Raw genomic sequence first — 57,671 nt, 5'->3', positions numbered from 1 at the left:
ATCCTGGCCGAGGTGACCCTCGGCACCGGCGCGCTCGCCGTCATCGGCGGCACGGTCGGCGTCATCATCGGCATGACCTTCTTCACCGGTGCCCAGGTGGGCCTCTCCGGCTACGCCGCGCTCAACCAGCTCGGCACCGCGGCCTTCTCGGGCTTCGTCTCGGCCTACTTCAACACCCGCGAGATCGCTCCGCTGGTCGCCGGCATCGCCCTGGCCGCCACGGTCGGCTGCGGCTTCACCGCCCAGCTCGGCGCCATGCGCATCTCCGAGGAGGTCGACGCCCTCGAGGTGATGGCGATCCCGTCGATGCCGTTCCTGGTCGCCACCCGCGTGGTCGGCGGCCTGATCGCGATCATCCCGCTCTACGTCGTCGGCCTGCTGTCGTCGTACTTCGCGAGCAGGCTCGTGGTGACCCAGTTCTACGGCCAGTCGCCCGGCACGTACGACCACTACTTCAACGCGTTCCTGCCGCCGGGCGACGTGCTGTGGTCGTTCGGCAAGGTCCTGGTCTTCGCCGTCACGGTCATCCTGATCCACTGCTACCACGGCTACAACGCCTCCGGCGGTCCGGCCGGCGTGGGCGTCGCCGTGGGCCGGGCCGTGCGCTCGAGCATCGTCGCGATCAACGTGCTCGACCTGCTGCTCTCCATGGCCATCTGGGGCACCTCCACCACCGTGCGACTGGCGGGGTGAGGCCGACATGAAGCTCAAGGCACTCGGCATCATCTTCCTGACCCTCATGCTGGCCTCGGTGTGGCTCACCTACGGCGTGTTCACCAAGAAGTTCACCGACTACGACGAGGTGACGGTCAAGGCCTCCAAGATCGGGCTGCAGCTCCCGATGCGGGCGGACGTGAAGATCAAGGGCGTCATCGTCGGCGAGGTGCTCGACTACGAGCCGACCGTCGAGGGCGCCGACATCACGCTCGGCCTCTACCAGGACCGCACCACGGACATCCCCGAGAACGTGACCGCCTCGATCCTGCCCAAGACGCTGTTCGGTGAGAAGTTCGTGTCGCTGATCATCCCCGAGGGGGGCTCGTCCGGCCAGACGATCGCCGCCGGCGACGTGATCGAGCGCACCAACCTCTCGATCGAGGTCGAGCAGGTGCTCAGCGATCTCTACCCGCTCCTGCGCGCGGTGCAGCCGGCCGACCTCAACACCACCCTCAACGCGGTCGCGACCGCGCTCGAGGGCCGCGGCGACCAGCTCGGCGAGAGCATCGAGACGCTCGACCGCTACCTGGTCCGCTTCAACCCCGAGCTCCCGGGCCTGATCGAGGACCTGCGCCTGACCGCCGACGTCTCCGACACGTACGCCGACGTGCTGCCCGAGGTCGCGACGATCCTGCGCAACACGATCACCACGACCACGACGCTCGAGGACCGCGAGGAGAAGCTCAAGGCGCTCTTCAACGACGTCTCGAAGTTCTCGGCCGTCGCCGAGCGGTTCACCCGCGCCAACGGTGACAACCTCGTACGCCTCGGCGAGCTGGGTGCCGCGCAGCTCGAGGTGTTCGCGAAGTACGCGCCGGAGTACCCCTGCCTGCTCGGCGGCATCGTCGGCGCCGGCAAGCTCCAGGCCGAGGCGTTCCGCGGCTTCACGCTGCACATCGTGCTGGAGACCCTGCCCAACCAGCCGCGCGCCTACGGACCGCAGGACGTCCCCGTCTACGGGGCGAAGAACGGTCCCTACTGCGGCACCCTGCCCAACCCTCCTTTCACCCAGGCCAACCCGTTCAACGCCCAGCCCGACTTCGTCGACGGGGTCGACTCGCCGACGGGCAAGGGCACCAGCCGGGTCGGACCGGGCTGGTCCGGCACGGGCGCGGGCTATGCCGGCGGACGCGACGAGTCGGCGCTCCTCAAGGCCCTCCTCGCGCCCGGGCTCGGCGTCAGCAAGGACGACGTACCCGACCTGGGCGTGCTGCTGGTCGGGCCGATGGCACGCGGGGCGGAGGTGTCGCTGCGATGAGCCCGATCCTCGACAAGAAGACCTCCATCGACCTGGTGAAGCTCCTGGTGTTCGTCGTCGTGACCTCGCTCGCCACCACGGTCCTGGTCGTCACGATCGGCAACCTCAGCTTCGGCGACTCCCGCGACTACAAGGCCGAGTTCACCGACGCGACCGGGGTCAACAAGGGTGACGACATCCGGGTCGCCGGCGTCCGCGTCGGCACCGTGGACAAGGTCGAGATCATCGACCGCACCCGCGCCCTCATCAGCTTCACCGTCGCCGAGGGCACGTCGGTCAACGGCGGCACCAACGCCTCCATCCGCTACCGCAACCTCGTGGGACAGCGCTACATCTCGCTCACCCAGGAGGTCGGCGACACCCAGCGGCTGCCGTCCGGCACGACCATCCCGGTCTCCCGCACCCGGCCCGCCCTGGACCTGACCGTGCTCTTCAACGGCTTCAAGCCGCTCTTCCAGGCGCTGTCGCCGGATGACGTCAACCAGCTGTCCTACGAGCTGATCCAGGTCTTCCAGGGCGAGGGCGGCACCCTCGAGGGACTGCTCGCCCACACCGCGTCGGTGACCTCGACGCTGGCCGACCGGGACGAGGTGATCGGCGACCTGATCGACAACCTGTCGCTCGTCCTCGACCACGTGGCCGACCGCGACGAGCAGCTCACCCGGCTCATCCAGTCGTTCCGGACCCTGGTCGGCGGCCTGAAGAAGGACCGCAATGCCATCCTCGGTTCGCTCGAGGACGTCTCCGCCCTGTCGGTCGAGACGGCGTCCCTCGTCGACGGCATCCGCGAGCCGTTCGTGAAGGACATCAAGGAGCTGCGGACCGTGGCCGGCAACATCGACAAGAACAAGGCCGAGCTCGACCGGGCACTGCAGGTTCTGCCGATCAAGCTGGACAAGATCGGTCGCACCGCGATCTACGGCTCGTTCTTCAACTTCTACCTCTGCGAGTTCCAGGGCCGGGTCAACCTGCCCGGTGGGGTCTCGCTGCCGGTCAAGTACAGCACCGGCTCCGACAGGTGTGATCTCGGATGAAACCCTTCAGGGAGCGCAACCCCGTCCTCGTGGGCGCCGTGAGCCTTGCCATCCTGGCGGTGCTCCTCGTCGCGGCCCTGCGCGCCGACGACCTGCCGATCATCGGCGGGGGCGACACCTATCACGCGATGTTCACCGAGGCCGGTGGCCTCAAGCCCAACGACGAGGTGCGGATCGCCGGCGTCCGGGTCGGCAAGGTCAACTCGATCGAGCTCGACCAGGACCAGGTGAAGGTGACCTTCAAGGTCGACGAGGCCGCAGACTTCGGCACCGACACGCGGGCCGCCATCAAGGTCAAGACGATCCTCGGCTCGATGTTCCTCGCCCTGGAGCCGGCTGGCGGCGGCCAGCTCGACGAGAACGGCACCATCCCCGCCGCGCGTACGTCGTCTCCCTTCGACGTGGTCGAGGCCTTCGAGGGCCTGGCGTCCACCTCCGAGCAGATCGACACCGACCAGCTCGCCGAGTCGCTGACCACGATGGCCGACCTCACCCGCAACACCCCCGACGAGTTCCGCGGCGCGCTGTCCGGCCTGAGCCGGCTGTCGGCCAACGTGGCCGAGAAGGACGAGCAGCTCAACTCGCTGCTCGTCAACCTCCAACGGGTGTCCACCGTGCTCGACGAGCGCGACCAGGACATCATCGCGCTGATGGAGGACGGCGACGTGCTCTTCCGCGCGCTCGTCGCCCGTCGCGACGCCGTCCACGAGCTGCTGGTGTCCACCACGACACTCTCGAAGGAGCTGACGGCGCTGATCCGGGAGTCGCGCGAGGATCTCGCGCCGGCCCTGGCGCACCTGGAGAACGTGGTCGCGGTCCTCAACAAGAACGAGGACAACCTCGACAGCAGCCTGCGGCTGATGGCGCCGTTCTACCGCGTCTTCGCCAACACGCTCGGCACCGGTCCGTGGTTCGACACCTGGATCTCCAACTTCCCTCCCGTTCCGCAGGTGGGCTGACCCATGGACCTCGTGAAGCGATTCCTCGTCCCCCTCATCGTGCTGCTCTTCGTGGTGGCGGCCGCCGTCAGCGTTTTCGGCGGCGACAGCTCCAAGACCGTCGTCGCGCACTTCCCGCGCGCCATCTCGGTCTACGAGGGCAGCGACGTCCGCGTGCTCGGCGTGCCGGTCGGCACCGTGACCAAGGTCGAGCCGACGGGCACCGACGTCACGGTCACCATGGCGTACGACGACTCGGTGCGGCTGCCGGGCGACGCCAAGGCCGTGATCATCGCGCCGTCCGTCGTCGGCGACCGCTACGTCCAGCTGACGCCGGCGTACTCCGGCACCGGTGACGTGCTCACCGACGGCGCCGAGCTGAGCACCGACGAGACCTCGCAGCCGCTCGAGCTCGACCAGATCTACGAGAGCCTCGACCGGCTCAACGTGGCCCTCGGGCCGCGTGGCGCCAACAAGACCGGCGCGCTGTCCGACCTGCTGTCCGTGACCGCCGACAACTTCGGGGGCCAGGGCACGACGTTCCGCCAGACCATCAAGGACTTCTCCCGGCTCAGCGCCACTCTGGCCGGCAACAAGGAGGAGCTCTTCGGCTCGGTCCAGGCGCTCGAGGGCTTCGTCAAGACGCTCGCCGACAACGACCAGACCGTGCGGCAGTTCAACCAGTCCCTGGCTGACGTCTCGACCATGCTCGAGGGTGAGCGCGAGGAGCTGGTCGCCGCGACCAAGAACCTGTCGGTCGCGCTGACCGAGGTGAAGGGCTTCGTGGAGGAGAACAAGGACTCGTTGAGCCGCAACATCACCGGCCTCAACCGGGTGTCCAAGGTGCTCGTACGCCAGCGCGCGGCGCTCGACGAGATCCTGCACGTGGCGCCAGCGGCCCTCAACAACCTCGGCCTGACCTACAACCCGCAGGCCGGCACGCTCGACACCCGCGCCAACTTCGGAGAGACCATCAACCAGCTCGAGGCGGACCCCGCCGCGCTCCTCTGCGGCTTCGTCGGCCAGGTCGAGCGGTCGGGACAGGCGTGCGACCAGATCACGCAGCTGCTCGGCCGGAGTCGCCCCGGCGCGCTCGGCAAGGCCGAGGTCCTGCCCGCCCAGGACGTGTTCGACCCCACTCTGGGTGGACTCGTGGAGGTGGAGCGGTGAAGCGGCTGAAGGCGCTCGCGATGGCCGGAGCGGCCGCGCTGGCCCTGTCATCGTGCGACGCCAGCGTCTACTCCCTGCCGCTTCCCGGCGGGCCCGACGTCGGCGAGAACCCGATGACGATCAAGGTGGAGTTCGCCGACGTCCTCGACCTCGTCCCGCAGTCGACGGTCAAGGTCAACGACATCAGCGTCGGCAAGGTGACCGCGATCGACCTCGAGGGCTACCAGGCCCTCGTCACCCTCGAGATGCGCCGCGACGTCGAGCTGCCCGACAACGCGGTCGCCGAGCTGCGTCAGACCAGCCTCCTCGGTGAGAAGTTCGTCGAGCTCAGTGCGCCCGACCAGGGTGCCAGCGCCAACGCGCTGGCCGATGGCGACAAGATCCCGATCGAGCGCGCCGGCCGCAACCCCGAGGTCGAGGAGGTGCTCGGCGCCCTGAGCCTGCTGCTCAACGGCGGCGGTGTCGCCCAGCTCAAGACCATCACCCAGGAGCTCAACCTGGCCCTCGAGGGTCGTGAGGACTCGGCGAGGTCGGTGCTCGAGCAGCTCCGCGTGTTCACCGGTCAGCTCGACGAGAACAAGGCCGACATCGTCGACGCGATCGAGTCGCTCAACCGGCTGGCGATCGCCGCCGAGAAGCAGCTCCCGACGATCGACGCGGCCCTCGAGGAGCTGCCCAGCGCCCTTGACTCGATCGACCGCCAGCGCGACGACCTCGTCGAGATGCTGACGGCGCTGGATCAGCTCTCCTCCGTCGCCGTCGACGTGATCGCGAGGTCCAAGGGCGCCACGATCACCTCGCTCGAGCGGCTCGATCCGGTGCTGACACAGCTCGCTGCGTCCGGGGACGACTTCACCAACGCCTTCAACGTCTTCCTGACCTACCCGTTCGTCGACGAGGTGGTCGGTCGCGACCCCCAGGTGGCGCGCAACCTGCACATGGGCGACTACACGAACCTCTCGATCACCCTCGACGTCGACGTCGCGGGAGGAGCCGGTGCGACCCCGTCGCTGCCGACCAACCTCCCGACGGTCATCGACCCGACGGTCATCGTCAACGACGTGCTGGCCTGCCTCCAGAGCGGCTCGCTCACGAGCGAGGCGTGCAAGAAGGTGCTGGCCAACGCACAGAAGCTGCTCCAGCTGCGCGAGGAGTGCGCCAAGCCGGAGAACACTGACAAGGACGTGTGCCGCGAGCTCAACCAGATCCCCGGACTGCCGTCGCCGCCGGTCCCGGTCCCGACCACCGTCATCCCGACGACGGCGATCCCGACCACGCTCCCGCCGTTGCCCACGCTCGGTGCCCCGACGGGACTCGGCCGGGCCGGTGTCGCCGAGCGGCCGCGACGTGGGGGGCTTACCGTGCGTGACCTGATGGACGTCTACGACCCGGCGCTCGTCAGCCTGCTCCTGCCTGGGGTGGTGCAGCGATGATCACCCGTCGCACCAAGGTGCAGCTGCTCGTCTTCGCGCTGATCACGTTGATCGGCGTCAGCTTCGTGGGCGCCCGCTATGCCCGGCTGGACCGGGTGTTCCTCGACCAGAGCTACACCGTGGTCGCCCACTTCGCCGACTCGGGCGGCGCGTTCGCCGGCGCCGAGGTGTCCTACCGCGGCGTCCGCATCGGCCAGGTCGAGAAGCTGGTGCTGACCGCCGACGGCGTCGACGTGGTGCTCGACATCGACAACGAGTTCGACGACATCCCCGCCGACGCGCGCGCCCTCGTCGGCAACCGCTCGGCGGTCGGCGAGCAGTACGTCGAGCTGCAGCCGCAGAGCAACGCGAAGCCATTCCTCGACGACGGCTCCGAGATCGCGCTCGACCGTACGGCCGTGCCGATCTCCACCGACACGCTGCTCACCCACCTCGACGAGACGGTGCGCAGCGTCGACGGGGACGACCTCCGCACGGTGACGTCCGAGTTCGGCCTGGCCTTCAACGACGCCGGCGGCGACCTGCAGACGATCCTCGACAGCAGCAACTCCTTCATCACCACCGCCGAGGCGAACTTCGACGTCACGGTCGACCTCATCCGCGACGGCAACACCGTCCTCAACGGCCAGATCGACTCCGAGAGCGCGTTCCGCCGGTTCGCGCGCGACCTGTCCGCCTTCTCCACGACTGTGGCCAACCACGACGAGGACCTGCGCACCCTCATCGAGGACGGCTCGCTCGGGGCCAACGAGCTGCGGGTCTTCCTCGAGGACAACGAGGTCGAGCTCGGCGAGCTCATCAACAACCTCGTCACCACCGGCGAGGTCGTGGTCAAGCACCTCGACGGCATCGAGCAGCTGCTCGTGATCTACCCCTACGTGGTCGAGGGCGGCTACACCGTCGTGTCGAAGACGCCGTCGACCGGCCTGTACGACGCCCACTTCGGGATGATCCTGACCAACGAGCCGCACCCTTGCCTGGCCGGCTACGAGGGCACCGACCGCCGCTCGCCGCTCGACGGCAGCAACCGGCCGATGAAGGAGGACACCCGCTGCACGGCTCCCGCCTCGGAGACCAACGCCCGTGGTGCCCAGAACATCCAGGCGCCGCGGCCCGCGACCGGCTGGGGTCCGGCGGACTTCGCGTACGACCCCGAGACCGGGAACGTGACGTCCGACCCCGTCGAGATCCAGCGCCTCGAGCGTGGCGGTAGCGTGGCCCCTCGCAGCCTGGGAGAGGAGACGTGGAAGTGGCTCTACCTCCAGCCCCTGCTGACACGCGACTGACTCCTCGGATCCGGGTCGCGGTCGCTGCCTCGCTGGCGCTGGTCGTGGCCGCCTGCGTCGCGCTCCTCATCTGGATGTCCGTGAGCGGACGCGCGTCCGCCGATGGTGGCCTCGACCAGCCCGACGAGCGCGAGCAGGTGATGAGCCTGACCGACCAGTTCGTGAAGCGGCTCGGCACCTACAGCCCCGACATGATCGACGACTCCGGCCAGATGCCCGACTACCGCGAGCAGGTCCGCGAGGTCATCACGCCCAAGTTCGCCGCGGACTTCGACAAGGAGGTCGCGACGGCCGAGCAGCTCGTCGCCCAGGGCGGCATCACGCGCACGGCCGACGTGTTCGCGACCGCAGTGTCCTCGATCGACGACGACTCCGCACGGGTCCTGGTGGCCGGTGCCTTCACCGACAGGTACGAGCAGGGGTCGGACGACGAGTCGCAGACGGTCGACCAGGAGCCGCTGCCGTTCCGCTTCACCGTCGACCTGGTGATGATCGACGGTGAGTGGCTCGTCGACGACTTCTCACCCGTCACCGGCGCCGACGAGCAGCCGCCTGCCGACGGGGGAGTCACGCCGTGAGCGACGCCCCCACCTGGTACGACGTCCTCGACGTCCCCCGCGACGCCTCGACCGAGGAGATCCGGGCGGCCTGGAGGTCCCAGGTCGCCGACCTCGACCCCGGCGACCGGCGCTTCGACGCGCTCAACCGGGCCGCGAAGGTCCTGCTCGACCCCGACGCGCGGGAGGCGTACGACCTCCAGCACCCGGCGTTCACCGGGACCGAGGAGGAGCCGGCCACGGACGAGCCTCCGGTCGCGACACACACCGTGCCCGGGCTCACCGACGTCGAGGCCGAGCGCACGACGGAGCCCGCCGGTGCCTCACCCGCCACCCGCACGGTCCCCGGCTGGCTGCTGGCGGGCCTCGCGGTCGTGGCGGCCGGCCTGGTGGCGGCGACGCTGTGGATGTGGATCGCCGGCGACGACGCGGGCGACGACTCCGCGGCGCGGCAGGCCCAGGTGGCGGCCGAGCGTGCCGTCGTGCCCGTGCTGTCCTACGACTACGAGACCCTCGCCGAGGACAAGAGCGCTGCCCAGGCGCTGATGACGGGCACCTATCGCCAGGACTACGACAAGCTCTTCACGCTGCTCGAGGAGAACGCTCCCGAGACGCAGACCAGGGTGACCACCTCCGTGATCGCCTCGGGCATCGTCAGGGCGTCGGCCGACCGGGTGCAGGTGCTCGTCTTCGTGGACCGCCCGACGACCAACAAGCTGAGCGCGGACCCTGTCGTCTACAAGGACCAGGTGACGCTGTCGATGCAGCTCGTCGACGGCGAGTGGCTCGTCGACGACATGGTCACCTCACCCGTCCAGGGCTGAGCCACGGGTCACCCAATCGGTGTGTTCCGCTTGACCCGAGGGCATCGGGAGTTCATAGTCATCCGCAACGCGTGGCGTTTTCCCTTCGGGAATTGACCCCGCGTTTGAGGCGTGTCCTCATGTGCGCTATCGTGTCCCCTTGCGCCTGCCCTCAGATGCCCGACGCCCTCCGGACGGCTGTCATGGTGGTCGGCAAGCGCCGATCACTTGCTCATTTGTGAGGACACCTCTTGGCCGCGCGCAGCTCCGCTGGTAAGCACATTCGCACCTCTTTCGCAAAGATCACCGAACCTCTCGAGGTTCCCCCCCTCATCTCGCTCCAGACGAGCAGCTTTGACTGGCTGGTCGGCGGAGAGCGCTGGGAGGACGAGGTGGCCGCCCGCAGGGCAGCCGGTGAGGACGTCTCCGAGAAGACCGGTCTCCAGGAGATCTTCGAGGAGATCTCCCCGATCGAGGACTTCTCCGAGACGATGATGTTGTCGTTCGACAACCCCGTCTTCCTCGACGAGAAGTACACCGAGGAGGAGTGCAAGGAGAAGGACTTCACCTACTCCCGGCCCCTCTACGTCTCGGCCGAGTTCATGAACCACGAGACCGGCGAGATCAAGGGCCAGACGGTCTTCATGGGCGACTTCCCCATGATGACCAAGAAGGGCACCTTCATCATCAACGGCACCGAGCGTGTCGTCGTGTCGCAGCTCGTACGCTCGCCCGGCGTCTACTTCGAGTCGTCGCCCGACAAGACCTCGGACAAGGACATCTACACCGCCAAGCTCATCCCGAGCCGTGGCGCGTGGCTGGAGTTCGAGATCGACAAGCGCGACCTGGTCGGCGTACGCCTCGACCGCAAGCGCAAGCAGAACGTCACCGTGCTGCTCAAGGCCCTCGGCTGGACGACTGACCAGATCCGCGAGGAGTTCGGCCAGTACGAGTCGATGATGCTGACCCTCGAGAAGGACAGCGTCCGCTACGAGGTCGTCCACGAGGAGCTGCAGAAGAAGGCCCGCGGCGAGGCCCCGACGGCCGAGCAGGTCAACGACGAGGTCACCCGCCTCGCGCTGCTCGACATCTACCGCAAGCTGCGCCCCGGCGAGCCGCCGACGGCCGAGGCTGCGCAGACGCTGCTGAACAACTACTACTTCAACAGCAAGCGCTACGACCTCGCGAAGGTCGGCCGCTACAAGATCAACAAGAAGCTCGGCCTCCACGAGGCGTTCGACCAGCAGACGCTCACGATCGACGACGTCGTTGCCGCGATCCGCTACGTCGTGCAGCTGCACGCCGCGGGCATCCAGGCCGACTCGCCCGACCTGATCGACGCTGCCGGCAACGTCGTCGAGGGCCCCGACGGCTCGCCCGTCAAGGTCCAGGCCGACGACATCGACCACTTCGGCAACCGCCGGATGCGCACGGTCGGCGAGCTCATCCAGAACCAGCTCCGTACGGGCCTGGCCCGCATGGAGCGCGTGGTCCGCGAGCGGATGACGACCCAGGACGTCGAGGCCATCACGCCGCAGTCCCTGATCAACATCCGTCCCGTGGTCGCGGCGCTGAAGGAGTTCTTCGGCACCTCGCAGCTCTCGCAGTTCATGGACCAGACCAACCCGATCGCGGGCCTGACGCACAAGCGTCGCCTGTCCGCGCTCGGTCCCGGTGGTCTGTCCCGTGACCGCGCCGGCATGGAGGTCCGTGACGTCCACCCGTCGCACTACGGCCGCATGTGCCCCATCGAGACCCCGGAAGGCCCGAACATCGGCCTGATCGGCTCGCTGGCTTCCTACGGTCGGATCAACCCGTTCGGCTTCGTCGAGACCCCCTACCGCCGCGTGGTCAAGGGCACCGTCACCGACGAGATCGACTACCTGACCGCCGACGACGAGGACCGCTACGTCATCGCCCAGGCCAACGCGCCGCTCGACTCCAAGATGAAGTTCGTCGAGGAGCGCGTGCTCGTACGCCAGCAGAAGGGTGAGGTCGACGCGATCCTGGCCGAGGAGGTCGACTACATGGACGTCTCGCCGCGCCAGATGGTGTCGGTCGCGACGGCCCTGATCCCGTTCCTCGAGCACGACGACGCCAACCGCGCGCTCATGGGCGCCAACATGCAGCGTCAGGCCGTCCCGCTCGTCGTCAGCGACAGCCCGCTGGTCGGCACCGGCATGGAGTACCGCGCCGCCGTCGACGCCGGCGACGTGGTCGTGGCCGACAACGCCGGTGTGGTGAAGGAGGTGTCCGCCGACGCCATCGAGACGATGAACGACGACGGCACCTACCAGACCTACAAGCTGGCCAAGTTCAAGCGCTCCAACCAGGGCACCTGCATCAACCAGCGCCCGCTGGTGAAGGCCGGGGACCGCCTCGAGGTCGGTACGCCGATCGCCGACGGTCCGTGCACCGACAACGCCGAGATGGCGCTGGGCACCAACCTGCTCGTCGCCTTCATGCCGTGGCAGGGCCACAACTACGAGGACGCGATCATCCTCAGCCAGCGCCTGGTGCAGGAGGACGTCCTCACCTCGATCCACATCGAGGAGCACGAGGTCGACGCCCGCGACACCAAGCTCGGCCCCGAGGAGATCACGCGGGACATCCCCAACGTCTCCGAGGAGGGCCTGGCCGACCTCGACGAGCGCGGCATCATCCGCATCGGCGCCGAGGTCACCACCGGTGACATCCTCGTCGGCAAGGTCACGCCCAAGGGCGAGACCGAGCTCACCCCCGAGGAGCGCCTGCTCCGCGCGATCTTCGGCGAGAAGGCGCGCGAGGTGCGCGACACCTCGATGAAGGTGCCCCACGGTGAGTCCGGCACGGTCATCGGCGTCCGCGTCTTCGACCGCGAGGACGGCGACGACCTTCCCCCCGGCGTGAACCAGCTGGTCCGCGTCTACGTCGCCCAGAAGCGCAAGATCTCGGTCGGCGACAAGCTCGCCGGACGCCACGGCAACAAGGGCGTCATCGCCAAGATCCTGCCGGTCGAGGACATGCCGTTCATGGAGGACGGCACGCCCGTCGACGTCGTGCTCAACCCGCTGGGTGTGCCGCGACGGATGAACATCGGCCAGATCCTCGAGCTCCACCTCGGCTGGCTCGCCAAGCAGGGCTGGGACATCGACCTGCACGCCGACAAGGGCTCGTCGGAGTGGAAGGACCGCCTCATCTCGATCCACGCCGAGAAGAGCGAGCCGGGCACCAAGGTCGCGACCCCGGTGTTCGACGGTGCGCGCGAGGACGAGATCACCGGCCTGCTCGGTGCCACGCTGCCCAACCGTGACGGTGAGCGGATGGTCAAGGAGGACGGCAAGGCCGCCCTCTTCGACGGTCGCTCGGGTGAGCCGTTCCCGGAGCCGGTGGCCGTGGGCTACATGTACATCCTCAAGCTCCACCACCTCGTCGACGACAAGATCCACGCTCGCTCGACCGGCCCCTACTCGATGATCACGCAGCAGCCCCTGGGCGGTAAGGCCCAGTTCGGCGGCCAGCGGTTCGGCGAGATGGAGGTCTGGGCGATGGAGGCGTACGGCGCTGCCTACGCCCTCCAGGAGCTGCTCACGATCAAGTCCGACGACGTGCCGGGCCGCGTGAAGGTCTACGAGGCGATCGTCAAGGGCGAGAACATCCCCGACTCGGGCATCCCCGAGTCGTTCAAGGTGCTCGTCAAGGAGATGCAGTCCCTCTGCCTCAACGTCGAGGTGCTGTCGCAGGACGGCTCCGCGATCGCGTTGAAGGACGCAGAGGAAGACGTCTTCCGCGCGGCCGAAGAGCTGGGCATCGACCTGTCACGGCGCGAGCCGAGCAGCGTCGAAGAAGTCTGAGGCGAGTCCCCGGGCGGCGTACGCGTCGCCCGGGGCCCCTCGGTCCCACAGCCTTATTGACTCAAACAGCAACCAAAGGAACACACCTTGCTGGACGTGAACTTCTTCGAGCAGATTCAGATCGGCCTGGCCACCGCGGACGAGATCCGCACCTGGAGCCACGGCGAGGTCAAGAAGCCGGAGACCATCAACTACCGCACGCTCAAGCCCGAGCGTGACGGCCTCTTCTGCGAGAAGATCTTCGGTCCCACCCGGGACTGGGAGTGCTACTGCGGCAAGTACAAGCGCGTGCGCTTCAAGGGCATCATCTGCGAGCGGTGTGGCGTCGAGGTCACCCGGTCCAAGGTGCGTCGCGAGCGGATGGGCCACATCGAGCTCGCCGCCCCCGTGACCCACATCTGGTACTTCAAGGGCGTCCCGTCGCGCCTGGGCTACCTCCTCGACCTGGCGCCGAAGGACCTCGAGAAGGTCATCTACTTCGCCGCCTACATGATCACCTCGGTCGACGAGGACGCGCGCCACCGCGACCAGGACTCCTTGGAGAACAAGGTCGGCCTGGAGCGCGAGCGCCTCGAGAAGCGTCGCGACACCTCCGTCGAGGACCGCGCGAAGAAGCTCGAGGAGGACCTCGCCACCCTCGAGGCCGAGGGTGCCAAGGCCGACGCCAAGCGCAAGGTGCGCGACGGTGCCGACCGCGAGATGAACCAGCTCCGGGACCGTGCCAACCGCGAGATCGCGCGGCTGGAGGAGGTCTGGGACACGTTCAAGAACCTCAAGGTGCAGGACCTGCTCGGCGACGAGCTCCTCTACCGCGAGATGAAGAACTGGTTCGGCAAGTACTTCGAGGGCTTCATGGGCGCCACGGCGATCCAGCGTCGCCTCCAGGACTTCGACGTCGAGGCCGAGGTCGAGTCGCTGCGCGACACGATCGCCAACGGCAAGGGCCAGCGCAAGGTCCGCGCGCTCAAGCGCCTCAAGGTCGTCGACGCGTTCCGCAAGACCGGCAACCAGCCCATCGGCATGGTGCTCGACGCCGTCCCGGTGATCCCGCCGGACCTGCGTCCGATGGTCCAGCTCGACGGTGGCCGCTTCGCCACCTCCGACCTGAACGACCTCTACCGCCGCGTCATCAACCGCAACAACCGCCTCAAGCGACTGCTCGACCTCGGCGCGCCCGAGATCATCGTCAACAACGAGAAGCGGATGCTGCAGGAGGCCGTCGACAGCCTCTTCGACAACGGCCGTCGTGGACGTCCGGTCACCGGGCCGGGCAACCGCCCGCTCAAGTCGCTCTCCGACATGCTCAAGGGCAAGCAGGGGCGCTTCCGCCAGAACCTGCTCGGCAAGCGCGTCGACTACTCGGGCCGCTCGGTCATCGTGTCGGGTCCGCAGCTCAAGCTGCACCAGTGCGGTCTGCCCAAGCAGATGGCGCTCGAGCTGTTCAAGCCGTTCGTGATGAAGCGCCTCGTCGACCTGTCGCACGCGCAGAACATCAAGTCCGCCAAGCGGATGGTCGAGCGTGCGCGCCCGGTCGTGTGGGACGTCCTCGAAGAGGTCATCACCGAGCACCCCGTGCTGCTCAACCGCGCGCCCACCCTGCACCGCCTCGGCATCCAGGCCTTCGAGCCGCAGCTGATCGAGGGCAAGGCCATCCAGATCCACCCGCTCGTCTGCGGCGCGTTCAACGCCGACTTCGACGGTGACCAGATGGCCGTGCACCTCCCGCTGTCCGCGGAGGCGCAGGCCGAGGCCCGCATCCTGATGCTGTCGACCAACAACATCCTGAAGCCGTCGGACGGCCGTCCGGTGACCATGCCTTCGCAGGACATGATCATCGGCCTGTTCTGGCTGACCGGTGACCGCGAGGACCTGCCCGGTGTCGGTCGCGTCTTCTCGTCACCGGCCGAGGCGATCATGGCCTACGACCGCGGCGAGATCGGGATGCAGAGCAAGGTCCGGATCCGTCTCAACGACATCGTCCCCCCGCTCGACCTCGAGCTCGGGGCCGACTGGGAGGAGCGGACCGCGATCCTGCTCGAGACGACCCTGGGTCGCGTCTACTTCAACGACACGCTCCCGGCGGACTACCCGTTCGTCAACGAGGAGGTCGGCAAGAAGCGCCTCGGTGCGATCGTGAACGACCTGGCCGAGCGCTACACCAAGGTCCAGGTCGCCGCCTCGCTCGACGCCCTCAAGGACGCCGGCTTCCACTGGGCCACGCGCTCCGGTGTGACCGTCTCGATCGACGACGTCACCACGCCGGACAGCAAGGTCGAGATCCTGAGCCGCTACGAGGCGCAGGCCGAGAAGGTCCAGACCAACTACGAGCGCGGTGTGATGACTGACGACGAGCGTCGTCAGGAGCTCATCGAGCTGTGGACCCAGGCTGCTGCCGAGGTCGGTCGTGCGATGGAGGCCAACTTCGACCGCAAGAACCCGATCTTCATGATGGTCGACTCGGGTGCCTCCGGAAACATGAACCAGATCCGGCAGGTTGCGGCCATGCGTGGTCTGGTGGCCAACCCGAAGGGCGAGATCATCCCGCGCCCGATCAAGGCCAACTTCCGCGAGGGCCTCTCGGTGCTCGAGTACTTCATCTCGACCCACGGCGCCCGCAAGGGTCTCGCCGACACCGCGCTGCGCACCGCCGACTCGGGTTACCTGACCCGTCGTCTGGTGGACGTCTCGCAGGACGTCATCATCCGTGAGGACGACTGCGGCACCGAGCGTGGACTGCCCAAGCGCATCGACGACGAGCACGTGGAGACCTCGGCGTACGCCCGGGCCTCCGCCGTCGAGATCACCCACCCGGAGACCGGCGACGTCCTCGCCGCCGCCGGTGAGGACCTCGGCGACGTGAAGATCGGTGAGCTCGTCGCGGCCGGCATCAGCGAGGTCAAGGTCCGCTCGGTCCTGACCTGTGACGCCAAGACCGGCACCTGCGCGAAGTGCTACGGCCGCTCGCTGGCCACCGGCCAGCTGGTCGACATCGGTGAGGCGGTCGGCATCATCGCCGCCCAGTCCATCGGTGAGCCCGGCACGCAGCTCACGATGCGTACGTTCCACACCGGTGGTGTGGCGTCGGCCGACGACATCACGCAGGGCCTGCCCCGCGTGGTCGAGCTCTTCGAGGCCCGCTCGCCCAAGGGTCGTACGCCGATCTCGGAGTCCGCCGGTCGCGTGAAGATCGAGGAGACCGACAAGGCTCGCGTCGTCATGGTCACCCCCGACGACGGCTCCGAGGTCCAGGAGATCCCGGTGTCGAAGCGCTCGCGCCTCAACGTCGAGGACGGCCAGCACATCGAGGTCGGTCACCACATCACGTCCGGTACGCCCGACCCGCAGGACGTGCTGCGCATCCTCGGTGTCCGCAAGGCCCAGGAGCACCTCGTGGACGAGGTTCAGGAGGTCTACCGGTCCCAAGGCGTGTCGATCCACGACAAGCACATCGAGATCATCATCCGGCAGATGCTGCGCCGCGTGACGGTCATCGAGTCCGGTGACACCAACCTGCTCCCGTCCGACCTGGTCGACCGGGTGCGGTTCGAGGAGGAGAACCGTCGCGTGGTCTCCGAGGGCGGCAAGCCGGCCTCGGGTCGCCCGGTCCTCATGGGCATCACGAAGGCGTCGCTCGCGACCGAGTCGTGGCTCTCGGCGGCCTCCTTCCAGGAGACCACCCGCGTGCTCACCGACGCCGCGATCAACGGTCGCTCCGACAGCCTCCGTGGCCTGAAGGAGAACGTGATCATCGGCAAGCTCATCCCGGCCGGCACCGGCCTGGAGCGCTACCGCAACATCCGCGTGGAGCCGACCGAGGAGGCGCGTGCCGCGGCCTACTCGGTCACCGGCTACGACTCCTACGACTACGACTTCGGTCCGTCGTCGCAGGCCGTCGCGCTGGACGACTTCGACTTCGGTTCCTACCAGAACTGAGCAAGTCACTGTCGAGCCCCGGTCCCCTTCACGGGGGGCCGGGGCTCGGCGCATTTCGGAGGATGAGGACCGGCCTGAGAGGATTCTGGGTGTGAGCCAGCCCCCCACCTCGCGCCCGACCTCGGCCGACGTCCTCGTCGTCGGAGCCGGTCCTTCCGGGTCTGCTGCGGCGGCCTGGGCGGCCCGCGCGGGGCTGGATGTCCTGCTGGTGGACGCGGCCACCTTCCCGCGCGACAAGACCTGCGGTGACGGCCTCACCCCGCGCGCGATCGGGGAGATGCAGAAGCTCGGCCTCGAGGACTGGCTGCGGGCGCACACCGTCAACCACGGCCTGCGCGCCCACGGCTTCGGCCAGACGCTGCTGCTGCCCTGGCCCGGAGGGTCCCTGCCCGACTGGGGCTCCGCGGTCGCCCGCACCGAGCTCGACGACCACCTGCGCACGGTGGCCATCGAGAGCGGGGCCCGTGCCATCGACGGCACCCGCGCGGTCGGCGTACGTCGTGACGGCGAGCGGGTCGCGTCAGTCGAGCTCCGCGACGCCGATGGCTCCTACGAGGTCGCCTGCCAGTGGCTGGTCGGCGCCGACGGCGTCAGGTCGCCGCTGGGCAAGCTCCTGGGCCGCGAGTGGCACCGCGACACCGTGTACGCCGTCGCCGGCCGCGCGTACGTCGACTCCGACCAGTCGGACGACCCGTGGATCAGCTCGCACCTCGAGCTCCGCGACGAGCAGGGCGACCTGGTCTCGGGCTACGGCTGGATCTTCCCGCTCGGCGACGGGACGGTGAACCTCGGCGCGGGCACGCTCGCCACCAGCAGGCGGCCCGCCGAGGTCGCGATCAAGCCTCTCATGCAGACCTACGCCAACACGATCGGCAAGGACTTCGGCCTCGCAGGCTCGCTGCGGATGCCCACGTCCGCGCTGTTGCCGATGGGCGGCGCGGTCAGCAACGTGGCCGGACCCAACTGGGCGCTGATCGGCGACGCCGCTGCGTGCGTCAACCCGCTCAACGGCGAGGGCATCGACTACGGCCTCGAGACCGGGCGGTTCGTGGCCGAGCACATCGCGAGCGGCACCGGGCTGGGCGAGGCGTGGCGTTCGACGCTGGTCGAGCACTACGGCGAGTCGTTCTCCATCGCGCGCCGGCTGGCGGGCATCGCCACCCAGCCGAAGGTCGTCGCGGCGCTCGGCCCGGCCGGGATGCGCTCGGACTGGCTGATGACCCTGGCGCTGCGGTGGATGGGCAACCTCGTGGACGACGCCGACCGAGACCGGGCGGCGAGGGTCTGGCGCTGGGCAGGCCGACGGTCGATCGCTCGCGACGCGCGCCCGCCCTTCCAGTGACCGAGCGCGTCTACCGCGCCACCAACGTCCTGGGCCGTGGCGTGATCCGGGCTCTGGGCGTGGACACGCGGTGGATCGGGATCGAGCACCTTCCCGAGCAGGGTCCGGTCATCGTCGCGGCGAACCACGCCAGCTATCCCGACTTCGTCCTGCTCGAGCAGGCGGCGGTGGAGCGCGGGCGCTACCTGCGGTTCATGTGCCGCCACGACATCTGGAACGTCCCGTTCGTCCGGGCGGCGATGGACCGCATGCAGCACGTCCCCGTGGATCGCGAGGCACCGGCGGCCGCGTACCTACGGTCGCGGCGCCTGCTGCTCCAGGGGGAGGCGGTGTGCTCCTTCCCGGAGGCGGGGATCAGCCACTCCTACACGGTGCGCTCGCTGATGCGCGGCGTCGCTCGCCTGGCACAGGAGACCGGGGCGCCGGTCGTGCCGGTGGCGATCTGGGGCTCCCAGCGCGTCTGGTCCGTCGGCGTGCCGGACGCCCGGGGCAGGAAGCCCCGACCCGATCTCACCCGCGGACGGCGGGTCGACGTCTCGTTCGGCGCGCCGCTGTCGGTCGGTCCGGACGACGACGTGATCGCCTGGACCCGCCGGCTCGGCGCGCTGCTCACCGACCAGCTCGAGGAGCTGCAGCGGCTGCCGCACCACGTGCCAGCGCCGGGCGAGCGCGCGCCGTGGTACCCAGCGCACCTCGGCGGTCACGCACCGACACGGGCCGAGGCGGCCCACCTCGACTCGGTGCCGCGGTCCGCGGTCAGTCCGACGTGGGGGCCGGGGTAGGCCGCTCGGCCTCGCGGGTCTCCGCGTGCCGGGCGCGGCGCTCCTCCAGCCAGCCCAGCGGGTTGGTGAACGGCTCCAGCACGCGTCGTACGGGCGGGCTGGCGAGCAGCAGCGCAAGGGCCACGGCCCCGAGAATCGTCAGCACCAGCCCGAGCACGGGATAGGTGGTCGTGAACTCCGGCCAGCCGACTGCCTTGAACGTCTTGATCACGAAGCCGTGGAAGAGGTAGATCACCATCGTCGCGGTGCCCATCGTGGTGAACCACCCGAGCGGCCGACGCGGGATCAGCGACATCGCCGCGAACGCGCCGAGCAGGCCGACCATCATCACGGTGAGGCGGGTCTGGAAGACGATCTCGTCGGCGATCGGGATCTCGTTGTAGCCGGTGTCGTACCAGAGCAGGGCGGCGTCGGCCCACGTGTCGGTGTAGGCGGCCATCACGCCGATGCCGATCAGCGTCGGCACCGCGGCGACCCGCACCCAGACATCGTCGAGGTGCGCGAGGTGGCGCGGCTTGAGGTGCAGGCCGAGGACGAAGAACGGCAGGAGGCCCAGGAACCGGGGGATCATCAGCGCCTCGGTGTCCCAGAGACCACCGGCGAGGCTGACGACCACCGACAGCGGCAGGAAGAGCCAGTGCCGCTTGAGGATCGGCGTGATGAGCCGCCACATCAGCAGGACGATGAGGTACCACATCGTCCAGTGCGGCTCGATCCACAGCGGGTACTCGACGCCCTCGCCGACGACGTCGCGGCGGAAGTAGAACAGGGCCGGTTCGAAGAGCAGGTAGGGGATGGCGAGGGTGTAGACGAGGCTCTTCAGCCGGCGCCGGTCCCACTCGAACGACTTCGACAGGTAGCCGCTCACGAAGACGAACGCCGGGATGTGCCACAGGTAGATGAAGTCGTAGACCCAGTGGCTGCCCGCAGTGGCCTCGACCAGGCCGATGGCGTGCCCGATGACCACCAGGGTGACCAGCGCCATCTTGACGTTGTCGAGCCACGGATCACGGGACGCGGGGGACACGGCGCTCACCGTACTTCACTAGGTTGGGGGCATGGCATCCCTTCCGCAGCGTCAGCGTGTGGCTGCGTACGCCGTCGTGCTCCGCGAGCGCGCGGACCGGGTCGAGGTGCTGCTGAGCCGGCTCGCGCAACGCGTGTCGCGCACCGAGCTGTGGACCCTCCCCGGAGGCGGCGTCGACCACGGCGAGGACCCCCGGACGGCGGTCGTCCGCGAGATCCACGAGGAGACCGGGCTCGACGCGACCGTCAGCGAGACGGCCCGCGTCTACAGCGCCCACCTGCCGCGGGCGTCGCGCGACGGCAAGCTCGTGGACGCCCACGCGATTCGCATCGTCTACGACGGATGGGTGCCGCCCGACGCACCGACGCCCCGCGTCCTGGAGGTCGACGGGTCCACCAGTGAAGCGGCCTGGAAGCCGCTCGACGACGTGATCTCCGGTGTGGTCCCGACCGCGGCACTCGTGGGGGAAGCCCTCGCCGACCACCTCCCGTTCCGGCTGCAGCGCGTGGCGGCGTACGCCGTGGTGCTGCGCGGATCGGTCCCGGAGCAGCAGCTGCTGCTCACCCGCCTCTCGCCACGCGCTGCCCACCCGGGCCGGTGGACGCTGCCCGGCGGCGGCATCGACCACGGTGAGCACCCGTCCCTCGCGCTCGCGCGCGAGGTCGAGGAGGAGTGCGGTCTGACGTGCGAGGTGGGAGCGCTGGTCGGCGTGCACGACACCCACTTCTCCGGCAACGCGCCGTCGGGTCGCCTCGAGGACTACCACGGCGTCCACCTGCTCTACGCCGCCACCGTGGGTGCCGGCGAGCCGTACGTCCGCGAGGTCGACGGCACCACCGACGCTGCCGCCTGGGTGCGCGTCGCCGACGTCGCGTCGGGCGAGGTCGAGGTCCTCGATCTCGTGCACCACGCGCTGGGTCTGGAGACCGAAGGGACAGAGCGATGACTGAGAGCGTCTTCACCTATGCCGCACCCGGCCTGAAGTTCGGGCGAGGCGCCAGCGCCGAGATCGGCTGGGACGTCCAGCAGCTCGTTGCGGCGGGGGCCGATGGGGCGGCGCGCCGGGTCCTGCTCGTCACCGACCCCGGCGTGGCCGCGACGGGCCACCCCGAGCGGATCGCCGACGCGATGCGGGGCCAGGGCATCGAGGTCTCGGTGTTCGACCGCGCGCGCGTCGAGCCGACGGACGCGTCGCTGGAGGAGGCGATCGCGTACGCCCGCAGCACCGGCCCGTTCGACGCCGTCGTCGCGGTGGGCGGCGGCTCGGCCATCGACACGGCCAAGGCCGTCGACCTGCTCCTCACCAACCCGGGCACGCTCATGGACTACGTCAACGCGCCCGTGGGCGGCGGTCGCGCCCCCGAGCACCTGCTCCTCCCGCTCGTCGCGGTGCCGACCACCACCGGCACCGGCGCCGAGTCGACGACGATCTGCGTGCTCGACGTGCTCGCCCTCAAGGTGAAGACCGGCATCTCGCACGCGCGCCTGCGACCGACCCTGGCGGTGGTGGACCCCGACCTGACGATGACCCAGCCGGCGATGGTCACCGCGTCGTGCGGCATGGACATCCTCTGCCACGCCCTCGAGAGCTGGACCGCGCGGTGGTTCGCCGACTTCGACGCCAAGCGGCCGGAGCAGCGGGTGCCCTACTGCGGCGCCAACCCGATCGCCGACATGTGGTCGGAGAAGGCCCTGACCCTGCTGGCCGGGGCGTTCCGGACGGCGGTCCGCGACGGCTCCGACGAGACGGCCCGTGAGCAGATGGCGCTGGCCGCCACGTTCGCCGGCCTCGGCTTCGGCAACGCCGGCGTCCACGTGCCCCACGCCTGCGCCTACCCGATCGCGGGCCGGGTGCGGGACTACAGGCCGGCCGGCTACCCCGACGACGAGCCGATCGTGCCGCACGGCATGGCCGTGGTGATGACCGCGCCCGCCGCCTTCGCCCTGACCTTCGAGGCCTCGCCCGAGCGCCACCTGCGCGCCGCAGAGCTGTTGGGCGGGCCATCCGCGTCCGCGTCCGCCGGCCCCGACACGTTGCCCGCGGTGCTGCGCGACCTGATGCGCGACGTGGGGCTGCCGAGCGGTCTGGCCGAGATCGGCTACGGCGCCGCGGACGTCGACGACCTGGTCGAGGGCGCGCTCCAGCAGCAACGCCTCCTCGCCACCGCCCCGATCGACGTCACTGCCGACGACCTCGCCACGGTGTTCCGGAGCTCGCTCGAGCACTGGTGAGCCGATGGGCGGGCGGTCACTACGATGACCACATGAACCCCCGCCACCGCCGCCTCGTGATCCCGGTGGCCCTCGGGGCACTGATCCTCATCGTCATCCTCGCCGCCGTCCTGTGAGCGACGACTGGGAGCGTCTCCGGTCGGCGATCCTCGACGCCGACGGGCTGGTGCGCGCGCTGGCCAGCGGCCGCCGCAAGGGCCAGCCTGCACCGGTCGTGGAGGGTCGTGAGGTGGCGCGCGTCGAGGTTCGGACCGTCGACCTCAAGGCGGGCCGCCACCTGCAGGTGTCGTCGTACGACGACACGCAGGCCTACACCGTCAACCACCCGCTGGGGGAGGAGGCCGAGGCCGCGGTGCACGCGCTGACCGACCAGCCCTTCGCGCACTGGCACGTCGACACGACGACCCACACCCACCAGGCGCGGGTGACGAAGAAGGGCGCCGTCCTCGTGCACACCTCCGCCCGGAAGGAGGCCGTCGCGACGTCGCGCGGCCACGACCGGGACAAGGGCCGGCGGCTGCGTGAGGACGACCCGGCGCTGGTCGCGCTGGGCATCAGCGACGCCGAGGGGCGGGTCAAGCCGAGCCGGCAGGCGAAGTACCGCCAGGTCGAGGAGTTCCTCCGGCTGCTCGATTCGAGCCTCGGCGACGGGCTCGCGAAGGGCCACCTGCGCACCCCCACGCCCGAGGACCCGCTGCGCGTCGTCGACCTCGGGTGCGGCAACGCCTACCTCACGTTCGCGGCGCACCAGTTCCTCACCGGCCCGGTCTCGGAGGGCGGCCGCGGCCTGCCCGTCCGGATGACGGGGGTCGACGTACGGCAGCAGTCCGCCGACCACAACTCCGAGATCGCCGCCCGGCTGGGCATCGAGGCCGACTTCGTCGTCGGCTCGATCTCCGACGTACGCCTGGAGGAGGCGCCGGATGTCGTGCTGGCCCTGCACGCCTGCGACACCGCCACCGACGACGCGCTGGCCCGCGCGGTCGAGTGGGGCGCGCCGCTGGTGCTGGCGGCGCCGTGCTGCCACCACGACATCGCGGCCCAGCTCAGGAAGTCCCCGCCGCCGCCCCCGTACGCGGCGCTGACGCGCGACGGCATCCTCCGCGAGCGGTTGGCCGACACGCTCACCGACGCCCTGCGCGCCGAGCTGCTGCGCGGCCTCGGCTACCGCGTCGACGTGGTGCAGTTCGTCGAGAGCGCCCACACCCCGCGCAACACGATGATCCGGGCCGTACGGGTGGCGGGACGCGACGCGAGCGGCACCCACGACGAGTACGCCGCCCTGACGGCCGCGTGGGGCGTACAGCCCCGGCTCGGCATACTGCTCGACGGGTGAGGCGTCAGCCGGTGAAGAGGGCCGAGGCCTTCACCAGCGTCTGCCAGAGGCCGTAGGCCAGGGGGATCCCGACCAGGAGCCAGGCGAGGGTCACCAGTGCGGGACTGGTCGTGGTGGTGGTGTCGTCGGTGCTCATCGGACGGCCTCCTGCCGGATCGAGATGCGGTCCTCGTTGGCCGCGTGTGCGTCGTCGTCGAAGTGGGTCTCCGCGACCGGCTTGATCATCAGGTTCGACAGGAAGCCGACTGCGAGGACCCCGACCATCGTGAGCAGGGCCGGCCGGTAGTCGGCCGCGACGAGGTTGCCCGGCTCGCCGACCCTGTCGAGGATGCCGTTGACGATGAGCGGCCCGGCGACGCCGGCTGCCGCCCAGGCGGTCAGCAGGCGACCGTGGATCGCGCCGACCTCCAGCGTCCCGAAGAGGTCCTTCAGATAGGCCGGGACGGTGGCGAAGCCGCCGCCGTAATAGGAGATGATCACGACCGCCAGGGCCACGAACACCACCGTGCTCGAGCTGCCGAACAGCGCGAGCAGGAGGTAGAGCACGAGCCCCACCCCGAGGTACATGACGTACGTCGGCTTCCGGCCGATCTTGTCGGACAGGCTCGACCAGACGAAGCGCCCGAGCATGTTGGCCAGCGACAGGACGCCGACGAAACCACCGGCCGCGGCCGCGGAGATCGAGCTGTCGCTGCCGTCGCGGAAGAAGTCCTGGATCATCGGCGCGGCCTGCTCCAGGATGCCGATGCCGGCGGTCACGTTGCAGAACAGCACCACCCACAGGAACCAGAACTGGGGCGTACGGATCGCCTGCGAGGCGCGGACCAGCGCGCCGTTGGTGCCGGGGGAGTGCTCGGCGGTGCTGTCGTCGCCGTGGCCGGGCGGCACGCGCACGAGGGCGGCGCCGATCAGCATGAACACCGTGTAGATCAGCCCGAGCGTGACGAAGGTCTGCGCGAGCGCCGAGCCCGAGGCGACGGCTCCCGGCTCGGTGGACACGAAGTCGGGGTCGTACAGCGCCATCAGCTTGTTGGAGAGCGGCGAGGCGATGAGCGCGCCGCCGCCGAAGCCCATGATCGCCATGCCGGTGGCCAGTCCCGGACGGTCGGGGAACCACTTGATCAGCGTCGAGACCGGCGAGATGTAGCCGATGCCGAGGCCGATGCCGCCGATCACGCCGTAGCCCAGGTAGAGCAGCCACAGTTGGCCGCTCGCGATGCCCGCCGAGCCGACCATGAAGCCGACGCCCCAGCACAGGGCCGAGGCCAGCATCGCCTTGCGCGGGCCGGACCTCTCCACCCAGGTGCCGAGCACGGCGGCGGAGAGGCCGAGCATCACGATCGCGATCGAGAACACCCAGCCGATCGCCGTCAGGCTGGTGTCGAAGCTGGCGACCAGTGAGTTCTTGAACACCGAGAACGCGTAGACCTGGCCGATGGAGAGGTGGACGGCGAGTGCGGCCGGGGGGATCAGCCAACGGCTGTATCCCGGTCCGGCGACGATCGCCTGCTTGTCGAGCCGCGACATGGACTGTCCTTTCCCGAAGTGACCGCAGTCACGTTACGAACGGGTGGTTGATCTGTCATCGACCTCAGGGGTGGGGCGACGACGAGCGGTCGGCACGGAGCGACGAGCGGCCCGCGGCTACCGTGGCGGGGTGGAGGCGAGGCGGCTGGGTGCAGGAGTGCTCGTGGCCGTGCCGTTCCTGCTGGGCGCGGCAGCGGGCACCTCGCCGCCCGGCGGCAGTACGGCGTTCAGGTTCACCGACACCGAGATCGTCGAGTCGAGCGGGCTCGTCGCGCTCCCCGGCGCCCCCGGGCTCGTCGTCACCACCAACGACTCCGGGGACTCCGGTCGGGTCTTCACCGTCGACGTCAGCACCGGCAGCACGGTGGGCGTCACCTCGTGGGGCAACGAACCGGTCGACGTGGAGGCGCTGGCGCCGGCGGACCCGGGTCACGTCTGGGTCGCCGACATCGGCGACAACCGGGCCGCGCGCAGGTCGGTCGAGGTGCTGCGGGTTCCGGTCGGGCGCGGAGACAGGCAGGTCGCGCCCACGACGTACGAGCTGGTCTACCCCGACGGTGCCCGCGACGCGGAAGCGCTGCTGCGCCACCCCGTGACCGGACAGCTCTTCGTCGTCACCAAGGGAGTCTTCGCCGGGACCGTGTACGCCGCTCCGGTGCCGCTGCGGGCCGACCAGCCGAACCGCCTCGTGGAGGTCGGCGAGGCGCCCGGCATCGTCACTGACGCGACGTTCCTGCCCGGCGGCGGGGGCGTGGTGCTGCGTACCTACTCCCAGGCCCACCTTGCGGCGTTCCCGTCCTGGGAGCCGGTCTCCTCGTGGGAGCTGCCCGCGCAGGACCAGGGCGAGGGCATCACCCTCGCCGGCCGCCAGCTGCTCCTCAGCAGCGAGGGCGCACGCTCCGAGGTCCTCGCGGTCGCGCTGCCTCCCGAGGCGCGCGCCACCGACCTCGCCGGTCCGGCCTGGATCGCCCTGCGGATGCTCGCGACGGTCCGGGGTGTCCCTCTTTCCGGCTGACGTTCTGAGGACGTCATACAGAGGGCGTCGGCGGTTGCCCTGTCCGTATGACGTCCCGCTCTGCAGACCGGACGGTCAGGCGAGGGCCGCGTCGAGCGCGGCCTGCACGTGGAGGGTCGTACAGGGGAAGACGGGGAGCTCCACGTCGGCCTGCTTGACCAGCAGCTCGAGCTCGGTGCAGCCCAGCAGCACGCCACCGGCTCCGGCGTCCCACAGCTCCTCGATGATCGAGACGACCCGGCTGCGGGTGCGGGGCAGCACGACGCCGTGGACGAGCTCCTCGTAGATCGCGTCGTTGAGGAAGTCGTGGTGCTTCGCATCAGGGACGATCACGGTCAGGCCGTGGCTGGCGAGCCGGTCGACGAAGAACGACTCCTGCATCGCGACCTTGGTGCCGATCAGGCCGACGGTCTCGACACCCGCGGCGCGGACCGCCGCCGCGACGACGTCGGCGAGGTGCAGGACCGGGATGTCCACGGCCTCCTCGACCTGGTCGGCGACCTTGTGGAACGTCGTCGTGCACAGCAGGAGGAAGTCCGCTCCGGCGCGCTCGACGGCCTGCGCGGCATCGGCCAGCAGGGTGCCGACCTGGTCCCAGCGCTCGTCGTCCTCGAGGTGGGTGACCTCGGCGAAGTCGACGGTCGTCAGCGCCAGCTTGGGGGAGGAGAGACCACCGAGCCGCTCGTGCATCCCGAGGTTGAGGTCGCGGTAGTAGACCGCGCTGCTCTCCCAGCTCATCCCGCCGACGAGTCCGATGGTCTTCACGCGCGGCAGTCTGCCACGGGTCAGGACCGGTGGACCTTGTGTGCCGCTGCTTGGGCGCGGGGCTTGATCACCAGCTCGTCGATGTCGACGTGGGACGGTCGCGTGGCCACCCAGGTGATCGCGTCGGCGACGTCCTCGGCGAGCAGCGGGTGGTCCACGCCGGCGTACACCGCGTCGGCCTTGGCCTGGTCTCCGCCGAACCGGTTGACCGAGAACTCCTCGGTGCGCACCATCCCCGGCGCCACCTCGCAGATGCGGATCGGCTCGCCGTTGAGCTCGAGGCGCAGGGTCTCCGAGACGACCTTCACGGCGTGCTTGGCGCTGGTGTAGCCGGCACCGCCCTCGTACGCCCAGCGCCCCGCCGTGGATCCGACGTTGACGATGACGCCGTCGCCGCTCGCGCGCAGGGCGGGCAGCAGGGCCTGGGTGACGCGCACCAGGCCGAGCACGTTGATCTCGTACATCCAGCGCCAGTCGTCGAGGTCGGCGTCCTCCACGCGGTCGGCGCCGATGGCCCCGCCGGCGTTGTTGACCAGGACGTGGCACGTCGGCACGGCCGCGGCGAGGGCCGCCACGGAGTCGGGATCCTGGATGTCGCAGCTGACGGCCACGCCGCCGATCTCGGCGGCCAGCTCCTCGATGCGGTCGGTCCGGCGGGCCGCGCACACGACGCGGAAGCCCTGCGCGGCCAGTGCGCGTGCGGTCGCCGCGCCGATGCCGCTGGAGGCACCGGTGACGACGGCGGTGCGGGTCTGGGTGGTGTCTTCGCTCATGTGTCCATCCTGCCAAGATGGCCCGGTGATCATCGCGGCGGCCGACGGTTCGGCACTCGGCAACCCCGGTCCGGCCGGCTGGGCGTGGTACGTCGACGACGACTGCTGGGCGTCGGGCGGGTGGCCGCACGGCACCAACAACATGGGCGAGCTGATGGCCGTCCTCGACCTCCTCCAGCAGACCGCGCACCTCGACGAGCCGCTGCAGGTCTACTGCGACAGCACGTACGTCATCAACGCCGTCACCAAGTGGATGAAGGGCTGGAAGCGCAAGGGCTGGAAGAAGGGCGACGGCAAGCCCGTGATGAACGTCGAGCTCATGAAGGCGCTCGACGCCGCCATGGAGGGCCGCTGGGACAGCGTCGAGTACGTCTGGGTCAAGGGGCACGCGGGCCACGTCCTCAACGAGGCAGCCGACGTACGCGCCAACGCTGCCGCGACCGCCTTCCGCGACGGCCGGCAGCCGGACCCGGGGCCGGGCTTCGCCCACAGCGTCGTCGCCCACCCCGCCGCCGCGGTGGGCCAGGTCGAGCCGGAGCCCGACCTCTTCTCCGGCCTCGCAGCAGAGGACGCCGAGCTCTCCGACGAGGAGCACGTCGTCGCGATGGAGCGTGCCCTGCTCACCGACGACGTACGCGCCGACCGGGCCGCGGTCGCCGGCCTGCTGCACCCCGACTGGCAGGAGGTCGGCCGCTCGGGCCGGCTCTGGACCCGCGACGACATCCTCGACGAGATCGCTCCGATCGACGCGGTGGGCCTCGAGGTCGTCTCGACGGACCGGCTGGGCCCGGACACCATCCTGCTGCTGTGGCGCGCGAGCGCCGACGGCCGCTCCACGTTGCGCAGCAGCCTGTGGGTGCGGCACGGCGGTCAGTGGCGGCAGCGCTTCCACCAGGGGACCGACGAGCCGTGAGCGGCGATCGTGGGACAATCGCGGGATGATTCCGGCCAAGCTCGCACCTGGCGCCGCCCTCGTGGGTGGCGTGCTGTGGATCGTGCACGCCCTGCTCGGCGGCGGCAGCGACCCCCTGCCCGCCACGCTCCACTTCGTCGGTCTCGCCTTCATCATCGTCGCCTCGGCCGTCTTCGGCAGCACCCTCGTGAAGAGCGACGCCGTGGCCATGCGGGTCGTCGTGGCGCTCGCCTCCGGGCTGCTCGCCCTCGCGCTGGTCGAGGCGTTCCGGGTCACCGACAGTGCGTGGTACGACGGGTTCTGGGGGATCGTGGCAGCCCTCATCGGCGGGATCGCCCTGCTGCGCGGTCGCGGCCAGTCGCCCGGCCGGGCGCGGCACGGCGCCCACTCCCGCTGACCCACCACGCCGCGCGCGGGAATCCCACGCGGAGGCACGTGGTTGCACCGGAGGTGCCCTGACACGGGCGACCCCGGACGAGTGGACGAAGGAGACAGCATGGGCGAGCGGTTGGCCATGATCAGCCTCCACACCTCACCCCTGGACCAGCCGGGCACCGGTGACGCGGGCGGGATGAACGTGTACGTCATCGAGCTCGCCAAGCGCCTCGGCGCCAAGGGCATCGACGTCGACGTCTTCACCCGGGCCACCTCCTCCACGCTGCCCCAGGTCGTCGAGGCGGCCGAGCGGGTGCTCGTCCGCCACATCGCCGCCGGGCCGTTCGAGGGCCTCACCAAGGGCGAGCTCCCCGGTCAGCTGTGCACGTTCGCGCGCGAGGTGCTGCGCGCCGAGGCGCTGCAGCCGCTCGGCCACTACGACGCCGTGCACTCCCACTACTGGCTCTCGGGCCAGGTCGGCGCGCTCGCCCGCGACCGCTGGAACGTCCCGCTGGTGCACTCGATGCACACGATGGCCAAGGTCAAGAACGAGGCACTGGCCGCAGGTGACACCCCCGAGCCCCTCTCCCGGGTGATCGGGGAGGAGCAGGTGGTCGAGGCCGCCGACCTCCTCGTCGCCAACACCGACACCGAGGCACGTCAGCTCGTCGACCTCTACGGTGCCAGCCCGGATGCCGTCGAGGTGATCCACCCGGGCGTCGACCTGACGGTCTTCGCCCCGCGCGGGAGGGCGGAGGCCCGGCGCCGGCTCGGCCTGCCCGAGGACGCGGTCGTGCTGATGTTCGCCGGCCGGATCCAGCCCCTCAAGGCGCCCGACGTGCTGCTGCGCGCCGTCGACGTGATGCTGCAGCAGGACCCGTCGCTGCGCCATCGCCTCGTCGTGCCCGTCGTCGGCGGCCCCTCGGGCTCCGGGCTCCAGCACCCCACCGCGCTGGCCGACCTGGCGGCCGACCTCGGCATCAGCGACGTCGTACGCTTCGTGCCGCCCGTGACCCAGGCCGACCTCGCCGTCTGGGCATCCGCCGCGACGGCCGTCGCGGTTCCGTCGTACAACGAGTCGTTCGGGCTCGTCGCCGTCGAGGCGCAGGCCACCGGGACGCCCGTCGTCGCGGCCGCCGTGGGCGGCCTGACGACGGTCGTGCGCGACGGCATCAGCGGGCTGCTCGTCGACACCCACGAGCCACGCGACTGGGCGGCCGCGCTGCGCCGCCTCGTCGACGACCCCGAGCTGGCCGACCGGCTCGGCAGGGGAGCGGTCGCGCACGCCCAGGAGTTCAGCTGGGAGCACACGGCCGAGCGCACCCTCGCGGCGTACGAGCGCGCCGCGGGCCGGATGCGTGCTGAGATGGCCCTGTGAAGGAGCTCGACACCGTCCGCGCCTACCTGGTGGACAACGAGATCGAGCACCAGGAGACCTCGCGCGAAGGCGTCGACGGGGCGAGCTTCTCGCTGACCCTGCCCGGCGAGAAGAAGCTGCAGACCCCGGTGCGGCTCGACGTCGGACCGCACTCCCTCGGTGTCCACGCCTTCGTCTGCCGCAACCCCGACGAGAACCACGCCCGCGTCTACCGCTGGCTGCTCGAGCGCAACCTGCGGATGTACGCCGTCTCGTTCGCGGTCGACCACGCCGGCGACATCTACCTCGAGGCGCGGCTGCCGCTGGCGTCAGTCAGCGCCGACGAGCTCGACCGCATCCTCGGCTCGGTCCTGGCCAACGCCGACGAGTCGTTCAACGCGATCCTCGAGCTCGGCTTCGCCTCGTCCATCCGCAAGGAGTGGGAGTGGCGGATCTCGCGCGGGGAGTCGACCCGCAACCTCGAGGCCTTCCGCGGCTGGCTCGAGTCCTAGGCCTTCTTGGGCCTGCGTCGCGTCATCAGCACGCCGACGATCGCGAGCGCGCCGCCGACGAACGTCAACGACGGGGGCACCTCGTCGATGGTCAGCCACGCGATGAGGGTGGCGATGGCGGGCACGAGGAACGTCGTCAGTGACAGCGCTCCAGCGTCGGTGTGGGTGAGGGCGTACGCCCAGGTGGTGAAGGCGACCGCGGTGGGCAGCACGCCGAGGTAGACGATCCACCACAGCTCGGCGCCGCCGTCGGCGACGATGCCCGGCAGGTCGCCGGAGAAGGGCAGGCAGATCGCCGCGCCCGTCAGGAACGACACGAAGACGACCTGGACCGACGGCAGCCGACGCAGCAGCACCTTCTGGGTCAGCACCCCGACGGCGTACATCGCGGCAGCCAGGAGCACGAGCAGCACGCCGAGGAGGCTGGCGTCGGCATCGGTCGAGGAGCCGCGCGCGATCACCGCGACCCCGGCGAAGCCGACGACCATCCCGGCCAACAGCCAGCCGTGCAGGCGCTCGCCGAAGAGCGGCACGGCGAGGACGGCGACGATGACGGGCCCGATCTGGATGATCATCGCGGCGGTGCCGGCGTCGACGTGGCGCTCGCCGGCGTTGAGGGCGAGGTTGTAGACGCCGAACCAGCCGATGCCGCCGAGCGCGAGCAGCGTCCACTCGCGCCGGGTCGGTGCGACCCAGCCGCGACGCAGGAGCAGGGGCAGCACCACGAGCGCCGCCACCAGCAGGCGGCCGGAGCCGAGGGCGCCGGGGCTGATGTCGTGGGCGACGTGGCGGATCACCACGAACGCCGAGGCCCACATGACCAGCGTGATCCCACCGGCAGCCACGGGAAGCCAGGGTGCCGGCCCGGTGGTCGCGGCGGGCGTGGTCTCGGGGTCGGTGGAGTGGGTCGTCGTCACGGGTCAAGGCTACGGACGGTCATGACCGGCCACCAGCGCTTTTCGGACGTCGTACGCCGACATCCCGCCGTGCTGCCGAGCCCGGGTCAGAGGTCCAGCTTGTAGCCCAGCCCGCGGACGGTGACGAGGTAGCGGGGGTCGCTCGGGTCGGGCTCGAGCTTGGCGCGCAGCCGCTTCACGTGGACGTCGAGGGTCTTGGTGTCGCCGACGTAGTCGGAGCCCCAGACCCGGTCGATGAGCTGTCCGCGGGTGAGCACGCGGCCGGGGTTGCGCAGGAACATCTCCAGGAGCTCGAACTCCTTGAGCGGCAAGCGCTGCTCGGTCCCGTCGACGGTGACGACGTGGCGCTCGACGTCCATCCGGACGGGTCCGGCCTCGAGGGTGTCGGGCATCAGGTCGGGCTCCTGGCCGCGACGGAGCACCGCACGGATCCGGGCGACCAGCTCGCGGGGGGAGTAGGGCTTGGTGACGTAGTCGTCGGCGCCGAGCTCGAGGCCGACCACCTTGTCGACCTCGTCGTCCTTGGCGCTGACCATGATCACCGGGACCGACGAGGTCGCCCGGATCTGGCGGCAGACCTCGGTGCCGGGGATGCCGGGGAGCATCAGGTCGAGGAGCACGATGTCGGGCCCGAAGCGGTCGAACTCGGTGAGGGCGGTGTTGCCGTCGGCGGCGATGGCCACCTCGTAGCCCTCCTTGCGGAGCATGTAGGCGAGCGCGTCGCTGTAGCTCTCTTCGTCCTCGACGACGAGTACGCGGGTCATGGTGAACGTGTCTCCTGCTGTGTTCTGCGATGGGCGGAAGGGGAGGTCCGGATGGGGGTGGTCGGTGTGCTGACCGGTACGACGACCTCGACCGGCGTGCTGCCCGAGCCGTGCTCGGGGCTGGAGTTGCGCGGGAGGGTCAGCGTGAAGGTCGAGCCCTGGCCCTGGACCGACCACACGGAGATGTCGCCGCCGTGGGTGGCCGCGACGTGCTTGACGATCGAGAGGCCCAGGCCGGTGCCGCCCGTCGAGCGGTGCCGGGCGGGATCGACGCGGTAGAACCGCTCGAAGATGCGGTCGATGTCCTCGGCCGGGATGCCGATGCCCTGGTCGACGACCGAGATCTGGACCTGGTCGCCCTCGGAACGCGTCGTCACCACGACCCGCGAGCCGTTGCCGGAGTAGGCCACGGCGTTGGCGACCAGGTTGCTGACCGCAGCTCCGATCTGCTCCTGGGAGCCGAAGACCTCGAGCCCGTGCTCGCCGCGCGACTCCACGGTGATCTCCTTGGCCACGGCCTCCATGGCGCTGGTGTCGACGGCGGTGGCGACCGCGGTGTCGAGGTCGACCATCACCGGCTTCTCCAGGGGGTCGTGGCCCTGCAGGCGGGACAGCTCGATGATCTGCTGCACGAGCTTGGACAGCCGGTCGCTCTCGGTGAGCATCCGGCCGGCGAAGCGCTGCACCGCCTCGGGGTCGTCGGAGGCGTCGTTCACTGCCTCGGCGAGCAGCCGGATCGCGCCCACCGGGGTCTTGAGCTCGTGGCTCACGTTGGCGACGAAGTCGCGACGTACGGCCTCGACGCGCTTCTCGCGGGTCCGGTCCTCGATCAGCGCGAGCACCAGCCGCGCACCGAGCGGGGCGACGCGCGCGGTCAGGGTGCGTGCCGTGCCACCGGCCGGCGCCGGCATCTCGAGCTCGCTCTCGCGGATCTGCCCGTCGCGACGCACCTGCGCGACGACCTCCAGCAGCTCGGGGACGACCAGGGTGTTGCCGCGCACCAGCCCGAAGGCGTACGCCGGTGCGGAGGCCTTGAGCACGTGGTCGGACTCGTCGAGCACGACCGCGCTGGAGCGCAGGATGCTCAGCACCGCGGCGACGCCCTCCTGCACCAGGGGCTTCTCGACCTCGGGGAGCGTGTGGCGCTGGCGGTCGCTGATGTGCCACGCGAGCACCGCGCCGCCTGCCATCACGGCTCCGACGATCGCGGCCAGACCAGCCTGCATCGTCGGATCCACGCTCACATCGTACGCAACCGGGCCGGGCGGCCCTGCCGGCTGGACGTCGGGCGCCGAGTGTTCATGCCCCGTTCACCGGGCACGCACATCTGTTCGCTTGGGCTGCCTAGGGTGGTGGGCATGCGTGAGGCTTTCCATGACCAGCTCGACGGCATCTTCGCCGACCTGTCCGACATCTGCGGCCTGGTCGAGGTGGCGGTCCGCGAGGCCACCAAGGCGTTGATGACCGGCGACGTGCACACCGCCGACCAGGTCATCAGCAGCGACAAGGCGATCGACGACGCACGCGAGCGGGTGGACGACACGTCGTTCCAGCTGCTGTCGCTGCAGCAGCCCGTCGCCGGCGACCTGCGGATGATCGTCTCCGCGCTGCGGATGGTCAGCGAGCTCGAGCGGATGGGCGACCTCTCGGTGCACGTCGCCAAGATCGCCCGCCTGCGCGTGCCGCAGGTCGCGGTGCCCGAGGAGTTGCGCCCGACGATGGGGCGGATGGCGGAGGTGGCCGAGGACATGGTCCGCCGGGTGCGCGGCATCATCATCGACCGCGACGTCGAGGCCGCCATCGAGCTCGGTCGCGACGACGAGGTGATGGACCAGCTCCGTCGCCGCAGCTTCACCGAGCTGCTCTCGACCGACTGGCAGCACGGCGTCGAGGCCGCGGTCGACATCGCCCTGCTCGGCCGCTACTACGAGCGGATCGCCGACCACTCCGTCTCGGTCGCCAACCGCGTGGTCTTCGTGGTCACCGGCGAGCGGCCCCAGCGCGACTGACGTTCGCGCCCCGGCTCCCGCGGGCGGTGGTGGAGCCACCTTTCGCCCGCGGAGAACGTGGGTGGACCACCGCCCGCGCGTGTCGTACGGCGACGCGCCCGCGAGCGGTGGCGGAGCCACATTCCACCAGTGCCGAAATGTGGGTGGACCACCGCTCAGCGGAGGTCAGCGGGAGGTCAGCGGGAGGTCAGCGGGAGGTCAGCGGCTGCTCAGCGACCCTGGTTCGCGACGGCTGCGGCAGCGGCCGCGGCGGCCTCGGGGTCGAGGTACTCGCCGCCGGCGACGGTCGGCTGCATCGACGCGTCGAGGCGGTAGACGAGCGGCATGCCGGTGGGGATGTTGAGCCCGGCGATGTCCTCGTCGCTGATGCCGTCGAGGTGCTTGACGAGGGCGCGGAGGCTGTTGCCGTGCGCCGCGACCAGGACGGTCTTCCCACTCTGCAGGTCGGGCACGATCTCGGCCTCCCAGTAGGGCAGGAAGCGCGCGATGACGTCCTTGAGGCACTCGGTGCGGGGCAGCTCGTCGCCGAGGTCGGCGTAGCGCGGGTCGCCGGCCTGCGACCACTCGTCGGAGTCGTCGAGCGGCGGCGGGGGCGTGTCGAAGGAGCGGCGCCAGAGCATGAACTGCTCCTCGCCGTACTCCGCGAGCGTCTGCTTCTTGTCCTTGCCCTGGAGCGCGCCGTAGTGGCGCTCGTTGAGCCGCCACGACCTCTTCACGGGGATCCAGTGGCGGTCGGCGGCGTCGAGGGAGAGCGCGGCGGTGTTGATCGCGCGGCGCTGCAGCGAGGTGTGTACGACGTCGGGCAGCACGCCGGACTCGCGCATCAGCTCGCCGCCGCGGACGGCCTCGCCGCGGCCCTTCTCGGTGAGCGCGACGTCGACCCAGCCCGTGAAGAGGTTCTTGGCGTTCCAGTCGCTCTCGCCGTGGCGGAGCAGGACCAGGGTGTACGTCACGATGCGTCCATGCCTTCCCAGTAGCCGGTGTCGTCGGCGACGACCGGGACGTTGAGCGAGACGCGCTCGCCGTTGCCGAAGTCGACCGTGAGCGGCACGACGTCACCGGCCTCGAACTCGCCGGTCAGCACGATGCCGGCGGCCGGCTCGGCGAGGTTGACGAGCCCGCCCGGACTGATGGCGATCGGCTCGAACTCAGCGGCGGTCACGGTCGCGTCCTCGCCCGCCACGGCGGTGAAGGTCTGCTCCTTGTCCGGCACGTTGTTGGACAGCGACGCGATGAAGGTCCCCGACCCCGCGGCGGCCGAGACCACGACGGCGGAGAGCACGTCGACCTCGCCCTCGCGGTTCTCGGACGCGCTGGTCACGTTGTAGACGCGGTCGGTGGCGTAGTCGAAGCCGCAGGAGGACAGCGGAGCGGCGAGCGCGACGACCGCGGCGGCGGTCACGAGGAGACGATGCTGCATGGCCCACAGCCTAGCGTCGGCTCAGGTCAGCCCGACGGTGCGTCCTGCGATGAGGATCGCGACCGCGACCACGCCGGTGAAGACGCTCGCGAGCAGCAGCAGGCGAGGGGTGCCGGTGCGCAGCGCGAGCACCATCGGGAGGGACTGTTCGCCCTCCTCGTGGTCGTCGACGAGGCCGGGGAGCGCGAGCAGGAGGTGGACCCCGAGGCCGAGCGCGCCCACGAGTGCGGTCATCGCCACGGTGGGCGCGGTGGTCGCGCCGACGCCGTTCCAGCCGCCGTACGCCAGGAAGGCGGGGTAGAGCGCGAAGCTCGCCACCCACGGGAGGAACGACACCACCCGCGCGTGGAGGAAGCGGTCGCCGACCGCCGAGATGATCAGCACGGCGAGGTAGGCCGCTCCCGCGCGGCGTCCGTGCGAGACGGAGAGGGGTACGACGAGGAGGACCGCGCAGGTGAGCGCGAACCACACCGTGCCGGGGTCGAGCCGCGCGCCGACGAGCGGCTTGTCGGGGCGACGCCGCTCGTCGCGACGTCGGTCGGCGAGGTCGTCGGCCCAGCCGATGATGCCCTGGCCCACGAGGACCGTGGCGGCGGCGAGGGCCACCTCGCGCAGTGGGCGGCCGGCGACGGCGGCCGCCGTGGCGAGCGCGACGGCCGTGGCGACGGCCTGGCGCGGGTGGGCCGCGCGCAGCAGCAGCACTGCGGTGGGCGTGGGCATGGCGGAAGTATGTCCCAGCGCGCGTGGCGAGGGGCCGCGACCACAGGAACTGGCGATCTGTCAAGCCCGGATGTGGCCTCTGACCTGCACAAACGCGGCGGGAGGTGATCCGAACCCGTGTTAGAATGGTCACCTAGGAAAGGGAACTGAACATATGACTTTCACCGTTGGCGAAACGGTCGTCTATCCCAATCACGGGGCCGCAGTCATCGAGGACATCGAGACGCGGACGATCAAGGGAGAGGACCGCGAGTATCTCGTCCTCCGGATTGTCGCCCAGCAGGACCTGGTCGTTCGCGTACCGGCCTGCAACCTCGATCTCGTCGGCGTCCGCGACGTCGTCGACAAGGAGGGTCTCGACCGCGTCTTCGACGTGCTGCGGGCCGCCCACGTCGAGGAGCCGACCAACTGGTCGCGCCGCTACAAGGCGAACCTCGAGAAGCTGCACTCCGGCGACGTGATGAAGGTGTCGGAGGTCGTCCGCGATCTGTGGCGCCGCGAGCGTGACCGTGGGCTGTCGGCCGGCGAGAAGCGGATGCTGGCCAAGGCGCGCCAGATCCTCGTCTCCGAGCTGGCCCTGGCCGAGAAGACCAACGAGGACAAGGCCGAGGCCACCCTCGACGAGGTCCTCGCCTCCTGATCCACCGCCCCACCTGAACACCCGACGACTCCCGGCACACGTCCTGCGCCGGGAGTCGTCGGCGTCTACGGATAGCGTGGCCCGCGATGACCACTGAGTACGACGACGACGACGCAACGCCCGCCTTCGGCATGATCGTGGACGAGGGCCGCGGCGCGTTGCCCTTCGAGCTCGTCCACGGTGAGTCGCTCGTGGCGTGTGCTGCCTGGGCCCTCGGTGACGCTCGCGTCACCGCCGTCGACCTCGGCACGACGTGGGAGGGCCTCATCGACAGTGGTGAGCCCTTCGTGGTGCACGACTCCCTCTGCCCGATGACGCCCGCAGCCTTCATCGCCGCGTGTGTCGCCCGTTCGGTGGAGACCGGGACGGTCGTTGCCGGCGTCGACGAGGCCGGGACGGTCCTGTCCCCGGTCGTGCTGCCGGCAACGGTGGTCGCCGCGCTCCCCGACCTGCCCTCCACGGACCTCGCCGAGCTCGTCGGCCGGCTGGAGGTCGCGTACGCCGTCGAGCGGCTGGTCGCCCCGGCGGCCGCGGCTCGCGTGTCGTCGGCCGCGGACGTGGCAGCTCTCGAGCTCCTCACGATGCCCGAGCCGGCATGACCGGCCCGCAAGGCCCGCTGCCTGCGGTGCTGGCCCTGGCCGGGCGCGGTGGGCTGCCCTTCGCCGCGCTGCACAAGGTCCCCCTCTACCTGCACGCCCTCAGGGCGCTGGCGGCAGCGGGCCAGGACGACCTGCTCGTGGTCGTGGATGAGGCCGACCTGGAACGCGTCGTGACCGACGTACGACGCAGCGGCATGGCGGCCGACGTACGCGCCGGCGACGACTGGTGGGAGGCCCTGCGCACCCGTGATGTGGCCGCCGGACTGCTCGTGCACGACGCGCTCTGCCCGCTGGCGTCCAGCGAGTTCATCCGCGAGGTCCGCCGCCAGGCGGCAGCGCACCCCGAGCGCTCGGTGCTCGCCTACCGACCCGTGACCGACACGGTGAAGACCGTGGTGGACTCGCGCATCCAGGGCACGATCGACCGCGAGGGCCTGGCCGCGCTGGTGTCACCCGCGGTCGTGGCGTCCGGGGTGCTCGCGTCGGCGCTGACCCAGGACGTCCCTCCGCCGATCGACGACTTCGGCCGGCTCGCCGCCTGGCTGCGTACGCGCGGGGAGGTCGAGCTCGTCCGAGCGCCGTCGCTGGCTCGCCGGGTCGACGACGCCTCGTCGGTCAACCTGCTCGAGTGCGTCGACGAGCTGTCACGGAGCGTGCGCCGCGAGCCCGCCGATCGTCCCGCCGGCGCGCTCAACGACGCAGCAGGCCCCGGAACTCGCTGAGGAACTTCCTCGGCTGGCGCAGCACGGCGCGCGGGAGCTGCCGCAGGTAGCCCCCGGGGTCGCGCGCGATCCGGCGCAGCATCCGCCGCGGCTTGCTGAGCAGCCGCTGCTCGAGGTCGAGGGCGTACGCCGGGATGAGCGCGCGTGCCGACAGCTCGACGTGGGTGCCGCAGCGGGTGCAGCGCACGGAGTCGAGCAGCCGTCCGGCGTAGTGGAGCTCGTGGTCGGTCAGCTGGCCGCAGACCTCGCAGTGCAGCTCCGCCTCCTCGTGGCTCATCGGGTTCTCACTGCCGCTCGCCGTGGGGCAGGAGGTCCCGCAGGTGAGACATCGCAGACTCCCGTCGCTGGCGTGGGCGTCCGGAGAGGTCCCAGTCGGCCTTGGCGAGGAGCCGCTCGGCCAGGAACAGGTCCTCGGGGAACGTGATCTTGATGTTGCCCGCGTCGCCGTCGACGCACAAGACCGGGACGTCGGTGTAGCGCTCCATGCAACTGGCCGTGTCGGTGCCGACAAAGCCGTCGGCCTCGGCCTGGCGGTAGGCCTCGAGGAGGGGAGCCGCGCGGAACGCCTGAGGAGTCTGTACGGCGACCACGCGCTCGGGCGGCTGGACGCCCTCGCCGAGCGCGGCGAGGTGGCCCTGGTCGCGTACGGGGATCGCGCCGCCGTGCTCGAGCGCCGCGTCGATCACCGAGGCGAACATCGCGGTGACGGCCAGCGGCCGTGCCGCGTCGTGGATGACCACGACGTCGAGCTCGCCGGCCTCGATCGCCGGGGCCAGCGCCTGGAGGGCCTGCCACTCCGAGCTGTGCCGGCTGTCGCCGCCCACGACGACGGTGACGTCGGGCGGTCCGATCTCACGGTCGATCGTCGACATCACGGCATCGCGGTCCTCCTCGCGGATGACGAGCACGGTGCGGGTCACGGCCACCAGCCGGCGGGCCGACTCGATCGACCACGTGAAGACACGGCGACCGGCGAGCGGGAGGAGGACCTTGTTGGTGTGGTGGCCACTGCGGCGCCCCTCGCCGGCTGCGAGCATCACGACCGCAGCACGGGCGGACGGGGGGAGCGACACCGAGCGAGCCTAGCGCCCGTCGTGCCGTCCTCACGTCCGCCCCGTCCTGCCGTCGTCGGCTCGGGTCGAGCGCGTCAGCCCGCGATCATCGCGCTCAGCGTGGCGAGGTCGGGGACCTCGCCGCCGGAGGACATCGACTCCTGGATCCGGCGCATCCGCACGATGAGGGCCGACTCGTCGAGGTCGACGTCGTCGTAGGTCAGCGTGTGGTCGACCGGTACGTCGTGCTTCAGCGTCGCGCCGGCGAGCACGCCCAGCGGCACGAGGCCCTCCGCGGCGAAGTCCTCGGCCTTGTCGATGAGCCCGCGGACCATCATCCCGCCGATGCCGTCGATCCGCTCGCCGGCCTTCAACGCCCGCTTGGCCTGGGCGCCGACCTCGGCGGTCCAGTGGTCCGAGGTCAGGCTGGGGCGCTTGTCGAGCACCATCTCGTACACCGTGAGCGGTGCCTCGATGCTGGCCAGGTGGTAGGGCCGGTAGAGCGCGAAGTAGGGCCCGTCGCCCATCTGGAGGTACGTCATCTCGTGGTGGACGTAGGGGTCGTCGGTGCGGATGACCACGAAGACGCCGGGCGCCACCGGGCCGGTGCAGTAGTCGACGACGCCGGCCTCCTCGATGATGCCGCCGTCCTTCACGAGCGCGAAGGTCTCGTGCAGCGTCCCGACGGTGGACGGCGGACCGAACATGCCGCGCCGGCTCACGCCGAGGCCCGTCGTGTTGGCCAGGGAGGCCATCTCGATCATCGCCTTCGAACCGTCCACGAAGCTGGTGAGCATCTTGGGGTTCATCTGCTTCTGCGCCGCCCGCTCGGCGAGCGACTCGGGCGTGGCATAGGGGTCGAGCGGGTTGTTCTTGCCCTTCCCCGCGCAGATCACCTCGAAGTTCAGGTCGCGCGCGTAGTCGACGAGGATCTTCGTCTCCACCGGCTCGTCGCCGCGGCACACGGAGTAGATCGCGTCCGACTGCTCGGCCAGCTGCTTGAGGTAGCGGCCGACGGTGACGTCCGCCTCGACGGTGAGCGTGGCGACGCTGATCCCGGCGGCCAGCGCCTGTACGGCGACCGCGACCGCCACGTCGGGCACTCCCGTCGCCTCGACGACCACGTCGAGCGGCAGGCCGGCGAGCCGGTCCACGCTGGTCAGCGCGATGCTCCCGCCGTCCTCGATCACCTGGACAGCGGTGGCGGTGTCGTCGGCCTCGGACGGGTCGATGCCGGCCTGGGTCAGCGCCTCCACGGCGCGCTCGTGCTGGACGTCCAGCACGGCGGACAGCGTGATGCCCGGCATCCGGAGCAGCTGGGCGGCGAAGCCGCGGCCCATCTGGCCGGCGCCGACGAGGCCGACCCGCAGGGGTCGTCCCGTCGTGTCCAGCCGCTCCTGCAGCCTGTCTCGGTAGCTCATGTCAGTCCTGTCCGGTGTCGGTGGAGGCGGGGCGGGTGATGCGGAAGGAGTCGCCGACCGCGAGGAGCGCGATCTCGCCCTTGGGCACGCACACGTCGCCGGGGAGCTTGGCCTCGGTGAGCCCGTCCGCCTTGAGGTCGAGGTGGCCCAGGTTGAGGAGGTTGTCCCGCACGACCTCGCCGACGGCCAGCACCTCGAGGGTGGCTGCGCCGAGGTGGACGGTGTCGCCGGGACGGGGGCCGTCGTCGGCCACCGTGGCCCGGTGCAGCACGGAGATGTCGTGCAGCTCCGGGGGCGCCTCGTCCGCGAAGAAGATGAGGATGCCGTGCTCGAGGAACGCGGTGACCTGGGCTCCGACCGCTGTCACCGTGGACTCGTAGACGGTGGTCGGGGCCGTGCTCACGTCTCCGTCACGTCCTCGGGCTTCACGCCCGACACGAACAGCTGCTCGGTGATGAACTGCGCCAGGGGGCCGGCGGGGCTCGTCGCGTGCACGTCGACGGTCATGACCTTCTTCATGGGATAGACGCCGACGCGGGCGGTGCCGCCGCAGTCGATGACCGCGACGGCGAGCTTGTCGAAGGGGGCCGACGACCTGAAGCCGTCGACGACCTCACCGCCGGTGAGGTCGGCGATGCGCTGGGCCACCGGGTGGATGCCCCCGCCGGTGATGGAAGCCACCAGAGGGCGCTCGTCGGTGGGGGTGATGGTCAGGGGACCGCCCCAGCCGCCACGGCCCTTGGTGACGACGACTGACTTGTACTCGCTCATGACTTCTCCTGATGGGTGGGAGGGGCTGGACCGGCCGGTGGTGCACCGACCGGTCCAGCGTTGACTCAGTTGCTGCTGGTGTACAGGCCGAAGCTCGCGAAGTATGCGATCACGACGGACACGGGCCCGGTGATCAGTCGCGAGATGAGGACGGCCGGGACGCCGACCTCGACGGTCTCCGGCTCGGCCTCGCCCAGAGCGAGACCGACGGGGATGAAGTCGCAGCCGACCTGCGGGTCGATCGCGAACAGCGCCGGGAGGGCGTACTGGGGCGGGATGTCGCCCTCGCCGATCCGGGTGCCGAGCAGCACGCCGACCACCTGCGCGATGACCGCGCCGGGGCCGAGCACCGGCGACAGCACCGGGAGGGCACAGAAGACGCTGATCGCGAGCAGCCCGACGAGGTTGCTGGCGAGCGGCTCGATGAGGTGGGCCAGGGCGTCGCCCAGGCCGGTCTCGGTGATGATGCCGATCAGGACCGCGATGAAGGCCATGAAGGGCAGGATGTTGCGGATGACGGTCTCGATGGTGTCGCGTCCGGCCTGGTAGAGGACGCCGACGACGCCGCCCACCTTGGTGCCGATGGTGACGAGCACCTTGTTGATGCCGTCCATGCCGCCACGTCCGGACGGGGTCTTGGTCGTGGTGCTCATGCCGACACCTCCGCCTGGCTGGCGCGGCGGGCGAGCATGCGCGTGGTGATGATCTCGGTGAGGATGCCGCGGATCAGGATCACGACCAGGCCGACCAGCAGGTAGCGCACGGCCAGGTCGCTGGTGTTGAGGCCCAGCGTGGTGATGCCGGCCGCGATGCCGAGGTAGACGAACAGCTCACCGGGGTTGGCGTGCGGGAAGATGCCGGTGATCGGGTGCACGAAACTCACGGCCGAGTCGTAGAAGGCGGGCTTGTACTTCTCGGGGAGGAACCGGCCCATCGTGTAGGCCATCGGGTTGGTGAGGAAGAAGACGGCCAGGAGTGGCAGCACGAGGTAGCGCACGGGGTAGTACTGCAGCCCCGGGCGTGCGGCCACCTCGCCCAGCTTGTCGATCCTCTCGGGCCCGATCAACCGGATGAGCGCGTTGACGAAGGTGAGCAGGACGATCAGCGTCGGGATGATGCCTGTGACAAGGCCGAGGAAGACGTCTCCGCCGGCCTGGAAGAGCCCGATGAACCAGTCGGCAGCGTCGGCGAGGGCGCCGAAGACGCCGGTCGGCGGGTCCACCGTGGGGGTGTCGGCGGCCAGGGGGATCCCCGCGGCCAGCATGGAGGTGAATGGCATGATTGCTCCTGTCGAGTCGGCTCTCTGTCGAGCCTGGTCGTGATGCTTGCCCGGCATCGTTCTCACCGGCGGAAGCGGTCCGCTCGGCGTCTGACCCGCTGACTGGTCCCGGGCTCCACCCCGGGGCCGGTCAGCGGTTGGTGCTGGTCACACGGTGGCCCGAACCGTCGTGCGTGCTGCGCCGTACAGCTCGGCCGCCTGGCGGGCGGCCACCCGCTGCGACGGCGAGACGTGGGGGAGGTCGCGGTCGCCGCGCAGCACGGAGACCTTGACGTCGAGCAGTCCAGGCAGGGCGCGCGCCCTCGCGAACGTGGTGAGTCCGCTGAGGGTGAGTGCGTCGCGCACGACACCCCCGTCGTCGACCGAGATGGCGACGAAGGAGCGTCGTCCCTTGTAGCGGTTGCCGCCGACCCCGACGCTGACCGTGCCTGAGGATCGCAGGGGGCGTACGGCGTCGTTGAAGGCCTTGGACTGGCGGTAGGTGAAGTAGATCTGCACCAGCCAGCCGGCCACGAGCGCGGCGATGATGACGAATCCGGGGCTCACGGGCGCGTCCCTTCGGTAGTGCCGGATCCCGCAGCGCTGAGCACGCTGCGGGCGAGCGCCTCGTCACAGACGAGGGAGTCGATGATGCGGCCGCGGAGCGCTCCGAGGACGCCGGGCGTCTTGGCGCGGCCCGAGGCCACGCCGACGACGTTGGGGATCTCGAGGAGGCCAGCGAGGCTGACCCCGAGGACCCGGTCCTCGACCACGCCGTGCAGCGGCGTGCCCTGCGCGGTGTAGTAGCGCGCGGCGACGTCGCCCGCGGGCTCCTGGGCCCAGAACGCGTCGGCCTCAGCCCGGTCGAGGTTGAGCGAGTCGAGGATGGCGGCCGACGAGCCGTGGGTCGGCGTGCCGATCCCGATGAACGCCATGTCGGCCCTGTTGGCGTCGTCGAGCGCGGCGCCGATCGAGGACTCGGCGAGCAGGGCATCGCGGGAGGTGACGCTCTCCAGCGTGGCGGGGGCGTGGAGGAAGCGGTACTCGGCGCCGAGGCGGAGGGCGAGCTCGCGGACCAGCTCCTGGCCGCTGATCTCGTTGCTGATGGAGGACAGGCCGCCCACGAGCTGGACCAGGGTGAGCCGGTGGAACTCGTGCTCCGCCGTGGTCGCGTAGACCATCGCCTGCAGGGCGTGGCCCCAGGACAGCGCGACGGTCATCGAGTCCCTGAGCTCGTCGAGCAGGAGGCGGGCCGCCTGCGACCCGACGGCGTCCTCGACCCGGAGCCCGGGGATGTTGCGGGTGTGCGCCACCCGCACCTCGCGGAGGCCGAAGGTCGTACGCAGCTCGTCCTCGAGCTCGTTGACCCGACCCTCCGGGTCGTTGATCCGGATCTCGACGATCGACTGGCGCAGCGCCTCGGTGAGCATCCGCGAGACGTTGCTGCGGCTGGTGCCGAGCGCGGTCGCGACCTCTGCCTGCGACCGACCCTGCTGGTAGTACAGCCGGGCGGCCGCCAGCAGCATCGACGGGTCGCGGGGGTTGGGCATTGTCACCTCTGTGCGTAGCGTGCTCACATTTGCTCGCATATCAGAGCATGTGATGTGCATCACGTCAAGGGTCGGGACCCGGATGGCGGGAGGGGTCTGGACCAACGTGGCAGTCATGGCGATCAGGAACCGCTCAGCCGTACGACGAACGCCTGCAGCAGGGCGGCCGCGTGGGCGCCGTCGCCGACCCGGTGGTCGACCGTGAGCCCGGCCGTGACCGACAGCGCCAGGCCGACGCCCCCGGGCACCGCGACCGGCCTCGGGGCGATCGCTCCGAGCGCGAGCACGCTCGCCTGGGGCGGCGTGACGAGGGCCTGGAACCGGTCCACGCCCAGCCCGCCGAGGTTGGACAGCGAGCCGTTGGCGAGGCCGAGGTAGGACGGGTCGAGCCGCCCGGCGTGGGCGGCCGCGACGACCGACTTCAGCTCGGCGTCGAGCTCGTGCGGGTCGCGGGCGTCGGGCTCGGTGAACACCGGCACCATCAGGCCGCCGGGCGTCGCGACCGCGAGTGCGACCGACGGCGGGCCGCTGGGGACCGCTGCCGAGCCGGCTGCGTCCCAGCGGTTGAGGAGCTCGGGCACTTCGCGCATCGCGGCGGCGTACGCCTGCAGCAGGACGGTGGTCCAGGAGACGCCGTTGCGGGTCTCGTCGGCCCCGTCGAGCACGACGTCGCGCCACACGGTGAACTGCGGCACGGCCGCACTCTCGGTCATCTTGCGGGCGACCGCGGCGCGGACCTTGGCGGCGCGGTCCTGCCGCGGCGCAGCAGGTACGGCGACGGCCGCTGCGGGGGCTGCGGGAGCCGGCGCGGCTGGGGCGGGCGCAGGCCGGCTCGCGGCCTCGACGTCCTCGACCCGCACCAGTCCGTCGGGGCCGGTGCCCGTGACGGAGGCGAGGTCGACACCGCGCTCGCGCGCCAGGCCGCGGGCCCGGGGGACGGCGGCGACCGGTCCGACCGCTACGACCGGCGCGGGCGCGGGCTCGGCTTCGGGCGCTGCGGGCGCTGCCGCGACCGACGGCTCCGGCTCTGCGACCGCGTCGGGCTCGGGGTCGGGCTCGCTCAGCAGGTCGCCGAAGCCACCTCCGGTGTCCTCGCCCTCGACCCAGCCGATGGGCTCGCCGACCGTGGCCATGCCGGACTCGACGACGATCTCGACGAGGACGCCGGTGACCGTGCTCTCGACCTCCATGTCGACCTTGTCGGTCATCACCTCGCAGACGACGTCGCCCTCGGCGACCTCGTCACCGACGCGGACCATCCACTCCGAGACCTCGCCCTCGGTCATGGTCATCGACATCTTGGGCATCCGGATCGCGAGCCGTGCCATCAGGACTCCTTCATCAGCTTCGTGGCTGCTTCGACGATGTCCTCCACCTGCGGCACGGACGCGCGCTCGAGCTGGGGGGCGTAGGGGATCGGGGCGTCGAGCCCGCTCAGCCGGCGTACGGGTGCGAGCAGGCGGTAGATCGTCGGCGACTCGGCGATCCGGGCCGACAGCTCGGCCGTGAAGCCGACGTGGCCGGGGGCCTCCTGCACGAGCAGGGCGCGACCAGTGCGGGAGACGTCCTCGTGGATCGGGGCGTCGTCGAGCGGCGTCAGGGTGCGGGGGTCGATCACCGAGATGTCGATGCCGTCCTGCGCCAGGATCTCGGCGGCCTCGAGCGAGCGCGAAACCATCACGCCGGTGGCGACCACCGTGAGGTGCTCGCCCCGCCGACGTATGGCGCTCTTGCCGAGGGGGACGCGGACGGCCTCCTCGGGGACGGGACCGGACGTGCGGTAGAGCAGCTTGTGCTCGAGCACGATGACCGGGTTGGGGTCGTCGATGGCGGAGAGCAGGAGCCCCTTGGCGTCGGCCGCGGTCGCCGGCATCACGACCTTGAGCCCGGGCACGTGGGCGAACCAGGCCTCGAGGCTCTGCGAGTGCTGGGCGGCTGCGCCGGTGCCCGAGCCGAGGGGGGCGCGGAGCACCATCGGCACCGACATCGCGCCGCCGAGCATGTAGTGGATCTTGGCGGCCTGGTTGACGATCTGGTCCATCGCCTGGTTGGTGAAGTCGGAGAACTGGATCTCCACGATCGGTCGCATCCCGGCGAGGGCGGCGCCGACGGCCGCACCCACGATGCCGAGCTCGGAGATCGGGGTGTCACGGATCCGGTCGCCGCCGAAGCGGTGGTAGAGGTCACCGCTGACGCCGAAGGCGCCGCCGTACACCCCGATGTCCTCGCCGAGCATGAAGACGCGGTCGTCCGCCTCCATGGCTTGGCCGATGGCCTCGCGCACGGCCTCGGAGTAGGTGATGACGCGGTCGGTCCCTGCTGTGGTCACGGTGTGTGCTCCCTGTTCGAAGTCGCGGTCAGGCTCGCGCGAAGACCGCGTCGAGGAGGTCGGACGGATCGGCATCAGGGGCAGCGTTCGCCTGGCGTACGGCGTCGCGCATCTGCTCCATCGCCTGGGTGCGGACGGCCTGGACCTCCTCGTCCGTGAGGACGCCGGCCTCCTTGATCTGCGCCTCGAAGCGCAGGATCGGGTCCCTGCTGCGCCAGTCCGCGATCTCCTCCTTGGTGCGGTAGAGGTTCTTGTCGGACTTGCTGTGGCCCTTCCACCGGTAGGTGAGGTTCTCGACGAGCGTCGGGCCGTCGCCGGCGCGGGCGCGTGCGACCGCCGTGCTGACCGCGTCGTACACCGCGTCCAGGTCGTTGCCGTCGACGGTGACGCCCGGGATGCCGTAGCCGGCGGCGCGCTCGGAGATGTTCTCGATGGCCATCGACTTCTCGGTGGAGAACGACATGCCGTACTTGTTGTTCTCGCAGATGAAGACGACCGGCAGCTTCCAGATCGCGGCGAGGTTGACCGCCTCGTGGAAGGCGCCCTCGTTGGCGGCGCCGTCGCCGAAGAAGCAGGCGACGACGCGGTCCTCGCCGCGCATCTGGTACGCCAGCGCCGCGCCCGCGGCGATGGGGATGCCGCCCGCGACGATGCCGTTGGCGCCGAGGTTGCCCGTCGCGGTGTCGGCGATGTGCATCGAGCCGCCGCGTCCGCGGCAGTAGCCGGTCTCCTTGGCGAGCAGCTCGGCCATCATCCGCGTGAGGTCGGCACCCTTGGCGATGCAGTGACCGTGGCCGCGGTGGGTGGACGTGATCGCGTCGTCGGTGCGCAGCGCCAGGCAGGCGCCGGTGGCCGACGCCTCCTGGCCGATGGACAGGTGCATGGTGCCGTGCATGAGGCCCCGCGCGAAGAGGTCGTCGACGGCCTCCTCGAAGCGGCGGATGGTCCACATGGTCAGCAGCGCGTGTCGCGCCGTGTCGTGGTCGGTGCCGGGGCTGGTGCTCATCGCATCTCCTATGCACATATGTGCGTATGCTCGTCACGTATGACCAGAGAGTAGGTGACCTGCGTCACGGTGCGCAAGAGGCAGGGTCGACGAGATGCGACGACGTCCGGACGGACGGGTCGTGGGGTCGCACGGACGCACGGGTGCGCCGCGACCGGATCCCTGGGTGGACCTAGCGGGTGAGGAGCGCGGTGGCGATGGCGGCGACGCCCTCGCCGCGGCCGGTGAGGCCGAGCCCGTCCGTGGTGGTGGCGGAGAGGCTGACGGGCGCCTCCAGGGCGTCGGAGAGGACGCGAGTCGCCTCGTCGCGACGCGGACCCAGGCGCGGGACGTTGCCGATCACCTGCACCGCGACGTTGCCGATCTCCCAGCCGGCATCGCGCACGCGCCGGGCCGTCTCGGTCAGGAGGGTCACCCCGGAGGCGCCCGCCCATTCGGGCTCCGTCGTGCCGAAGTTCGTCCCGAGGTCGCCCAGCCCGGCCGCCGAGAAGAGGGCGTCGCAGGCGGCGTGCGCGGCGACGTCGGCGTCCGAGTGGCCCTCGAGCCCCGCAGGCTCGTCCGGCCAGGAGAGGCCGGCGAGGTGCATCGGTACGCCCACCACGAGCCGGTGCACGTCGGTGCCGACGCCGATGCGGCTCTCGGGGACGTCTCCGGACTGTAAGGACCTCACGTCGGCATCATGCCCGAGGGCGAGGGACAATGATCGGGTGACCACACGACGTACGCCCTGGGCGCTCGCCGGAGTCCTCGCCGGACTCGCGGGCCTGGCGACCAGCTACGCCACCGCCAACGTGCTCAGCATCCGCGAGTCCCCGGTGGTGGCGGTGGCCGAGTCGGTCATCAAGCTCACCCCCGGGGCGGCGGCGGAGCGGGCCATCTCCGTGCTGGGCCACTACGACAAGCCGGCCCTGGTGACGGGCATCCTCGTCATCCTCCTCGGCTGCTTCGCCGGCGCCGGCCTGCTGGCGCGGGGTGCCTGGTGGCGGCCGATGCTCGTGTGGGCCGCGATCGCCGCGCTGGGCCTGGCGGCCGTGCTGTCGCTCCCGAGCTCGGGGGCCACCGACATCCTCCCGATCGGTGTCGGGGCGGTCACCTGGGTCGCCGTGCACTCGGCCCTCGTCGACGCGCTGAGGCGCGGGCGCCAGCGTCCTGAGCTGGAGTCGCGCGAGCGCCGCGTCTTCCTGATGGTCGCCGGTGCGGTGGCGGTGTCGACCGTTGCCATCGCGGGCGCCGGTCGCTTCGTGGGTGCCGGTCGACGCCACGTCGAGTCGAGCCGCCGGCTGCTGCGCATCCCGGGCGTCACCCGGCGTCAGCCCCCTCCCGCCACGTCCGTCGGGCTGAAGGGCATCGCGCCGTGGCAGACGCCCAACGAGGACTTCTACCGGATCGACACCGCCATCGCGCTGCCGACCATCGCGCCCGAGGACTGGTCGCTGCGCATCCACGGGCTCGTCGACCGCGAGGTCACGCTGAGCTACGCAGACCTCGTCGCCCGACAGATGACCGAGTCGTGGATCACGCTCAACTGCGTCAGCAACGAGGTGGGCGGCGGCCTGATCGGCAACGTGCGATGGAGCGGCGTACGCATCGCGGACCTGCTCGCCGACCTCGGGGTCAGCGCGGACGCCGACTGCGTCTTCCAGACCTCCCACGACGGCTGGTACTGCGCGACGCCGCTCGCCGCGCTGACCGACGACCGGGACGCGATGCTGGCCGTGGCGATGAACGGTCGCCCGCTCCCGATCGAGCACGGCTTCCCGGTGCGCACCGTCGTGCCGGGGCTCTACGGCTACGTCTCCGCGACGAAGTGGGTCGTGGACTACGAGGTCACGACCTTCGACACGGCAGTGGGCTACTGGACGGACAAGGGCTGGTCGGCCGAGGGGCCGGTCAAGATCGCCTCGCGCATCGACGTGCCGCGCTCCGGCGACGGTGTCGCCGCCGGCGAGGTCTCCTTCGGCGGCGTCGCCTGGCGCCAGCACACCGGCATCGAGGCGGTCGAGGTGCAGGTCGACGGCGGTCCGTGGGAGCGCGCCGACCTGGGCGAGGTGCCGTCGGTGGACACCTGGGTCCAGTGGGCCGTCACCCTCGACGTCCCCGAGGGCGACCACGAGGTGCGCGTACGCGCGATCGGCAAGGACGGCGAGACCCAGACGAGCGCCATCGCCCGACCCGACCCGGACGGGTCGACCGGGCTGCACACCATCGAGATCAGCGCGAGCTGACTCTCAGCTGTTGGTGATGACGTACGCCGTCCCGCCGGACGCCGCGATCCAGATCCGCTCGAACTGCGCACGGTCGTACACGCGTCGGACCTCCGCGTTCGTGGCGCCGGCCGGGTCGTTGACTACCACGTCGCCGTCGGCCTCGAAGCCCACGACGACGAGCAGGTGGCCGTTGCTCGCCGAGATCGGCGCGCCGACCAGCTGGTTGCGCCCGAACGCGATGGAGACGATGAGCGGGACCCCGGCGGCGATGTAGTCCTCGGCCTCGCGCAGGTCGCGCATCCGGGTGACGTACGAGTCGCCGGCGACCAGCGTCGCGGCGTACGCGGTGTTGAAGGCCCAGTTGCCGGTGCCGCGGTAGCCGTGGTCGTAGACCATCTTGGCCGTGTGGTCCACGACCGCGTCGACGTGCCCGGCCGCGATGCCGGTCGGCGTGGGGGAGATGCCGTAGTAGCCCAGCACCATCGCGGTCGACGTGGCCGAGCACCACGCCTCGCCGCCGCTGCCCCACCGCGGGTAGTGACCGCTGTGCACCATCTGGGAGTACGCCGGTACCGGCAGCACCGTGCCGACGCCCGGACCGGGCGTCGAGGTGGGCCGCGGGGCGGCCGCGTCGGCGGACGCGACGGCGCCGACGCGCTCGAGGCTGACGGCCAGGCTCGAGCCGCGCGGTCGCATCAGCGTCACGCGGACCTGCCACGACGTGATCGTGCTCGCGGCGTACCAGGTGTCGACGCTGACGCGTCCCAGGTCGTCGGTCTGCCCGCTGTACGTCGTGCGCGGGACCGGGCGTCCGGTGCGGGACCAGTCGGCCATCGTGTCCCAGCTGCCCGTGGCGCCGTCGGCGGCCATCGCGCGGACCTCGACCCGGACCAGGCTCTTGCCGGGAGTGGTGGCCTCCCACGTGGGGATCAGGGCCGATGCGGCGAAGCCCGGGGTCGACCACGGTGAGGTCCACGTGCCGACTTCGTACGCACGGCCGGCGACCGTGCGGGGCTTCGGCTCGAGCAGTGACACCTGGCCGCGGCCGAACTTGAGCCCGCTGCGGGTGCCGGACTTGAGGTCGGCGTACGAGCTCCAGGAGGCGCCGCCCACCTGGGCAGTGGCCCGGGGATCGGTGGCACCGGCCGCGCCCGCGCCGATCGGCGCGAGGAGGGAGGCAACGAGCGGCAGCGCCAGCGAGAGGGCTCGGATCACGGGTCGGGGCACCGACCGACGATAGCCCGCCCAGTCCCATCCGTCCCAGGAGTCACGCAGTCGGAGGTGGGATGGCGAGTGTTCACCAATCCGACGTCGCGAAATTGGCAGGTGTTTTGCACCACATGTCGGTGGGCCGACCTAGCCTGTGCGAGGCCGCCAATCGGGTTCTCTGCGGCCCTCTATCTCAGGGAACTTCGCCTTGCGCTCACGCACCCGCCGCGCCCCCCGCGCCGCGCTCCACCTCACGACCCTCCTCGCCCTCGTGGCCTCTCCGCTGGCCCTGGGCTTCACCGCCCCGGCCGCGGCAGCCAGCTCGGGCGTCGTCATCACCGAGGTGTTCGGTGGAAACGGAGCGACGAACCTGTACAACCAGGACTTCGTCGAGCTCACGAACACCTCGGCGTCCGCCGTGGACGTCACCGGCTGGTCCGTCCAGTACCGAGCGGCCGCCTCCACGTCGGGTGCCTCGTCCAAGATCGACCTCGTCGGCAAGATCCCCGCCGGGGGCACCCTCCTCGCCGGTGGCCAGGCCTCCACGTGCACGCCCGCGTGCACCAACACGATCCCCACGCCCGACGCCAGCAACGGGAGCATGAACCTCTCCGGCACGGCCGGTGTGGTCATCCTCTCCAACGAGGCCACCCTCCTGACCAATGCGGTCATCGGTGCGGGCAGCGTGGTCAACCACCCGAAGATCGTCGACCTCGTCGGCTACGGCAGCACCGCCAACGTGTTCGAGAACGCCGCCACGGCGGCGACCGCCCCGGCGCCGGCGCCCAGCAACACGACGACGCTGAAGCGCACCGCGACCGACGCCGACGACAACAGCGCCGAGTTCGCGGCCAGCGCCCCGGGCACTCCGCTGAACTGTGACTGCTTCGCGCCGGCGGCCCTCAAGGTGACTGAGGTCTACACCGACGGCGGCCTGACGGGATCGGCCTACGACCACGACTTCGTCGAGCTCCAGAACACGAGCGGCTCGACGCTTCCGATGACCGGGCTCACCCTGCAGTACCGCGCCCCGGGCGCCACCGGACCGGCCACGGTCGTGGCGACCCTCAGCGGCAGCATGGCCGCGAGCTCGTTCGACGTGGTCCAGCTCGCGGGCACCGACGGCAACGGCGCCGCGCTCCCGACCCCCGAGTACACCGCGGCGCTCGACCTCTCCGCGGCCGGCGGCACGCTCTTCGTCGCGAAGTCGGCGACCCCGATCGACCCGGGCACCGGTGCCGTGGCTGTCGACCAGTTCCGCGGCGACCTCGTCGGCTGGGGCACCGCGGGTGCCTTCGAGACCACGGCCGCCGACGCGACCGACCTCGGGCCGATCCTGTCGATCCAGCGTGCCAACGGCGGCGTGGACTCCGGCGACAACTCGGCCGACTTCGCGTCGTACGCCCCGAGCCCGAACGCCCAGCCAGCCATCCCGGTCAAGACGATCCCCGAGATCCAGGGCACCGGCCCGGCCACGACGCTGGCCAACGCCAACGTGTCGACGTCCGGTGTCGTGACGGCGGCCTACGCCAACGGCGCGGACAACTTCAGCGGGTTCTACCTGCAGACCGCGGGCTACGACCCGGCCGCCGACGCCACGCCCGGCAGCTCCGACGGCATCTTCGTCTTCACCGGTTCGTCGGCCACCTTCCCGACCCCCACGGTCGGCCAGCACGTCACGCTGTCCAGCGCCAAGGTCAGCGAGTTCCGCGGCATGACCGAGCTGACCGTGACCAACCCGGCCAACCTGACGGTCCGTGCGGCCACCCTCGCCGAGGGCGTCAAGGCCGGCACGGTGCTGCCCGGCAGCGACTGTGCCCTCCCGGGCACCAACTGCCTGACGGGTGCCACCCTCGAGGCCGCCCGTGAAGCGCACGAGGGCGAGCTCTTCCTGCCCGTCGCGCCCTACACGGTCACCGACTCCTACGACGGCAGCCCGTGGGACCAGGGCCCCTCCGAGGGATTCAAGATGAAGGGCGAGATCGGCCTCGCCGCCAACTCGACCGAGCCGCTGATCGCTCCGACCGAGGTCGCGAACCCGACCCGCGAGCCCGCGGCGCACGCCGCACGGATCGTGTGGAACGAGGCGCACCGCGTCACGCTCGACGACGGCCACAACGCCGACTACACGACCTCGGCCAACCGCGGGATCGCCATGCCTTGGCTCACGGCGACGCACACCGTGCGTGTCGGCGCGGCTGTGACCTTCGTGCAGCCCGTCGTCTTCGACTACCGCGACAACCTGTGGAAGCTCCAGCCGCAGTCCAAGGTGACCGACGACGGCGAGTCCAAGGTCTCGATCGAGCAGGACCGCCCCGCGGCCCCCGCCGACGTGCTGAAGGGCACCGGAAACCTCAAGATCGCCACGTTCAACATGCTCAACTACTTCGTCCACACGTCGCAGGCGTGGGACGCACTGCCGGACGACGCCACCGGCGCCCTGCGCACGTGCACCGACAACAACACCGACCGGGCCGGCGCCCTCACCACCGCCGGCAACTGCTCGTGGACCGACAGGCGGACCGAGCCCGACACGGCGAACTCCCCGGGACCGCGTGGTGCTGCCACCCCCGCCGCATTCAAGCGCCAGGAGGACAAGGAGCTCGAGTCGATCAACAAGATCGACGCCGACGTGCTCAGCCTCGAGGAGGTCGAGAACGCCATCAAGATCGGCGACTACGACCGCGACGCCGCGCTGCAGCAGCTGGTCCCGGCGCTCAACGCGCACTGGGCCGCCGCCCACCCGGGCGAGGACCCCGCTCTCGGAGACCGCTGGGCGTACGTCGCCAGCCCGCGACTGGCCGCCCAGGCGACCATCCTCGAGCAGGACGCGATCCGGCCGGCCTTCATCTACAACCCCCGCACCGTCGAGACGGTGGGCCGGTCGCAGATGCTGGTGAACTCGGCCCCGTTCCGCAACGCCCGTGAGCCGCTGGCCCAGGGCTTCAAGCGGGTAGGTGGCAACCGCGACGACGGTTTCATCGTCATCGCCAACCACTTCAAGTCCAAGAGCCCCGCCGGTGCCACCGGCGACAACGTCGACAAGGGCGACGGCGCGGGCTCCTACAACGGTGACCGCACCCGGCAGGCCAAGGCGCTCGACGCCTTCGCCGACGGCCTGGCCGCCGACCTGGACATCCCGGCCGTGTTCCTGACCGGTGACCTCAACGCCTACAGCCACGAGGACCCGATCGAGGCACTGCGCGACACCGGCTGGCACACGCTCGAGTCCGACAACGGTGAGAAGTCGTACTCGTTCGGCGGATTCTCGGGCTCGCTCGACCACGCGCTCGCCAACGACGCGGCTCTCGCCATGGTCACCGGCAGCACCGTGTGGACGATCAACGCCAACGAGCCGGTCTTCTACGAGTACAGCCGCCACAACTTCAACTTCACGGACCTCTACGCGGTCAACCCGTTCCGCTCCTCCGACCACAACCCGGAGATCATCGGCGTCAACGCGCCCAAGAACCCGCCGGTCGCGGACCTCGACACCGTCCAGGTGCTGGCGTCCAACGACTTCCACGGTCGTCTCCTCGACGACCCGGCGAGCGCCTCGGCCGGTGCCGCGGCGATGGCCACGGCTGTGAAGGGCCTGCGTGACCCGGTGACGGGCAACCCCAACACCGTGTTCGCGATGGCCGGCGACATCGTCGGCGCCTCGACGTTCGAGTCGTTCATCCAGAACGACAAGCCGACGATCGACGCGATGAACGAGGCCGGGCTCGAGGTGTCCGCTGCGGGCAACCACGAGTTCGACCAGGGCTACGACGACCTGATGAACCGCATCATGTCCGCGACCGACGCCGAGGGCGGCACCGCCTGGCCGTACATCGCTGCCAACGTCCGCGAGGCGGGCGACCTCGACGCGTATGCGCTCGAGACCGACCGTGAGGACGGCAACTTCGCCCACTCCAACGGCGCCACGTGGTGGAAGCAGTTCGACGGCCTCAACGACGGCGCGGGCATCCGCGTCGGGTTCGTCGGCGCGGTCACCGAGGACCTCGAGTCCCTCGTCGCACCGGGCAACCTCGACGGCCTCGCCATCACGAGCATCGTCGACGAGGTCAACGACGCAGCCACGGTCCTCAAGACCGACGGCTGTGGCGGCGAGCCCTGCGACCTGGTCGTCGAGCTCGTCCACGAGGGCGCGCCCAGCCCGAGCTGCGACGTGATCAAGGACGACGAGGACTCCACCTTCGGGCGGATCGTCCACGGCGCCAGCGACGACGTCGACGCCATCGTGTCCGGCCACACCCACCTCAAGTACAACTGCAAGGTCGAGGTGACCGGCAAGACCTTCTCCGACGGCAAGCAGTACAAGCGCCCCGTCGTGTCGGCCGGCCAGTACGGCTCCTACCTCAACCAGCTGCAGTTCGACTTCGCGCCCGACACGGCCGACCTGGTGGGCATCCGCCAGCACGTGCTCGCCATGAAGGACTTCGACGACGACGCCGACACCAAGGCCATCGTCGACGCAGCCGTCAGCGTCGCTGCGGTCAAGGGTGCCGTCGAGCTCGGCGAGGTCATGGGACCGTTCAAGCGGGCCCGCCGCACCGACCCGAGCGGCATTGTGGAGAACCGCGGGGGCGAGTCCACCCTGGGCAACCTCGTCGCGGAGATCCAGCGCGAGGCGACCGGCGCCGAGATCGGCGTGATGAACCCCGGTGGCCTGCGTGACGACCTGATCGGCACCGGCAACGGTCCCGGCCCGGTGACCTACCGCGAGGCAGCCAACGTCCAGCCGTTCGCCAACACCCTGGTGACCACCGAGCTGACGGGTGCGCAGCTCAAGCTGCTGCTCGAGCAGCAGTGGCAGCGCGACCCCGACAACAACGTCCCGTCGCGTCCGTTCCTGCGGCTGGGGACGTCGAAGGGCTTCACCTGGACCGAGGACTCCTCGCGCGCCGAGGGCAGCCGGATCACGGGCATGTGGCTCGACGGCACCGCCGTCGATGCGGGGGAGACCTACACGGTCGCCGCGAACAGCTTCGTCGCCAGCGGCGGTGACAACTTCCGTGCGCTGACCCTGGGCACGGACAAGCGAGACACCGGCGTCACCGACCTGCAGGCCACGGTCGACTACCTGGAGGCGCACCCGTCCCTGGCCGTCGACTACCGGCAGCACGCCGTCGGCGCGCGCGTCCCGAACGGTCCGTACGCGGCCGGCGACACCGTCACCTTCGACGTCAACTCCCTGTCGATGACGGGCGAGGGCGATGTGACCGACGCGGCGATGGCGATCTCGATCGGGGCGCGTGACCTCGGGTCGTTCGCCGTGACGACCAACCTCCCCGCGACGCCGTACGACATCCCGGGTGCCGGCACGGTGAGCTTCGTCCTGCCCTCCGGCCTGTCGGGCACGCAGCTGGTCACCCTCACCGGTGGCTCCACTGGCACGGTCGCGACCGTCCCGATCCAGGTGACCGACACCCGCGCCGACTCCACGGTGTCGGGCACGGCCGCCGACATCACGTGGGGCGAGGCCGGCTCGGTCGACGTCACCACGACGGGCGGCACCGACGGCGTCAAGGTCGAGCTCTACGACGGTGCGACGAAGATCGGCGAAGGCACCCTCACGGGCGGCGCCACGACGATCGCCATACCGGCAAAGGCGCTGCCGGTCGGCGCCCACACCCTGACCCTGAAGTACGTCGGCGACGACGCCACCAAGCCGTCGCAGGGGTCGGTCCAGGTGACGGTCGTGAAGGCGACCTCGGCGGTGTCGGGCACGGCTGCCGACATCACCTGGGGCGACGCGGGCTCGGTCTCGGTGACGGTCGACCCGTCGGAGGCGACCGGCACGGTCGAGCTCTACGACGGTGCGACGAAGCTCGGCGACACCACGGTGACGCAGGGCTCGATCACGATCGCTGCGAAGGCGCTCGCGGTGGGCACGCACTCGCTCACGCTGAAGTACCTCGGTGACGGCAACCACGCCGCCGACGAGGGGACGGTGTCGGTGACGGTCGTGAAGGCGTCCTCGACGGTGTCGGGCACGGCTGCTGACATCACGTGGGGCGATGCGGGCTCGGTGACGGTGACGGTGGCTCCGGCTGCTGCGACCGGCACGGTGGAGCTGTACGACGGTGCGACGAAGCTCGGCGACACCACGGTGACGCAGGGCTCGATCACGATCGCTGCGAAGGCGCTCGCGGT

52 protein-coding genes (1 of these 52 running past the window's edge) are annotated in these 57,671 nt (G+C 70.5%); 27 read left to right on the top strand and 25 right to left on the bottom strand.

From position 1 onward, the window contains the following. The 13 genes from EUA94_RS02035 to EUA94_RS01975 form a co-directional block, all read left to right on the top strand. On the top strand, positions 1 to 693 hold the 3' portion of the coding sequence (locus EUA94_RS02035; protein WP_129424215.1) for an MlaE family ABC transporter permease. It extends 117 nt beyond the left edge of the window; only the last 693 of its 810 coding nucleotides appear in the window; the start codon falls outside the window, past its left edge; the stop codon is at positions 691 to 693. 7 nt (positions 694 to 700) lie between these two features. Continuing rightward, positions 701 to 1,975 carry an MCE family protein gene (locus EUA94_RS02030; protein WP_129424213.1) on the top strand — a complete coding sequence of 425 codons (1,275 nt, stop codon included), beginning with the start codon at positions 701 to 703 and terminating at the stop codon, positions 1,973 to 1,975. Further along, positions 1,972 to 3,009, top strand: a complete 1,038-nt coding sequence (locus EUA94_RS02025; RefSeq protein WP_129424211.1) for an MCE family protein — start codon at positions 1,972 to 1,974, stop codon at positions 3,007 to 3,009. The genes EUA94_RS02030 and EUA94_RS02025 overlap by 4 nt, the downstream gene beginning before the upstream one ends. Next, on the top strand, positions 3,006 to 3,968 hold the full coding sequence (locus EUA94_RS02020) for an MCE family protein (protein ID WP_129424209.1): 963 nt from the start codon (positions 3,006 to 3,008) through the stop codon (positions 3,966 to 3,968). Before EUA94_RS02025 ends, EUA94_RS02020 begins: the two co-directional genes overlap by 4 nt. Before the next feature lie 3 nt (positions 3,969 to 3,971). Next, the gene (locus EUA94_RS02015) at positions 3,972 to 5,117 is read left to right on the top strand and encodes an MCE family protein (protein WP_129424207.1); all 1,146 of its coding nucleotides are present in this window, start codon (positions 3,972 to 3,974) and stop codon (positions 5,115 to 5,117) included. Continuing rightward, complete coding sequence (locus tag EUA94_RS02010; RefSeq protein WP_129424205.1) at positions 5,114 to 6,550, top strand: MCE family protein; 1,437 nt, start codon at positions 5,114 to 5,116, stop codon at positions 6,548 to 6,550. Before EUA94_RS02015 ends, EUA94_RS02010 begins: the two co-directional genes overlap by 4 nt. Beyond that, a complete protein-coding gene (locus EUA94_RS02005) occupies positions 6,547 to 7,836 on the top strand; it encodes an MCE family protein (protein ID WP_129424203.1) in 1,290 nt (429 codons plus the stop codon). Before EUA94_RS02010 ends, EUA94_RS02005 begins: the two co-directional genes overlap by 4 nt. After that, entirely contained in the window at positions 7,800 to 8,414 is a 615-nt protein-coding gene (locus EUA94_RS02000) for a hypothetical protein (protein WP_129424201.1), read from the top strand. The genes EUA94_RS02005 and EUA94_RS02000 overlap by 37 nt, the downstream gene beginning before the upstream one ends. Continuing rightward, positions 8,411 to 9,217: a J domain-containing protein gene (locus tag EUA94_RS01995; RefSeq protein WP_165356767.1), complete on the top strand. Its 807-nt coding sequence runs from the start codon at positions 8,411 to 8,413 to the stop codon at positions 9,215 to 9,217. Before EUA94_RS02000 ends, EUA94_RS01995 begins: the two co-directional genes overlap by 4 nt. A 230-nt stretch (positions 9,218 to 9,447) precedes the next feature. Further along, positions 9,448 to 13,029 (top strand): DNA-directed RNA polymerase subunit beta, encoded by a 3,582-nt coding sequence (gene rpoB, locus EUA94_RS01990; RefSeq protein ID WP_129424197.1) that lies wholly within the window; start codon positions 9,448 to 9,450, stop codon positions 13,027 to 13,029. 87 nt (positions 13,030 to 13,116) lie between these two features. Continuing rightward, positions 13,117 to 16,962 carry a DNA-directed RNA polymerase subunit beta' gene (locus EUA94_RS01985; RefSeq protein WP_129424195.1) on the top strand — a complete coding sequence of 1,282 codons (3,846 nt, stop codon included), beginning with the start codon at positions 13,117 to 13,119 and terminating at the stop codon, positions 16,960 to 16,962. 91 nt (positions 16,963 to 17,053) lie between these two features. Then, positions 17,054 to 18,304 carry a geranylgeranyl reductase family protein gene (locus tag EUA94_RS01980; RefSeq protein ID WP_129424193.1) on the top strand — a complete coding sequence of 417 codons (1,251 nt, stop codon included), beginning with the start codon at positions 17,054 to 17,056 and terminating at the stop codon, positions 18,302 to 18,304. Next, the gene (locus EUA94_RS01975; RefSeq protein WP_165356766.1) at positions 18,301 to 19,086 is read left to right on the top strand and encodes a lysophospholipid acyltransferase family protein; all 786 of its coding nucleotides are present in this window, start codon (positions 18,301 to 18,303) and stop codon (positions 19,084 to 19,086) included. The genes EUA94_RS01980 and EUA94_RS01975 overlap by 4 nt, the downstream gene beginning before the upstream one ends. On the opposite strand, the gene EUA94_RS01970 is transcribed toward EUA94_RS01975, so the two are convergent. Further along, complete coding sequence (locus EUA94_RS01970) at positions 19,061 to 20,113, bottom strand: acyltransferase family protein (RefSeq protein WP_129424189.1); 1,053 nt, start codon at positions 20,111 to 20,113, stop codon at positions 19,061 to 19,063. The genes EUA94_RS01975 and EUA94_RS01970 overlap by 26 nt on opposite strands. A gap of 31 nt (positions 20,114 to 20,144) precedes the next feature. On the opposite strand from EUA94_RS01970, the gene EUA94_RS01965 reads away from it, so the two are divergent. From EUA94_RS01965 to EUA94_RS01955, 3 genes are all read left to right on the top strand, one after another. Beyond that, on the top strand, positions 20,145 to 21,059 hold the full coding sequence (locus EUA94_RS01965; RefSeq protein WP_129424187.1) for an NUDIX domain-containing protein: 915 nt from the start codon (positions 20,145 to 20,147) through the stop codon (positions 21,057 to 21,059). Further along, on the top strand, positions 21,056 to 22,345 hold the full coding sequence (locus EUA94_RS01960) for a hydroxyacid-oxoacid transhydrogenase (protein ID WP_129424185.1): 1,290 nt from the start codon (positions 21,056 to 21,058) through the stop codon (positions 22,343 to 22,345). Before EUA94_RS01965 ends, EUA94_RS01960 begins: the two co-directional genes overlap by 4 nt. A gap of 112 nt (positions 22,346 to 22,457) precedes the next feature. Next, positions 22,458 to 23,681 (top strand): class I SAM-dependent methyltransferase, encoded by a 1,224-nt coding sequence (locus EUA94_RS01955; protein ID WP_129424183.1) that lies wholly within the window; start codon positions 22,458 to 22,460, stop codon positions 23,679 to 23,681. Positions 23,682 to 23,685: 4 nt separating this feature from the next. On the opposite strand, the gene EUA94_RS22850 is transcribed toward EUA94_RS01955, so the two are convergent. Then, complete coding sequence (locus tag EUA94_RS22850; protein WP_277986072.1) at positions 23,686 to 23,817, bottom strand: MFS transporter small subunit; 132 nt, start codon at positions 23,815 to 23,817, stop codon at positions 23,686 to 23,688. Further along, the gene (locus tag EUA94_RS01950; protein ID WP_129424181.1) at positions 23,814 to 25,208 is read right to left on the bottom strand and encodes an OFA family MFS transporter; all 1,395 of its coding nucleotides are present in this window, start codon (positions 25,206 to 25,208) and stop codon (positions 23,814 to 23,816) included. Before EUA94_RS01950 ends, EUA94_RS22850 begins: the two co-directional genes overlap by 4 nt. A gap of 130 nt (positions 25,209 to 25,338) precedes the next feature. On the opposite strand from EUA94_RS01950, the gene EUA94_RS01945 reads away from it, so the two are divergent. Then, positions 25,339 to 26,223 carry a hypothetical protein gene (locus EUA94_RS01945; RefSeq protein ID WP_129424179.1) on the top strand — a complete coding sequence of 295 codons (885 nt, stop codon included), beginning with the start codon at positions 25,339 to 25,341 and terminating at the stop codon, positions 26,221 to 26,223. Positions 26,224 to 26,298: 75 nt separating this feature from the next. Here the strand turns inward: EUA94_RS01945 and EUA94_RS01940 are convergent, their stop codons facing one another. Both EUA94_RS01940 and EUA94_RS01935 read right to left on the bottom strand, forming a co-directional pair. Continuing rightward, complete coding sequence (locus EUA94_RS01940; protein ID WP_129424177.1) at positions 26,299 to 26,988, bottom strand: aspartate/glutamate racemase family protein; 690 nt, start codon at positions 26,986 to 26,988, stop codon at positions 26,299 to 26,301. Between the two features lie 20 nt (positions 26,989 to 27,008). After that, the gene (locus EUA94_RS01935) at positions 27,009 to 27,761 is read right to left on the bottom strand and encodes an SDR family NAD(P)-dependent oxidoreductase (RefSeq protein ID WP_129424175.1); all 753 of its coding nucleotides are present in this window, start codon (positions 27,759 to 27,761) and stop codon (positions 27,009 to 27,011) included. Positions 27,762 to 27,786: 25 nt separating this feature from the next. Here EUA94_RS01935 and EUA94_RS01930 point away from each other — a divergent pair, with 25 nt between their 5' ends. The 4 genes from EUA94_RS01930 (at position 27,787) to EUA94_RS01915 (ending at position 30,918) form a co-directional block, all read left to right on the top strand. Then, positions 27,787 to 28,674, top strand: coding sequence for an RNase H family protein (locus EUA94_RS01930; RefSeq protein ID WP_207210364.1), 888 nt, complete (start codon positions 27,787 to 27,789; stop codon positions 28,672 to 28,674). A gap of 25 nt (positions 28,675 to 28,699) precedes the next feature. Further along, positions 28,700 to 29,071: a hypothetical protein gene (locus tag EUA94_RS01925; RefSeq protein ID WP_129424171.1), complete on the top strand. Its 372-nt coding sequence runs from the start codon at positions 28,700 to 28,702 to the stop codon at positions 29,069 to 29,071. A 99-nt stretch (positions 29,072 to 29,170) separates the two neighbouring features. After that, positions 29,171 to 30,427 (top strand): D-inositol-3-phosphate glycosyltransferase, encoded by a 1,257-nt coding sequence (gene mshA, locus EUA94_RS01920; protein ID WP_129424169.1) that lies wholly within the window; start codon positions 29,171 to 29,173, stop codon positions 30,425 to 30,427. Next, positions 30,424 to 30,918, top strand: a complete 495-nt coding sequence (locus EUA94_RS01915) for a type III secretion system chaperone family protein (RefSeq protein WP_129424167.1) — start codon at positions 30,424 to 30,426, stop codon at positions 30,916 to 30,918. The genes mshA and EUA94_RS01915 overlap by 4 nt, the downstream gene beginning before the upstream one ends. Here EUA94_RS01915 and EUA94_RS01910 read toward each other — a convergent pair. The 3 genes from EUA94_RS01910 to EUA94_RS01900 all read right to left on the bottom strand — a co-directional run bounded on the left by EUA94_RS01910 (position 30,915) and on the right by EUA94_RS01900 (position 33,837). Then, positions 30,915 to 31,835, bottom strand: coding sequence for a DMT family transporter (locus EUA94_RS01910; protein ID WP_242494621.1), 921 nt, complete (start codon positions 31,833 to 31,835; stop codon positions 30,915 to 30,917). The genes EUA94_RS01915 and EUA94_RS01910 overlap by 4 nt on opposite strands. An 86-nt stretch (positions 31,836 to 31,921) precedes the next feature. After that, positions 31,922 to 32,599 (bottom strand): response regulator transcription factor, encoded by a 678-nt coding sequence (locus EUA94_RS01905; RefSeq protein ID WP_129424165.1) that lies wholly within the window; start codon positions 32,597 to 32,599, stop codon positions 31,922 to 31,924. After that, positions 32,596 to 33,837: a sensor histidine kinase gene (locus EUA94_RS01900; protein ID WP_129424163.1), complete on the bottom strand. Its 1,242-nt coding sequence runs from the start codon at positions 33,835 to 33,837 to the stop codon at positions 32,596 to 32,598. The genes EUA94_RS01905 and EUA94_RS01900 overlap by 4 nt, the downstream gene beginning before the upstream one ends. 120 nt (positions 33,838 to 33,957) lie before the next feature. Here EUA94_RS01900 and phoU point away from each other — a divergent pair, with 120 nt between their 5' ends. Then, a complete protein-coding gene (gene phoU / locus EUA94_RS01895; protein ID WP_129424161.1) occupies positions 33,958 to 34,608 on the top strand; it encodes a phosphate signaling complex protein PhoU in 651 nt (216 codons plus the stop codon). A gap of 209 nt (positions 34,609 to 34,817) precedes the next feature. Here the strand turns inward: phoU and EUA94_RS01890 are convergent, their stop codons facing one another. Genes EUA94_RS01890 through EUA94_RS01880 form a run of 3 tightly spaced genes read right to left on the bottom strand, consistent with a single transcriptional unit; the run spans position 34,818 to position 36,748 of the window. Continuing rightward, positions 34,818 to 35,561, bottom strand: a complete 744-nt coding sequence (locus EUA94_RS01890) for a phosphoglyceromutase (RefSeq protein ID WP_129424159.1) — start codon at positions 35,559 to 35,561, stop codon at positions 34,818 to 34,820. Then, the gene (locus tag EUA94_RS01885; RefSeq protein WP_129424157.1) at positions 35,558 to 36,028 is read right to left on the bottom strand and encodes a copper chaperone PCu(A)C; all 471 of its coding nucleotides are present in this window, start codon (positions 36,026 to 36,028) and stop codon (positions 35,558 to 35,560) included. The genes EUA94_RS01890 and EUA94_RS01885 overlap by 4 nt, the downstream gene beginning before the upstream one ends. A gap of 21 nt (positions 36,029 to 36,049) precedes the next feature. After that, positions 36,050 to 36,748 carry a UbiA family prenyltransferase gene (locus EUA94_RS01880; protein WP_129424155.1) on the bottom strand — a complete coding sequence of 233 codons (699 nt, stop codon included), beginning with the start codon at positions 36,746 to 36,748 and terminating at the stop codon, positions 36,050 to 36,052. A 154-nt stretch (positions 36,749 to 36,902) separates the two neighbouring features. Between EUA94_RS01880 and EUA94_RS01875 the strand changes: the two genes are divergently transcribed. The 3 genes from EUA94_RS01875 to EUA94_RS01865 all read left to right on the top strand — a co-directional run bounded on the left by EUA94_RS01875 (position 36,903) and on the right by EUA94_RS01865 (position 38,709). Then, positions 36,903 to 37,388: a CarD family transcriptional regulator gene (locus EUA94_RS01875; RefSeq protein WP_129424153.1), complete on the top strand. Its 486-nt coding sequence runs from the start codon at positions 36,903 to 36,905 to the stop codon at positions 37,386 to 37,388. Between the two features lie 86 nt (positions 37,389 to 37,474). Then, positions 37,475 to 37,987, top strand: a complete 513-nt coding sequence (locus EUA94_RS01870) for a hypothetical protein (protein WP_129424151.1) — start codon at positions 37,475 to 37,477, stop codon at positions 37,985 to 37,987. Further along, the gene (locus EUA94_RS01865) at positions 37,984 to 38,709 is read left to right on the top strand and encodes a 2-C-methyl-D-erythritol 4-phosphate cytidylyltransferase (protein WP_129424149.1); all 726 of its coding nucleotides are present in this window, start codon (positions 37,984 to 37,986) and stop codon (positions 38,707 to 38,709) included. Before EUA94_RS01870 ends, EUA94_RS01865 begins: the two co-directional genes overlap by 4 nt. Here EUA94_RS01865 and EUA94_RS01860 read toward each other — a convergent pair. The 13 genes from EUA94_RS01860 to ispF all read right to left on the bottom strand — a co-directional run bounded on the left by EUA94_RS01860 (position 38,678) and on the right by ispF (position 48,766). Then, positions 38,678 to 38,986 (bottom strand): hypothetical protein, encoded by a 309-nt coding sequence (locus tag EUA94_RS01860; RefSeq protein WP_129424147.1) that lies wholly within the window; start codon positions 38,984 to 38,986, stop codon positions 38,678 to 38,680. The two genes, EUA94_RS01865 and EUA94_RS01860, sit on opposite strands and share 32 nt — an antisense overlap. Positions 38,987 to 38,993: 7 nt before the next feature. After that, on the bottom strand, positions 38,994 to 39,782 hold the full coding sequence (locus tag EUA94_RS01855; RefSeq protein ID WP_242494620.1) for an IspD/TarI family cytidylyltransferase: 789 nt from the start codon (positions 39,780 to 39,782) through the stop codon (positions 38,994 to 38,996). A gap of 74 nt (positions 39,783 to 39,856) precedes the next feature. Then, positions 39,857 to 41,182 (bottom strand): NAD(P)H-dependent oxidoreductase, encoded by a 1,326-nt coding sequence (locus tag EUA94_RS01850; RefSeq protein ID WP_129424145.1) that lies wholly within the window; start codon positions 41,180 to 41,182, stop codon positions 39,857 to 39,859. 1 nt (position 41,183) lies between these two features. Continuing rightward, positions 41,184 to 41,585 (bottom strand): PTS glucitol/sorbitol transporter subunit IIA, encoded by a 402-nt coding sequence (locus EUA94_RS01845; protein WP_129424143.1) that lies wholly within the window; start codon positions 41,583 to 41,585, stop codon positions 41,184 to 41,186. Beyond that, the gene (locus tag EUA94_RS01840) at positions 41,582 to 41,953 is read right to left on the bottom strand and encodes a PTS glucitol/sorbitol transporter subunit IIB (protein WP_129424141.1); all 372 of its coding nucleotides are present in this window, start codon (positions 41,951 to 41,953) and stop codon (positions 41,582 to 41,584) included. The genes EUA94_RS01845 and EUA94_RS01840 overlap by 4 nt, the downstream gene beginning before the upstream one ends. A gap of 65 nt (positions 41,954 to 42,018) precedes the next feature. Then, positions 42,019 to 42,606 carry a PTS glucitol/sorbitol transporter subunit IIB gene (locus EUA94_RS01835; RefSeq protein WP_129424139.1) on the bottom strand — a complete coding sequence of 196 codons (588 nt, stop codon included), beginning with the start codon at positions 42,604 to 42,606 and terminating at the stop codon, positions 42,019 to 42,021. Then, the gene (gene srlA / locus EUA94_RS01830) at positions 42,603 to 43,232 is read right to left on the bottom strand and encodes a PTS glucitol/sorbitol transporter subunit IIC (RefSeq protein WP_242494619.1); all 630 of its coding nucleotides are present in this window, start codon (positions 43,230 to 43,232) and stop codon (positions 42,603 to 42,605) included. Before srlA ends, EUA94_RS01835 begins: the two co-directional genes overlap by 4 nt. Positions 43,233 to 43,379: 147 nt before the next feature. Further along, a complete protein-coding gene (locus EUA94_RS01825) occupies positions 43,380 to 43,778 on the bottom strand; it encodes a transcriptional regulator GutM (RefSeq protein WP_165356765.1) in 399 nt (132 codons plus the stop codon). Beyond that, complete coding sequence (locus tag EUA94_RS01820; RefSeq protein ID WP_207210363.1) at positions 43,775 to 44,761, bottom strand: sugar-binding transcriptional regulator; 987 nt, start codon at positions 44,759 to 44,761, stop codon at positions 43,775 to 43,777. The genes EUA94_RS01825 and EUA94_RS01820 overlap by 4 nt, the downstream gene beginning before the upstream one ends. Before the next feature lie 122 nt (positions 44,762 to 44,883). After that, on the bottom strand, positions 44,884 to 46,089 hold the full coding sequence (locus EUA94_RS01815; protein WP_129424133.1) for a dihydrolipoamide acetyltransferase family protein: 1,206 nt from the start codon (positions 46,087 to 46,089) through the stop codon (positions 44,884 to 44,886). Beyond that, complete coding sequence (locus tag EUA94_RS01810) at positions 46,089 to 47,090, bottom strand: alpha-ketoacid dehydrogenase subunit beta (protein ID WP_207210362.1); 1,002 nt, start codon at positions 47,088 to 47,090, stop codon at positions 46,089 to 46,091. Before EUA94_RS01810 ends, EUA94_RS01815 begins: the two co-directional genes overlap by 1 nt. Positions 47,091 to 47,118: 28 nt before the next feature. Next, complete coding sequence (locus EUA94_RS01805; protein ID WP_129424129.1) at positions 47,119 to 48,096, bottom strand: thiamine pyrophosphate-dependent dehydrogenase E1 component subunit alpha; 978 nt, start codon at positions 48,094 to 48,096, stop codon at positions 47,119 to 47,121. A gap of 172 nt (positions 48,097 to 48,268) precedes the next feature. Then, positions 48,269 to 48,766 carry a 2-C-methyl-D-erythritol 2,4-cyclodiphosphate synthase gene (gene ispF, locus EUA94_RS01800; RefSeq protein WP_165356763.1) on the bottom strand — a complete coding sequence of 166 codons (498 nt, stop codon included), beginning with the start codon at positions 48,764 to 48,766 and terminating at the stop codon, positions 48,269 to 48,271. Positions 48,767 to 48,803: 37 nt separating this feature from the next. On the opposite strand from ispF, the gene EUA94_RS01795 reads away from it, so the two are divergent. Beyond that, positions 48,804 to 50,321 carry a molybdopterin-dependent oxidoreductase gene (locus EUA94_RS01795; protein WP_129424127.1) on the top strand — a complete coding sequence of 506 codons (1,518 nt, stop codon included), beginning with the start codon at positions 48,804 to 48,806 and terminating at the stop codon, positions 50,319 to 50,321. A 3-nt stretch (positions 50,322 to 50,324) separates the two neighbouring features. Here the strand turns inward: EUA94_RS01795 and EUA94_RS01790 are convergent, their stop codons facing one another. After that, the gene (locus tag EUA94_RS01790; protein ID WP_129424125.1) at positions 50,325 to 51,530 is read right to left on the bottom strand and encodes a peptidase C39 family protein; all 1,206 of its coding nucleotides are present in this window, start codon (positions 51,528 to 51,530) and stop codon (positions 50,325 to 50,327) included. Positions 51,531 to 51,720: 190 nt separating this feature from the next. Here EUA94_RS01790 and EUA94_RS01785 point away from each other — a divergent pair. Continuing rightward, on the top strand, positions 51,721 to 57,671 hold a 5,951-nt coding region (locus EUA94_RS01785; protein ID WP_165356762.1), incomplete at its 3' end, for an ExeM/NucH family extracellular endonuclease.

Source organism: Nocardioides zhouii, assembly GCF_004137345.1.
Lineage (GTDB): Bacteria > Actinomycetota > Actinomycetes > Propionibacteriales > Nocardioidaceae > Nocardioides > Nocardioides zhouii.
Note: the sequence above shows the minus strand (reverse complement) of the source record. Positions and strands in the feature narration are given on the sequence as shown.

Bases quoted from the DNA above. Each gene is read 5' to 3' on its own strand.
- EUA94_RS02030 (WP_129424213.1), top strand. From the start codon at position 701: ATGAAGCTCAAGGCACTCGGCATCATCTTCCTGACCCTCATGCTGGCC.
- EUA94_RS02025 (WP_129424211.1), top strand. From the start codon at position 1,972: ATGAGCCCGATCCTCGACAAGAAGACCTCCATCGACCTGGTGAAGCTC.
- EUA94_RS02020 (WP_129424209.1), top strand. From the start codon at position 3,006: ATGAAACCCTTCAGGGAGCGCAACCCCGTCCTCGTGGGCGCCGTGAGC.
- EUA94_RS02015 (WP_129424207.1), top strand. From the start codon at position 3,972: ATGGACCTCGTGAAGCGATTCCTCGTCCCCCTCATCGTGCTGCTCTTC.
- EUA94_RS02005 (WP_129424203.1), top strand. From the start codon at position 6,547: ATGATCACCCGTCGCACCAAGGTGCAGCTGCTCGTCTTCGCGCTGATC.
- EUA94_RS01965 (WP_129424187.1), top strand. From the start codon at position 20,145: ATGGCATCCCTTCCGCAGCGTCAGCGTGTGGCTGCGTACGCCGTCGTG.
- EUA94_RS01960 (WP_129424185.1), top strand. From the start codon at position 21,056: ATGACTGAGAGCGTCTTCACCTATGCCGCACCCGGCCTGAAGTTCGGG.
- EUA94_RS22850 (WP_277986072.1), bottom strand. From the start codon at position 23,817: ATGAGCACCGACGACACCACCACCACGACCAGTCCCGCACTGGTGACC.
- EUA94_RS01950 (WP_129424181.1), bottom strand. From the start codon at position 25,208: ATGTCGCGGCTCGACAAGCAGGCGATCGTCGCCGGACCGGGATACAGC.
- EUA94_RS01935 (WP_129424175.1), bottom strand. From the start codon at position 27,761: ATGAGCGAAGACACCACCCAGACCCGCACCGCCGTCGTCACCGGTGCC.
- EUA94_RS01925 (WP_129424171.1), top strand. From the start codon at position 28,700: ATGATTCCGGCCAAGCTCGCACCTGGCGCCGCCCTCGTGGGTGGCGTG.
- mshA (WP_129424169.1), top strand. From the start codon at position 29,171: ATGGGCGAGCGGTTGGCCATGATCAGCCTCCACACCTCACCCCTGGAC.
- EUA94_RS01905 (WP_129424165.1), bottom strand. From the start codon at position 32,599: ATGACCCGCGTACTCGTCGTCGAGGACGAAGAGAGCTACAGCGACGCG.
- phoU (WP_129424161.1), top strand. From the start codon at position 33,958: ATGCGTGAGGCTTTCCATGACCAGCTCGACGGCATCTTCGCCGACCTG.
- EUA94_RS01885 (WP_129424157.1), bottom strand. From the start codon at position 36,028: ATGCAGCATCGTCTCCTCGTGACCGCCGCCGCGGTCGTCGCGCTCGCC.
- EUA94_RS01880 (WP_129424155.1), bottom strand. From the start codon at position 36,748: ATGCCCACGCCCACCGCAGTGCTGCTGCTGCGCGCGGCCCACCCGCGC.
- EUA94_RS01875 (WP_129424153.1), top strand. From the start codon at position 36,903: ATGACTTTCACCGTTGGCGAAACGGTCGTCTATCCCAATCACGGGGCC.
- EUA94_RS01870 (WP_129424151.1), top strand. From the start codon at position 37,475: ATGACCACTGAGTACGACGACGACGACGCAACGCCCGCCTTCGGCATG.
- EUA94_RS01865 (WP_129424149.1), top strand. From the start codon at position 37,984: ATGACCGGCCCGCAAGGCCCGCTGCCTGCGGTGCTGGCCCTGGCCGGG.
- EUA94_RS01860 (WP_129424147.1), bottom strand. From the start codon at position 38,986: ATGAGCCACGAGGAGGCGGAGCTGCACTGCGAGGTCTGCGGCCAGCTG.
- EUA94_RS01850 (WP_129424145.1), bottom strand. From the start codon at position 41,182: ATGAGCTACCGAGACAGGCTGCAGGAGCGGCTGGACACGACGGGACGA.
- EUA94_RS01840 (WP_129424141.1), bottom strand. From the start codon at position 41,953: ATGAGCGAGTACAAGTCAGTCGTCGTCACCAAGGGCCGTGGCGGCTGG.
- EUA94_RS01835 (WP_129424139.1), bottom strand. From the start codon at position 42,606: ATGAGCACCACGACCAAGACCCCGTCCGGACGTGGCGGCATGGACGGC.
- srlA (WP_242494619.1), bottom strand. From the start codon at position 43,232: ATGCCATTCACCTCCATGCTGGCCGCGGGGATCCCCCTGGCCGCCGAC.
- EUA94_RS01820 (WP_207210363.1), bottom strand. From the start codon at position 44,761: ATGCCCAACCCCCGCGACCCGTCGATGCTGCTGGCGGCCGCCCGGCTG.
- EUA94_RS01815 (WP_129424133.1), bottom strand. From the start codon at position 46,089: ATGGCACGGCTCGCGATCCGGATGCCCAAGATGTCGATGACCATGACC.
- EUA94_RS01805 (WP_129424129.1), bottom strand. From the start codon at position 48,096: ATGAGCACCAGCCCCGGCACCGACCACGACACGGCGCGACACGCGCTG.